This is a genomic window from Bacillus sp. TE9106W (assembly GCF_054062215.1).
The window spans coordinates 57672-112450 of sequence record NZ_JBSSFA010000016.1 but is presented as its reverse complement, the minus strand read 5'-3'; the positions used below and the strand labels follow the sequence as shown (position 1 = coordinate 112450).

59 protein-coding genes, 11 tRNA genes, 1 pseudogene and 1 riboswitch (1 of these 72 only partly in view) are annotated in these 54779 nt (G+C 35.6%); of the genes and pseudogenes, 18 read left to right on the top strand and 53 right to left on the bottom strand.

The window, feature by feature from the left end; genetic code table 11:
- Window positions 1-114: 114 nt before the first annotated feature.
- The 12 genes from ACVWY7_RS23265 to ACVWY7_RS23210 form a co-directional block, all read right to left on the bottom strand.
- Window positions 115-185, bottom strand: a tRNA-Gly gene (locus ACVWY7_RS23265).
- A gap of 1 nt (window position 186) precedes the next feature.
- Window positions 187-263 (bottom strand) — tRNA-Pro (locus tag ACVWY7_RS23260).
- Window positions 264-267: 4 nt separating this feature from the next.
- Window positions 268-344, bottom strand: a tRNA-Arg gene (locus ACVWY7_RS23255).
- Window positions 345-441: 97 nt separating this feature from the next.
- Window positions 442-524, bottom strand: a tRNA-Leu gene (locus ACVWY7_RS23250).
- Between the two features lie 16 nt (window positions 525-540).
- Window positions 541-613: transfer RNA gene (locus ACVWY7_RS23245), tRNA-Lys, on the bottom strand.
- A gap of 5 nt (window positions 614-618) precedes the next feature.
- Window positions 619-693 (bottom strand) — tRNA-Gln (locus tag ACVWY7_RS23240).
- An 87-nt stretch (window positions 694-780) separates the two neighbouring features.
- Window positions 781-856, bottom strand: a tRNA-Asp gene (locus ACVWY7_RS23235).
- A gap of 46 nt (window positions 857-902) precedes the next feature.
- Window positions 903-978 (bottom strand) — tRNA-Val (locus tag ACVWY7_RS23230).
- Between the two features lie 4 nt (window positions 979-982).
- A tRNA-Glu gene (locus ACVWY7_RS23225) sits at window positions 983-1057 on the bottom strand.
- Window positions 1058-1065: 8 nt separating this feature from the next.
- Window positions 1066-1156: transfer RNA gene (locus tag ACVWY7_RS23220), tRNA-Ser, on the bottom strand.
- 3 nt (window positions 1157-1159) lie between these two features.
- A tRNA-Asn gene (locus ACVWY7_RS23215) sits at window positions 1160-1234 on the bottom strand.
- A gap of 114 nt (window positions 1235-1348) precedes the next feature.
- Window positions 1349-1807 (bottom strand): SprT family protein, encoded by a 459-nt coding sequence (locus ACVWY7_RS23210; RefSeq protein WP_000344258.1) that lies wholly within the window; start codon window positions 1805-1807, stop codon window positions 1349-1351.
- Window positions 1808-2002: 195 nt separating this feature from the next.
- Between ACVWY7_RS23210 and cmpA the strand changes: the two genes are divergently transcribed.
- Entirely contained in the window at window positions 2003-2119 is a 117-nt protein-coding gene (gene cmpA, locus ACVWY7_RS23205) for a cortex morphogenetic protein CmpA (RefSeq protein ID WP_001143642.1), read from the top strand.
- A 57-nt stretch (window positions 2120-2176) separates the two neighbouring features.
- Here the strand turns inward: cmpA and ACVWY7_RS23200 are convergent, their stop codons facing one another.
- The 6 genes from ACVWY7_RS23200 to acpS form a co-directional block, all read right to left on the bottom strand.
- The gene (locus tag ACVWY7_RS23200; RefSeq protein ID WP_000425548.1) at window positions 2177-4345 is read right to left on the bottom strand and encodes a Tex family protein; all 2169 of its coding nucleotides are present in this window, start codon (window positions 4343-4345) and stop codon (window positions 2177-2179) included.
- A 67-nt stretch (window positions 4346-4412) separates the two neighbouring features.
- Window positions 4413-4763 (bottom strand): type II toxin-antitoxin system endoribonuclease NdoA, encoded by a 351-nt coding sequence (gene ndoA / locus ACVWY7_RS23195; protein WP_000635963.1) that lies wholly within the window; start codon window positions 4761-4763, stop codon window positions 4413-4415.
- Window positions 4764-4767: 4 nt separating this feature from the next.
- Window positions 4768-5055, bottom strand: coding sequence for an antitoxin EndoAI (locus tag ACVWY7_RS23190; protein ID WP_000004570.1), 288 nt, complete (start codon window positions 5053-5055; stop codon window positions 4768-4770).
- Between the two features lie 309 nt (window positions 5056-5364).
- Window positions 5365-6534, bottom strand: a complete 1170-nt coding sequence (gene alr, locus ACVWY7_RS23185; RefSeq protein ID WP_000390603.1) for an alanine racemase — start codon at window positions 6532-6534, stop codon at window positions 5365-5367.
- A gap of 119 nt (window positions 6535-6653) precedes the next feature.
- On the bottom strand, window positions 6654-7604 hold the full coding sequence (locus tag ACVWY7_RS23180; protein WP_025388382.1) for a LolA family protein: 951 nt from the start codon (window positions 7602-7604) through the stop codon (window positions 6654-6656).
- Between the two features lie 156 nt (window positions 7605-7760).
- Window positions 7761-8120, bottom strand: a complete 360-nt coding sequence (gene acpS / locus ACVWY7_RS23175; RefSeq protein ID WP_000635040.1) for a holo-ACP synthase — start codon at window positions 8118-8120, stop codon at window positions 7761-7763.
- 92 nt (window positions 8121-8212) lie between these two features.
- Between acpS and ACVWY7_RS23170 the strand changes: the two genes are divergently transcribed.
- Window positions 8213-8785, top strand: coding sequence for a rhomboid family intramembrane serine protease (locus ACVWY7_RS23170; protein WP_000906926.1), 573 nt, complete (start codon window positions 8213-8215; stop codon window positions 8783-8785).
- Here ACVWY7_RS23170 and uvsE read toward each other — a convergent pair.
- The 13 genes from uvsE to ACVWY7_RS23105 form a co-directional block, all read right to left on the bottom strand.
- Entirely contained in the window at window positions 8778-9740 is a 963-nt protein-coding gene (gene uvsE, locus ACVWY7_RS23165; RefSeq protein WP_000961155.1) for a UV DNA damage repair endonuclease UvsE, read from the bottom strand. The genes ACVWY7_RS23170 and uvsE overlap by 8 nt on opposite strands.
- A gap of 96 nt (window positions 9741-9836) precedes the next feature.
- Window positions 9837-11423: a DEAD/DEAH box helicase gene (locus ACVWY7_RS23160; protein ID WP_000206587.1), complete on the bottom strand. Its 1587-nt coding sequence runs from the start codon at window positions 11421-11423 to the stop codon at window positions 9837-9839.
- A 305-nt stretch (window positions 11424-11728) separates the two neighbouring features.
- Complete coding sequence (gene murF / locus ACVWY7_RS23155; protein ID WP_000610677.1) at window positions 11729-13105, bottom strand: UDP-N-acetylmuramoyl-tripeptide--D-alanyl-D-alanine ligase; 1377 nt, start codon at window positions 13103-13105, stop codon at window positions 11729-11731.
- Window positions 13106-13165: 60 nt separating this feature from the next.
- A complete protein-coding gene (locus tag ACVWY7_RS23150; protein WP_000161413.1) occupies window positions 13166-14251 on the bottom strand; it encodes a D-alanine--D-alanine ligase in 1086 nt (361 codons plus the stop codon).
- Window positions 14252-14633: 382 nt separating this feature from the next.
- Window positions 14634-15905, bottom strand: a complete 1272-nt coding sequence (locus ACVWY7_RS23145; RefSeq protein ID WP_000799745.1) for an MDR family MFS transporter — start codon at window positions 15903-15905, stop codon at window positions 14634-14636.
- A 233-nt stretch (window positions 15906-16138) separates the two neighbouring features.
- Window positions 16139-17311: a homogentisate 1,2-dioxygenase gene (locus ACVWY7_RS23140; RefSeq protein ID WP_000499919.1), complete on the bottom strand. Its 1173-nt coding sequence runs from the start codon at window positions 17309-17311 to the stop codon at window positions 16139-16141.
- The gene (locus tag ACVWY7_RS23135) at window positions 17277-18233 is read right to left on the bottom strand and encodes a fumarylacetoacetate hydrolase family protein (RefSeq protein ID WP_000674023.1); all 957 of its coding nucleotides are present in this window, start codon (window positions 18231-18233) and stop codon (window positions 17277-17279) included. Before ACVWY7_RS23135 ends, ACVWY7_RS23140 begins: the two co-directional genes overlap by 35 nt.
- 66 nt (window positions 18234-18299) lie before the next feature.
- Window positions 18300-19418 carry a 4-hydroxyphenylpyruvate dioxygenase gene (gene hppD, locus ACVWY7_RS23130; RefSeq protein WP_000810913.1) on the bottom strand — a complete coding sequence of 373 codons (1119 nt, stop codon included), beginning with the start codon at window positions 19416-19418 and terminating at the stop codon, window positions 18300-18302.
- 311 nt (window positions 19419-19729) lie between these two features.
- Window positions 19730-19849, bottom strand: coding sequence for a DUF3948 family protein (locus tag ACVWY7_RS23125; protein WP_001984893.1), 120 nt, complete (start codon window positions 19847-19849; stop codon window positions 19730-19732).
- A 33-nt stretch (window positions 19850-19882) separates the two neighbouring features.
- Complete coding sequence (locus tag ACVWY7_RS23120) at window positions 19883-19999, bottom strand: DUF3948 family protein (protein WP_001984868.1); 117 nt, start codon at window positions 19997-19999, stop codon at window positions 19883-19885.
- Window positions 20000-20034: 35 nt separating this feature from the next.
- Window positions 20035-20142 carry a DUF3948 family protein gene (locus ACVWY7_RS23115; protein ID WP_000664237.1) on the bottom strand — a complete coding sequence of 36 codons (108 nt, stop codon included), beginning with the start codon at window positions 20140-20142 and terminating at the stop codon, window positions 20035-20037.
- A gap of 40 nt (window positions 20143-20182) precedes the next feature.
- Window positions 20183-20290: a DUF3948 family protein gene (locus ACVWY7_RS23110; RefSeq protein WP_000664237.1), complete on the bottom strand. Its 108-nt coding sequence runs from the start codon at window positions 20288-20290 to the stop codon at window positions 20183-20185.
- A gap of 40 nt (window positions 20291-20330) precedes the next feature.
- A complete protein-coding gene (locus tag ACVWY7_RS23105) occupies window positions 20331-20438 on the bottom strand; it encodes a DUF3948 family protein (protein WP_000664237.1) in 108 nt (35 codons plus the stop codon).
- Window positions 20439-20886: 448 nt separating this feature from the next.
- Here ACVWY7_RS23105 and ACVWY7_RS23100 point away from each other — a divergent pair, with 448 nt between their 5' ends.
- The gene (locus ACVWY7_RS23100; protein WP_000766412.1) at window positions 20887-21759 is read left to right on the top strand and encodes a Cof-type HAD-IIB family hydrolase; all 873 of its coding nucleotides are present in this window, start codon (window positions 20887-20889) and stop codon (window positions 21757-21759) included.
- 39 nt (window positions 21760-21798) lie between these two features.
- Here ACVWY7_RS23100 and ACVWY7_RS23095 read toward each other — a convergent pair whose 3' ends face one another.
- From ACVWY7_RS23095 to ACVWY7_RS23070, 6 genes are all read right to left on the bottom strand, one after another.
- Window positions 21799-22764 carry an ABC transporter ATP-binding protein gene (locus ACVWY7_RS23095; protein WP_073526454.1) on the bottom strand — a complete coding sequence of 322 codons (966 nt, stop codon included), beginning with the start codon at window positions 22762-22764 and terminating at the stop codon, window positions 21799-21801.
- Window positions 22761-23741, bottom strand: coding sequence for an ABC transporter ATP-binding protein (locus ACVWY7_RS23090; protein WP_073526456.1), 981 nt, complete (start codon window positions 23739-23741; stop codon window positions 22761-22763). The genes ACVWY7_RS23095 and ACVWY7_RS23090 overlap by 4 nt, the downstream gene beginning before the upstream one ends.
- 10 nt (window positions 23742-23751) lie before the next feature.
- Window positions 23752-24675 carry an oligopeptide ABC transporter permease gene (opp4C, locus tag ACVWY7_RS23085; RefSeq protein WP_000447987.1) on the bottom strand — a complete coding sequence of 308 codons (924 nt, stop codon included), beginning with the start codon at window positions 24673-24675 and terminating at the stop codon, window positions 23752-23754.
- Between the two features lie 13 nt (window positions 24676-24688).
- Window positions 24689-25645, bottom strand: a complete 957-nt coding sequence (locus ACVWY7_RS23080; protein ID WP_000860736.1) for an ABC transporter permease — start codon at window positions 25643-25645, stop codon at window positions 24689-24691.
- Between the two features lie 103 nt (window positions 25646-25748).
- Window positions 25749-27476, bottom strand: coding sequence for an ABC transporter substrate-binding protein (locus ACVWY7_RS23075; RefSeq protein WP_073526469.1), 1728 nt, complete (start codon window positions 27474-27476; stop codon window positions 25749-25751).
- A 232-nt stretch (window positions 27477-27708) separates the two neighbouring features.
- Window positions 27709-27834 (bottom strand): peptide ABC transporter substrate-binding protein, encoded by a 126-nt coding sequence (locus ACVWY7_RS23070; protein WP_073526471.1) that lies wholly within the window; start codon window positions 27832-27834, stop codon window positions 27709-27711.
- Window positions 27835-27934: 100 nt separating this feature from the next.
- Between ACVWY7_RS23070 and ACVWY7_RS23065 the strand changes: the two genes are divergently transcribed.
- A complete protein-coding gene (locus ACVWY7_RS23065; RefSeq protein ID WP_073526473.1) occupies window positions 27935-28132 on the top strand; it encodes a hypothetical protein in 198 nt (65 codons plus the stop codon).
- Between the two features lie 241 nt (window positions 28133-28373).
- Here ACVWY7_RS23065 and abc-f read toward each other — a convergent pair whose 3' ends face one another.
- Entirely contained in the window at window positions 28374-30254 is a 1881-nt protein-coding gene (gene abc-f / locus ACVWY7_RS23060; protein WP_456523993.1) for a ribosomal protection-like ABC-F family protein, read from the bottom strand.
- A gap of 124 nt (window positions 30255-30378) precedes the next feature.
- Window positions 30379-30513 (bottom strand): RAxF-45 family protein, encoded by a 135-nt coding sequence (locus ACVWY7_RS23055; protein ID WP_033681904.1) that lies wholly within the window; start codon window positions 30511-30513, stop codon window positions 30379-30381.
- A 426-nt stretch (window positions 30514-30939) separates the two neighbouring features.
- Here ACVWY7_RS23055 and ACVWY7_RS23050 point away from each other — a divergent pair, with 426 nt between their 5' ends.
- Window positions 30940-31062, top strand: coding sequence for a hypothetical protein (locus ACVWY7_RS23050; RefSeq protein WP_000709145.1), 123 nt, complete (start codon window positions 30940-30942; stop codon window positions 31060-31062).
- 134 nt (window positions 31063-31196) lie between these two features.
- Window positions 31197-31985 carry a DUF4931 domain-containing protein gene (locus ACVWY7_RS23045; RefSeq protein WP_073526479.1) on the top strand — a complete coding sequence of 263 codons (789 nt, stop codon included), beginning with the start codon at window positions 31197-31199 and terminating at the stop codon, window positions 31983-31985.
- Window positions 31986-31995: 10 nt separating this feature from the next.
- Here the strand turns inward: ACVWY7_RS23045 and ACVWY7_RS23040 are convergent, their stop codons facing one another.
- The gene (locus ACVWY7_RS23040) at window positions 31996-32529 is read right to left on the bottom strand and encodes a transglycosylase SLT domain-containing protein (protein ID WP_000713259.1); all 534 of its coding nucleotides are present in this window, start codon (window positions 32527-32529) and stop codon (window positions 31996-31998) included.
- A gap of 250 nt (window positions 32530-32779) precedes the next feature.
- On the opposite strand from ACVWY7_RS23040, the gene ACVWY7_RS23035 reads away from it, so the two are divergent.
- On the top strand, window positions 32780-34429 hold the full coding sequence (locus tag ACVWY7_RS23035; RefSeq protein WP_073526489.1) for a DUF2334 domain-containing protein: 1650 nt from the start codon (window positions 32780-32782) through the stop codon (window positions 34427-34429).
- A 140-nt stretch (window positions 34430-34569) separates the two neighbouring features.
- On the opposite strand, the gene ACVWY7_RS23030 is transcribed toward ACVWY7_RS23035, so the two are convergent.
- The 5 genes from ACVWY7_RS23030 to ACVWY7_RS23010 form a co-directional block, all read right to left on the bottom strand.
- Complete coding sequence (locus tag ACVWY7_RS23030; protein ID WP_073526490.1) at window positions 34570-35334, bottom strand: TatD family hydrolase; 765 nt, start codon at window positions 35332-35334, stop codon at window positions 34570-34572.
- Window positions 35335-36076: 742 nt separating this feature from the next.
- The gene (locus ACVWY7_RS23025; protein WP_000728434.1) at window positions 36077-36433 is read right to left on the bottom strand and encodes a YxeA family protein; all 357 of its coding nucleotides are present in this window, start codon (window positions 36431-36433) and stop codon (window positions 36077-36079) included.
- Between the two features lie 137 nt (window positions 36434-36570).
- Window positions 36571-37407, bottom strand: coding sequence for a YitT family protein (locus tag ACVWY7_RS23020; protein WP_000248042.1), 837 nt, complete (start codon window positions 37405-37407; stop codon window positions 36571-36573).
- 118 nt (window positions 37408-37525) lie between these two features.
- Window positions 37526-37855 carry a PH domain-containing protein gene (locus ACVWY7_RS23015; RefSeq protein ID WP_456523992.1) on the bottom strand — a complete coding sequence of 110 codons (330 nt, stop codon included), beginning with the start codon at window positions 37853-37855 and terminating at the stop codon, window positions 37526-37528.
- 148 nt (window positions 37856-38003) lie between these two features.
- Window positions 38004-38981, bottom strand: coding sequence for a LacI family DNA-binding transcriptional regulator (locus ACVWY7_RS23010; protein WP_001273913.1), 978 nt, complete (start codon window positions 38979-38981; stop codon window positions 38004-38006).
- A gap of 305 nt (window positions 38982-39286) precedes the next feature.
- Here ACVWY7_RS23010 and ACVWY7_RS23005 point away from each other — a divergent pair, with 305 nt between their 5' ends.
- Window positions 39287-39382 (top strand): DUF3948 family protein, encoded by a 96-nt coding sequence (locus tag ACVWY7_RS23005; RefSeq protein ID WP_001060001.1) that lies wholly within the window; start codon window positions 39287-39289, stop codon window positions 39380-39382.
- 73 nt (window positions 39383-39455) lie between these two features.
- Here the strand turns inward: ACVWY7_RS23005 and ACVWY7_RS23000 are convergent, their stop codons facing one another.
- Window positions 39456-40061 carry a lysophospholipid acyltransferase family protein gene (locus tag ACVWY7_RS23000; protein ID WP_000277772.1) on the bottom strand — a complete coding sequence of 202 codons (606 nt, stop codon included), beginning with the start codon at window positions 40059-40061 and terminating at the stop codon, window positions 39456-39458.
- A 211-nt stretch (window positions 40062-40272) separates the two neighbouring features.
- Here ACVWY7_RS23000 and ACVWY7_RS22995 point away from each other — a divergent pair, with 211 nt between their 5' ends.
- Window positions 40273-40368: a DUF3948 family protein gene (locus ACVWY7_RS22995; RefSeq protein WP_001179705.1), complete on the top strand. Its 96-nt coding sequence runs from the start codon at window positions 40273-40275 to the stop codon at window positions 40366-40368.
- A gap of 60 nt (window positions 40369-40428) precedes the next feature.
- On the opposite strand, the gene ACVWY7_RS22990 is transcribed toward ACVWY7_RS22995, so the two are convergent.
- Together ACVWY7_RS22990 and ACVWY7_RS22985 are read right to left on the bottom strand one after the other, a co-directional pair.
- Complete coding sequence (locus ACVWY7_RS22990; RefSeq protein WP_000894066.1) at window positions 40429-40569, bottom strand: YrzO family protein; 141 nt, start codon at window positions 40567-40569, stop codon at window positions 40429-40431.
- A 21-nt stretch (window positions 40570-40590) separates the two neighbouring features.
- Complete coding sequence (locus ACVWY7_RS22985; protein ID WP_033682590.1) at window positions 40591-41559, bottom strand: DMT family transporter; 969 nt, start codon at window positions 41557-41559, stop codon at window positions 40591-40593.
- Window positions 41560-41686: 127 nt separating this feature from the next.
- On the opposite strand from ACVWY7_RS22985, the gene ACVWY7_RS22980 reads away from it, so the two are divergent.
- Both ACVWY7_RS22980 and ACVWY7_RS22975 read left to right on the top strand, forming a co-directional pair.
- On the top strand, window positions 41687-42553 hold the full coding sequence (locus ACVWY7_RS22980) for a LysR family transcriptional regulator (RefSeq protein WP_000423052.1): 867 nt from the start codon (window positions 41687-41689) through the stop codon (window positions 42551-42553).
- Window positions 42554-42808: 255 nt separating this feature from the next.
- Complete coding sequence (locus tag ACVWY7_RS22975) at window positions 42809-42910, top strand: DUF3948 family protein (RefSeq protein ID WP_001060018.1); 102 nt, start codon at window positions 42809-42811, stop codon at window positions 42908-42910.
- Between the two features lie 217 nt (window positions 42911-43127).
- Here ACVWY7_RS22975 and ACVWY7_RS22970 read toward each other — a convergent pair whose 3' ends face one another.
- Entirely contained in the window at window positions 43128-44075 is a 948-nt protein-coding gene (locus ACVWY7_RS22970) for a substrate-binding domain-containing protein (protein ID WP_000712215.1), read from the bottom strand.
- Between the two features lie 133 nt (window positions 44076-44208).
- On the opposite strand from ACVWY7_RS22970, the gene modA reads away from it, so the two are divergent.
- The 3 genes from modA to ACVWY7_RS22955 all read left to right on the top strand — a co-directional run bounded on the left by modA (window position 44209) and on the right by ACVWY7_RS22955 (window position 46849).
- The gene (gene modA, locus ACVWY7_RS22965) at window positions 44209-45015 is read left to right on the top strand and encodes a molybdate ABC transporter substrate-binding protein (protein ID WP_001032250.1); all 807 of its coding nucleotides are present in this window, start codon (window positions 44209-44211) and stop codon (window positions 45013-45015) included.
- A 5-nt stretch (window positions 45016-45020) separates the two neighbouring features.
- On the top strand, window positions 45021-45695 hold the full coding sequence (modB, locus tag ACVWY7_RS22960) for a molybdate ABC transporter permease subunit (RefSeq protein ID WP_000006842.1): 675 nt from the start codon (window positions 45021-45023) through the stop codon (window positions 45693-45695).
- Between the two features lie 302 nt (window positions 45696-45997).
- Window positions 45998-46849 (top strand): GRP family sugar transporter, encoded by an 852-nt coding sequence (locus tag ACVWY7_RS22955; protein ID WP_000353544.1) that lies wholly within the window; start codon window positions 45998-46000, stop codon window positions 46847-46849.
- 67 nt (window positions 46850-46916) lie between these two features.
- On the opposite strand, the gene pnuC is transcribed toward ACVWY7_RS22955, so the two are convergent.
- Entirely contained in the window at window positions 46917-47567 is a 651-nt protein-coding gene (gene pnuC, locus ACVWY7_RS22950) for a nicotinamide riboside transporter PnuC (protein WP_000621359.1), read from the bottom strand.
- Window positions 47568-47754: 187 nt separating this feature from the next.
- Between pnuC and proC the strand changes: the two genes are divergently transcribed.
- The 4 genes from proC (at window position 47755) to ACVWY7_RS22930 (ending at window position 53454) form a co-directional block, all read left to right on the top strand.
- Window positions 47755-48558 carry a pyrroline-5-carboxylate reductase gene (proC, locus tag ACVWY7_RS22945; RefSeq protein WP_000956235.1) on the top strand — a complete coding sequence of 268 codons (804 nt, stop codon included), beginning with the start codon at window positions 47755-47757 and terminating at the stop codon, window positions 48556-48558.
- Between the two features lies 1 nt (window position 48559).
- On the top strand, window positions 48560-49393 hold the full coding sequence (locus ACVWY7_RS22940; RefSeq protein WP_000060182.1) for an aldo/keto reductase: 834 nt from the start codon (window positions 48560-48562) through the stop codon (window positions 49391-49393).
- 153 nt (window positions 49394-49546) lie between these two features.
- Window positions 49547-49653, top strand: a riboswitch (SAM riboswitch).
- Window positions 49654-49785: 132 nt separating this feature from the next.
- On the top strand, window positions 49786-51426 hold the full coding sequence (locus tag ACVWY7_RS22935) for a peptide ABC transporter substrate-binding protein (protein WP_000726494.1): 1641 nt from the start codon (window positions 49786-49788) through the stop codon (window positions 51424-51426).
- 387 nt (window positions 51427-51813) lie between these two features.
- Window positions 51814-53454: a peptide ABC transporter substrate-binding protein gene (locus tag ACVWY7_RS22930; RefSeq protein WP_000731069.1), complete on the top strand. Its 1641-nt coding sequence runs from the start codon at window positions 51814-51816 to the stop codon at window positions 53452-53454.
- 44 nt (window positions 53455-53498) lie between these two features.
- On the opposite strand, the gene ACVWY7_RS22925 is transcribed toward ACVWY7_RS22930, so the two are convergent.
- From ACVWY7_RS22925 to ACVWY7_RS22915, 3 genes and pseudogenes are all read right to left on the bottom strand, one after another.
- Entirely contained in the window at window positions 53499-53846 is a 348-nt protein-coding gene (locus tag ACVWY7_RS22925) for an ABC-2 transporter permease (RefSeq protein WP_000156949.1), read from the bottom strand.
- Complete coding sequence (locus ACVWY7_RS22920) at window positions 53843-54034, bottom strand: lipoprotein (protein ID WP_000922543.1); 192 nt, start codon at window positions 54032-54034, stop codon at window positions 53843-53845. The genes ACVWY7_RS22925 and ACVWY7_RS22920 overlap by 4 nt, the downstream gene beginning before the upstream one ends.
- Window positions 54035-54052: 18 nt before the next feature.
- Window positions 54053-54779 (bottom strand): annotated as a pseudogene (locus ACVWY7_RS22915) (helix-turn-helix transcriptional regulator) (it continues 173 nt past the right edge of the window).

Sequence of the window (54779 nt, the reverse complement as noted above, 5' to 3'; positions counted from 1 at the left end):
CAGCGTTCATCCTGAGCCAGGATCAAACTCTCCAATAAAGTTAGTTTGTCTAGCATCTAAAATAAAAATTGACGTTTCACGTTGTTTGTTTCGTTCAGTTTTCAAAGAACTAAAAGCGGGTGAAGAGAATCGAACTCTCGACCAGAGCTTGGAAGGCTCTTGTTTTACCACTAAACTACACCCGCGTGGTCGGGAAGACAGGATTTGAACCTGCGACCCCCTGGTCCCAAACCAGGTGCTCTACCAAGCTGAGCCACTTCCCGTAATTGGCGCGCCCGAGAGGAGTCGAACCCCTAACCTCTTGATCCGTAGTCAAACGCTCTATCCAATTGAGCTACGGGCGCTTATTCATGATGTTTTTTCGTCGTTGTATTTTGGCGACTCAATTATCTTATCATACTACATTTTCAAATGCAAGTACTTTTTTAAAAGATTTTTTGATGCGGCCGAGAGGACTTGAACCTCCACGGGGTTCCCCCCACTAGGCCCTCAACCTAGCGCGTCTGCCGTTCCGCCACGACCGCGCGGAAAAAACAAAAGTGAGCCATGAAGGACTCGAACCTTCGACCCTCTGATTAAAAGTCAGATGCTCTACCAACTGAGCTAATGGCTCGTAAATGGCTGGGCTAGCTGGATTCGAACCAGCGCATGACGGAGTCAAAGTCCGTTGCCTTACCGCTTGGCTATAGCCCATCGAAATACTTATCTTCTTTTCAAAGACAAATGTTATTGTACCATAATGACCAATAAAAAACAACTGCCAATTAGCAGAAGTTAAAATGGCGGTCCCGACCGGGGTCGAACCGGCGATCTCCTGCGTGACAGGCAGGCATGTTAACCACTACACCACGGGACCATTTAATCTTTACATTAATATCATTTTACTTTTCATTATAATATTATGGTGGAGGATGACGGGATCGAACCGCCGACCCCCTGCTTGTAAGGCAGGTGCTCTCCCAGCTGAGCTAATCCTCCGAAGTGGTGACCCGTACGGGATTCGAACCCGTGTTACCGCCGTGAAAGGGCGGTGTCTTAACCACTTGACCAACGGGCCAATATGAATGGCAGAGAAGAAGGGATTCGAACCCTCGCACCGCGTTCGCGATCTACTCCCTTAGCAGGGGAGCCCCTTGAGCCACTTGGGTACTTCTCTGTATGGCTCCGCAGGTAGGACTCGAACCTACGACCGATCGGTTAACAGCCGATAGCTCTACCACTGAGCTACTGCGGAATAATAAAGACAATTTGTATCTTATAAAAATTCTCATCGTAAGTCAAGAGGTTTTTTCACAACATCTTGTACAAACGTGACATGTTTATAATATACTGGATTGCGTTTTCACTGTCAAGATGTTTTCTTTATCAGATTTAGTTTACCTTTACACCTTCCGCAGACATATCTTTTCGTATTAATTTGACGTCTTCTTACATATTGAAGCAAACACTCCATACATTCATACACATAAACCCTTTTTTCTTTCTCTGCATTCACCATACGTTTACAAAAGCGTGGTGCATCAACTGCCTTTAATAGTTCTCGAAAATCCTTATCCCGATGCTTATACCCTCGTCCTGTAATATGTAAGTGATAATGACAAAGTTCATGTTTAACAATTCCAACTAATTCTTCTTTCCCATACATTTCGTAATATCGATAATTCAGTTCAATATTGTGTGTATTCAATAGATAACGCCCACCAGTTGTGCGCAATCTACTATTAAACATCGCCTTATGTAAAAATGGCATTCCGAAATATTGTAGCGATACTTCTTCCACTAGCCACTGTATTTCTTGCTCATCCATTTTCATTCCTCCTAAACAAAAAAATATTTTTACACTTTTCTCCTCTCTTATACATATATTAAATAGTACATATACCCATCCTCATTCAAGAAGCGTGGTTTCTAAAAACATAGCAAAAATAGAAATCCACTCACCAACCTCTCATCAATAGTACCTTACATTTATGAGAGTAGGATTAAACAAGGAGGGATTCCTATGCCTACATGGCTCAAAAAACAAATGCAACGCGCATATTTTGAAAAAAACCGGTATCAAATTAAATTATTAAATGAATGCTGGTTTTATTATAGCAAAATACATCAAAGTTCCTAATCCATTACACGTTTTGACCTATAAAAAAAGAGCAGTTTCATCTGCTCTCTTCTCTTACTATTCAATTGGCAACATAGATAATGCAACACGACCTTTTTTCGTATCAATATCATCTACCCATACTTTGACGATTTGTCCAACAGATACAACATCTAACGGATGCTTCACATATTGTTTGCTTAGTTTAGAAATATGTACTAACCCATCTTGTTTCACACCTACATCAACAAAGGCACCAAAATCAACAACGTTACGTACTGTTCCTTCCAGTTCCATACCACGTTTTAAATCTTCTAATTTCAAAATCCCTTTTTTCAGAAGCGGTTTAGGCAACTCATCCCTCATGTCTCGCTCTGGACTAATGAGTGCATCTATAATATCGACTAATGTTGGCTCTCCAATTCCCGTTTCTTCCGACAACTTAGAAATCTCCACTTCTTCTAAACTCTTTTGTAATTGTGGTTGCCCTACGTCATCTTTTGATAAACCTAGACTCTTTAATAACAATTCAACATTTTTATATTGTTCTGGGTGAATACCTGTACGGTCTAACGGATTTGCCCCTTCTAATATACGTAAGAAACCTATACATTGTTCATATGTCTTCGCACCTAGACGTGGTATTTTCTTTAAGTCTGTTCGTTTTGTAAATTTCCCTTCTTCTTCACGCTTTGCTACAATATTTTTCGCAACAGTTTTTGATAAGCCTGAAACATATTGCAACAACGCAACTGAAGCTGTATTTACATTCACACCGACTTGGTTAACTGCTGTCTCTACTACAAACGTTAATGATTCATTTAATCTTTTTTGAGATACATCATGTTGATATTGTCCAACCCCAACTGATTTAGGATCAATCTTTACAAGTTCAGCAAGCGGATCTTGCAGACGTCTACCGATAGAAACCGCACTTCTTTCTTCAACCTGTAAATCCGGGAATTCCTCACGGGCTAAATCAGAAGCTGAATACACACTCGCACCAGCTTCGTTCACAATAATATAGAAGACTTCTCGTTTCACATTTTGTAATACATCAACTATAAATTCTTCCGATTCTCTAGAAGCTGTACCATTCCCAATCGCAATCATTTCAACTTGGTATTCATCTATAATAGAAAGAACTTTCGCTTTGGCATCTTCATATTTACGCACTGGTGGATGCGGATAAATAACATCAATATATAAAACTTTCCCCGTATCGTCTACAATAGCTAATTTACACCCCGTTCTATATGCAGGGTCTACAGCTAACACAACCTTTCCTTTCATCGGAGGTTGTAATAACAAATTACGTAAGTTCTCAGAGAAAATATGTATCGCTTGTTCCTCAGCTGTTTCTGTTAATTCTTTTCGAATCTCTCTTTCAATAGAGGATTGAATTAATCGTTTATAACCATCCTCAATTGCTAACTTTACATACTGTGCACTTTTTGAATCGTTATCGCGAATTACCTTCTTATATAAGAAAGTTACTATCTCATCTACTGGTGGAACAACAGAAACTCTCAATATATCTTCTTTCTCACCGCGATTCATCGCTAACACACGATGCGGTACTACTTTCTGCAACGGTTCTTCATAATCGTAATACATTTCATATATATTCTTTTCATCTTTCTCTTCATCTTTTACAACCGAAGACATAACACCTTTTCTAAAAGTAACATTTCGAATCCAACTACGATATGCCGCTTCATCTGAAACGATTTCTGCAATGATGTCTTGAGCACCTTGTAATGCTTCTTCTGCAGATTGCACTTCTTTCTCGGCATTTATAAACTCCATTGCCTTCTGATTCGGATCTTCTTTCGTATATAACAATAACCATTCAGCCAATGGCTCTAACCCTTTTTCTTTTGCAATCGTTGCTTTCGTTCTTCTCTTTTCTTTATATGGACGATATAAATCTTCTACTTCTTGCAACTTTGTAGCTTTCAAAATTTGCTGACGTAATTCTCCTGTCAGTTTCCCCTTCTCATCAATAAGACGAAGAACCTCTTCTTTCCTATCTTCAAGTTGCATTATATATTGCCATCTCTCTAAAATTGTACGAATTTGCACTTCATCTAAAGAGCCTGTCCATTCCTTTCGGTAACGAGCAATAAATGGAACTGTGTTACCTTCTTCTGTTAATTGAATAACATGACGAACTTGCTTTTCGGTAAAGCCTAATTCCTTCACTAACATTTTCATTAACGCTTGTCGATTACCTAACATTTCCATATACAACCGTAACCTCCTCTATAATAAAAAAAGTTGCCCTTCAAAGAGAGCAACTTAAACTGCCGATTTAAAAATCTATTAGTCCTAAACTAATTTGTAGCGCTTCATCTACACGAATCATCATCACTTCATCTAAGTGAGTGATTTTGTCCGTTAAGCGCTGCTTATCGATTGTTCGAATCTGCTCAAGTAAAATAACAGAATCTCTCTCAAAACCGTACTTTTTCGCATCAATTTCCACATGAGTGGGTAATTTCGCTTTTTGAATCTGTGCAGTAATAGCCGCTACAATCACCGTTGGACTAAAACGATTTCCGATGTCATTTTGAATGACAAGAACCGGACGAACGCCTCCTTGCTCAGAACCAACAACTGGGGAAAGGTCTGCAAAATACACGTCGCCGCGTTTTACAATCAAAATATTACCCCCCGCTAACTAAGCGTTCTACTGTATGAGCTGCTTCATACTCTGCTAAGAAAGCTTCAGATGCAATACCAAGATTAATTTTTCCCATTTCAATGTACCCACGTCGCATTGATTCATGTTGGTAGCGTTTCTTCGTCTTATGTTGACGCAATAACAGTTGTGTTGCCTGGCAAATTAGTTCATGGCGATTCTTATTCTCTTGTTTTCCAATTCCGTCCAATTCCGTTACCATTTGCTTTGGCAACCGAACCACGATTTCAGTAGTTACACTTGATTCGGACACAAAAATACACCTCCACCGTCAACTACACACCCAAATATATATATGACACCTATTGTAATAATACCATTGTATGGAGCCTGTTGCAAAGACTTCCTTATTCCTTGCTTATGTTTTCCAATTCACAAACAAAACATTCATATTCTTTTATTTTTATCTCATTACAAGCAAGAAACATGAAAGTTCCTCCGCAAAATTCACGTTATATTATGTTAAAAGTAACTATAAGTAAAAAGCTTCTCGTCAAAAACGAACTTATTCTTAACCAATGAACAGTTCTCTCACATGACAAGAAGCAAATCATACTACCTTCTATATATCGTTCAAATAATTAATTACTTCCACAACTTTTCCATTCCGTATAAATATTCTCGGCACACGAAAACTGATCGTCGTAATAATTTCATAATTAATAGTCCCTGAATATTCCGCAACCTCTGTAGCGCTAATATATTCATCTCCTTGCCTTCCAATGAGTGTAACTTTCGTACCAAGAGGCACTTCACAAGGAAGGTGAATCATGAATTGATCCATCGTTACTCGCCCTACAATCGGTACCCTTTTACCATTTACAAGCACTTCAAATCCTTGTAATCTTCTAAGCCAGCCATCTGCATAACCAATTGCAACGGTCGCAATCCATTCTTTAGTTTTCGTTCGATAAGTGACGTTATAACTAATTCCATCCCCTTTAATCACCTGTTTAATATGAGCAACTTTCGTATGCAATGATAGCGCTGGTTCTAATTTAAACGGTAAAAAAGGGCGTATTTCTACAGATGGAGATAACCCATACATCGCAATGCCAATTCGTACTGCATTAAATGTAATCCCTTGAAAACGTAGCGTTGCAGCACTATTAGCTGTATGAACAAACTTAGGATCCACTCCGAATTCTTTCAACCAACTTAACTGCTCCAAAAATGTGTTATATTGCTTATCAAAGTAAGAAGTCTCCACCTCATCTGCTGTTGCAAAATGCGTATAAACTCCTTCCAATTCTAAGAATGGTGCACCTTCTAAGCTTTTTAAAAATCCTTTTAATTCTTTACGTTCACGTATTCCAATTCTCCCCATACCACTATCGAAATTAATATGGTATTTCATCGTAGACGAACCATCCCAAAGTTTGATTGCTTCATCTACCCATTCCTTTTGAAAAACAGTTAATGCTACATCATTTTCAGCAGCTACATTTATATCACGAGGAGGAGAAGGACCTAACACCAAAATTGGCGCAGTAATACCAGCTCTTCGAAGCACTAAAGCTTCATCTAAGAACGCAACTGCTAACCTTGTCGCCCCCGCTTCTAATGCTGTTTTAGCCACCGGTACATAATCGTGCCCATATGCATTCCCTTTAACAACGGCAAAAATTTCTACATCACTCGGGATAAATTCTTTAATATGTGTAACGTTGTTATAAATGGCATCTAAATCCACTTCCACCCAAGTGTCACGGTAAAATGGTGCTTCTTCCATAAATACACTTCCTTATACACGATATGCGAAGCTTATTCTTTTATATGCTTCTTTTATGAAATCCAACCCTTCAAACTAAGAAAAGACGTGGTGCACATATATCACCACGTCTAAGAAGTTTACTTCACTTGCTTCTCTGTAACTGAACGAGCAACCATTAATAGCTCCTTCGGCTCTAAACCTTTAGACACGAGCATATATTCTACTCCGTTATGCGACCACGTTAAAGAGTCTTTCGTCAATGCTCCAATTGTAAAGCCAAGATCAACCAATTCTCCGCTCACACTTATTGCTGACGAAGCCTCTGCAACTTTTGCCTTTTCTTGTATTAAAGTAAAGGATTTCTTACTTCCAGTGTATGTGAGTATTGCACGCTTGCCACTGTCTGTCTTCAACTCTTTTTCATCTTTCAAAGTCATACCTTGTGGCGTATCACGTGGATATAAAATAGCAAACGGTTTGTCTTCTTTCGCTGTTGTTTGAACATCTACTTGCGCTCTAGACATATTTTGTTTCGTATCAAATGCACCTTTATCAAATTTCGCGTCGAATTTCACTTTAGAGAAATCTACTTTCACAAGAACATTTTGATCATTATCCATTAACTTCACCGAAACTGGCGTTAAATCACTTTTCTTCAACGTAATCTCTTGTCTCGGCAACATGTTTTGATGCTGATAGTTTGTTTTTGTTTTAAAAATATAATGCTTATCTGTTTTTTCAAAAGTAAGGTTTTTCTTATCCTGTAAAATATCTCTCACAAGAGATTCGTATAAATAAGCCTGGCTACTATTTTGCGGCCAATCACTTTGGAAACGAAAACTCTTATTAAGAGCTGGCGTTAATACAAATACTCCTTCTTCATTTCTTAAAATAATTTGACTTTGATCTTTTTTCGCATTCTGCAAATTCACACGATAAAACGAAGGTTCCTTATGCCATATTTCTACCTTATACTCCTGAGGCTCATTCCCTGTTTTAATAGATAATTTCGCTTCAGCTTGATAGCTTTTCAACCCTTTTACTTTCGCCTCTAAATCTCTCACAACATCATCTTGTTTCTTTTCCATACAACCGGCCAACACAAAAACGGTTAATAAACCGACAAGAACTAAAAACAGACGCCTTTTCATCACTTCAGCCCCTTTGCCCCTATAAATGAATGGAAGATGTACCTTCCTTATCGCTACCACAAATATATGAGACAAAGATATAAAATATGCAGACTAGCTTGACGAGCTTTCTAAAACAACTTGAGCAACAGCAAATTCCTTACTATGACTAATCGATAAATGAACAATATGTTCTGTACTCGTAATAAGAATCGGCTTCCCTCTATCATCATTTCTTACTTCAATATCTAAAAAACTCACTTCTTTCCCAATACCAGTTCCTACCGCTTTTGAATACGCCTCTTTCGCTGCAAATCTTCCAGCTACAAACTCTGTAAGGCGGCTTCCCTTCAGTCCCTTAGCAACATTACGTTCATTTTCAGTTAAAATACGTTCCATAAATTTAAGCTTTCCATCTAGCATTTTTTCAATTCGATTCAATTCAATAATATCGATTCCAATCCCTACAATCATTTCAAAATCCCCTTCTTCTATTTAGCTTTCTTTTTTCATATTGTAAGAATAACAGAGAATCTTTCTGATGCAAAAGGAGTGATACTCATAACATGCTCATACCATCCGCCCGCATTTCCTTACAACCAATCGTCATCTCTTTACTTCTCATACAATTCATTATGATTATGTTAGGCGATTTTTTCCTCTTTCCTATGGCAGCTTATCATGAATATATCGCTAATGGAGAATGGTGGCGTCTCATAACTTCCCTGTTCGTACATGTAGACTTACAACATTTTCTTTCTAATAGTATTTGTTTATTCGTCCTTGGCTCTTCTATTGAAAAACAACTAGGCCGCTTTTCTTTCATCATTATTTTTTTCCTTTCTGGCATTCTCGGAAATATTTTCTCTTATCTTATTATGCCCCATGAATATATTCATGCCGGGGCATCTGGTGGTATTTTCGGATTGCTAGGTGCACAGTTATTTCTATTGTATAGCCGATATCGTTCTTCCAATCCAAAAGACATTGCTATTTTTTCAATCATGATATGTATATTACTACTATTCACTTTCTTCAATCCCTCTGCCAACCCTATCAGCCATTTAACAGGATTGATCATTGGTGGTATTTGCACCCCTTTATTAATAAAAAAACTCGATGGTGCAGAGCTCATTTAATATAAAAGCTCGCACCATCGATAATTTCCACATCTGTTTGTTCACTTAAATCCCTCATAAGTTGAAATAAAGACTCATCCTTCATCTTCGCTTCAATCATACAATCAATTTGCGGAACACTTCCCTTTATCTTTTTTAAAAAAGATAAAAAAGTATCTACATCAATAAAGTCCGCATGTGCTCTCGGGTCTTTTCCCTCTCTAGGACTAGAAATGTGCATTTTCACTGGTAACAAAGACGATTCCCACGTATGTACAACACGCGCCCAATCTTCATGCCAATCTTCTCGATCATGATTCATCATATGGTGATGTAAATCAAATACAACGGGAATGTCCAGTTTTTCTCCTAAATATAATGTGTCCTCGAGCGTAAAAGTTGTATCATCATTTTCTAACATAATCATTTCCTGAATACCTCTTGGGACATTAGACCAATTCTCTATAAAACGCTCTAATGCAAGCTCTTTATCTTTATATCCGCCCCCAACATGCATTACACATCGTTGCTTATGTTCAATCCCCATACCTTTTAATAATTTTCTATGCATCTGTAACGTCTTTACAGATTGTTTAAAAATATTCTCCTCAGGTGAATTGAGTACAACAAAATGATCTGGATGAAAATCAATACGCATATTCATTCGAATAGCGTAATCACCTAGCACTTTTAAATTTTCTTTTAAAGGGCGAATATAATTCCACTCTAACAACTCCTCATGATTCGCTAAAGGAATCAACTTAGAACTAAGTCGAAAAAAGGATATATCATGGCCTTTATTATGTTTTAATAACCGTAAGCAATTTTCCAAATTCGAATTAGCAATTCTTTCAAGTTTACGAATTGCCGCTTCCCGATCATCTATTTTTTGAAACTGCGCGTACGTCATCGTTTGAGATGGAGATGCATTTTTCAAATGTACACTCATCGCGACATAGCCAAGCCTTACAAGCATGTGGCACCTCATTTCTACACAAGTTATTATGTAGTATGTACAATTACAGAAATAAAAAAAGAGAATGCCGGCAAAGGGCATTCTCTTTTTTTATTATTAAGCTTGTGGCTTACGGCTATGATGTTTTCTTTCGCCGCGTCCGTTTGAAGATCCTGGGCGTCCTTGACCTTCGCCACGACGACCACGGTTACCATCACGGCTACCTTCACGATTGCGATCACGGTTACCGTCACGATTACGACCATCACGATTGCGGTCACGGTTACGACCATCGCCACCGCGTCCATCACGACTACGATTACGATTACCATCACGGTATCCGCCTCCGTTACCGCCGCGTTTTTTAGAACCGCCACCTCTTGAAACAACTGGTGGTTCTGATGTTAAAGCGATTGGAGTTGTATCTGGCTCTTTTGTCATCATTTTTAAAGCAGCAGCTACTACTGTTACAGAGTCGTTCTCTTCTAACATTTCTTCTGCAATACGCTTGTAGTATGCTAAGTTTTCATTTTCAATTGTGCTTTGAAGCTTTTCAGCGATTAAACGTTGTTGACCTTCTAGTGCCTCGTCAAGTGTCGGTGCATCCATGCGGTCCATTTTACGTTTTGTTGTACGCTCGATATTTTTTAATTGTCCAGATTCACGTGGTGTTACAAATAGCATTGCAATACCTTTTTTACCTGCACGACCAGTACGGCCAATACGGTGAACATATGATTCTGGATCTTGTGGAATATCGAAGTTATATACGTGTGTTACGCCTGAAATATCAAGACCACGTGCAGCAACGTCTGTTGCAACAAGAACTTCAATAGAACCTTCTTTGAATTTACGTAATACAGACATACGTTTCGCCTGAGTTAAATCACCATGGATACCTTCTGCAGCATAACCACGTAAGTTTAATGCCTCTGATAATTCATCAACACGACGCTTTGTACGACCGAACACAATCGCAAGCTCTGGAGATTGAATATCTAGTAAGCGTGTTAACACGTCAAACTTTTTCTTTTCTTGCACTTCTAAATAGAACTGCTGAATGTTTGGCATTGTTACTTCTTTTGCTTTTACTTTAATGTGTTGAGGCTCAGTCATGAAACGCTCAGCAATACGACGAATTGGGTCCGGCATTGTCGCTGAGAATAGTAATGTTTGATGTGTTTCTGGCACATCTGTTAAAATTGCTTCAATATCTTCAATGAAGCCCATGTTTAACATTTCATCCGCTTCGTCAAGAACAACTGTCTCTACGTTTTGTAAGCGAAGTGTTTTACGGTTAATATGATCTAAAATACGACCCGGCGTACCAACAATAATGTGTGGGTGTTTTTTTAGAGCACGAATTTGGCGGTTAATATCTTGACCACCGTAAATTGGTAAGATACGAACACGTTTATGTTTACCAATTTTGTATAGCTCTTCTCCAACTTGAATTGCTAATTCACGCGTTGGCGCGATAACAATACCTTGAACCGATTCTTTATGTGTATCCACTTTATCTAATAGTGGTAATCCGAATGCTGCTGTTTTCCCTGTACCTGTTTGCGCTTGCCCAATAATATCCTTACCTTGCAATGCATGTGGAATTGTTTCAGCTTGAATTGGCGTAGCCTCTTCAAAGCCCATACTTTCAACAGATTGCAGTAAAGAATCACTTAATCCTAATTCTCGAAATGTTGTCAATGTTACTTCTCCTTTTCTATCCTATACTTATCATTTAAAAAAAGGCGTTTTCCGAATTTGCGGAAAAGCCCTTTTCCTGAATGCTCACGTATATAAACGGGCGTATATTCTTCACGAAAATACTTCTAAACGTTATTACACTTTATCAATTATAAGTTTTGTATGTGCAAAAAGCAAACCCAACTGTTACCTTATTTTCATATTAAGAGTTTTTTTCTTCACTTTTATTTTTTTATATTTACTGTAAGCGCTTATTATAAGTTTCTTCTATTTTCGTAGCTATCATCCCTATTTATATACACCAATTATTTCAACATCGTAATTACTTCTTCCAATTTCATACCGCGAGATGCTTTTACTAATACAACATCTTTTGTATCGACTACTGCTTGCAACTCTTTTACTAACTCTTCTTTATTATCATAAGCCTTTACACGTTCGTTAGGGAAATTAATTTTCGCTCCCTCAGCAATTTGAGCCCCTAATTTACCATATGTGAACACATAGGAGATTTTTGCTGGATCAATTAATTTACCTACTTCATAATGAAACTGCACTTCTTGATCTCCAAGCTCTAACATATCACCGAGAACAACAATTTTTTTAGAGAATCCATCTAAACCATTCATTAGGTGGAATGCCGCTTCCATAGCTGTTGGACTTGCATTATAGGCATCATTGATAATTGTTAATCCACTGTCTGTTTTTACAATTTCCATACGCATGCCCGTCATTTGAAGTGTTACTAAACCTTCTTTCATCTCTTCCCACGTTACACCAAAGTATTTCGCAATTGCCATAGAAGCAAGCGTATTATACACATTGTGTTTCCCTAATACGGGTAGATAGAATGAAATATTTTCTTCTCTATTCATTTTAAAATGCGTCCCAGTTGCTTGTAACGTTACAGTCGTTGGATAATAATCATTTGCTCTAGCATCACCAAACGTAACTGTTTCAGCTATTAAATTCATTTCAGGGACACGATTCGTTAATAATGGCTCGTCTCCGTTATATACGAACACTCCACCTTCTTGTAATCCTGTCACAATTTCTAATTTCGCTTCGGCAATTGCCTCACGAGAGCCTAAGTCCATTAAATGTGCTTCACCAATGTTCGTAATGATAGCTGCATTTGGACGAGCTAACTTAGATAAGAATTCAATTTCTCCGCGGCTTGACATTCCCATTTCTAATACAGCTACTTCTGTATTTTCTTCTAAGTTTAAAATAGTAAGGGGTAGCCCGATATGATTATTGAAGTTTCCTTCTGTTTTTTGAACTTTGAATTTAGTTGCAAGAAGACTTGTTACAATATCTTTTGTAGATGTTTTACCGTTACTACCTGTCACACCAATCACTTTAACATCCAATTGATCGCGATAGTTTTTCGCTAACATTTGTAATGCTGATAGCGTGTCTTCTACAAAAATAACCGGAAGATTCTCAGGTGGATTTGCTACATCTTTCACCCATAATGTCGCCACAGCTCCATTTTCAACAGCTTTATCTACAAAAGCATGTCCATCGAAACGTTCACCTTGAATCGGAACATATAGGTTTCCTTTTTCGATTTTTCTCGTATCAATAGACACCCCTTGTATAGTAATTCCCTCATACTGCTCTGCTAATCCCGTACCATTTATCATTTGTTCTACTTGTTTTAACGTTCGATTTATCATGAAAACACTCCTTACATAGAGGAAGCACTATTCCTGCGAATAGTGCCTCCTCCTTTTTTGTTAGATTGTATATTTAATTTTTTGTTTTTCTTCGTGACGCTCCATTGCTAAACGAATTAGCTCTTCAATTAATTCCGGATACGGTAATCCAGTATGTTGCCACAGTAGAGGGAACATACTAAACGGCGTAAATCCTGGCATCGTATTCACTTCGTTAATATATACTTCTCCATCTTTCGTTAAGAAGAAATCAGCTCGCGTTAAGCCAGCACCATCTAACGATTGGAAGGCAACAATCGCATCTCGCTTAATAACATTAGACTCTTCTTCTGTCATTTCAGCTGGGATAATTAATGCTGTATCACCATCGATGTATTTCGACTTATAATCATAGAAGTCTTTTTTCGGTACGATTTCACCTACAACTGAACATTTCGGTTCATCATTACCTAGTACACCAACTTCTACTTCACGTCCAATGATATTCTCTTCTACAATAATTTTACGGTCAAATTGGAATGCCTCTTCAAATGCATTCTCAAGCTCTTCACGATTTTTACACTTATTAATCCCAACACTTGAACCAAGGTTTGCTGGTTTTACGAAGCAAGGGTATCCTAATACTTCTTCTACTTTTTCATATGCTGTTTCACGATCTTTTTCCCATCCGCTACGAATGAATGAAGCATATTTCGCTTGTTTTAATCCAGCTTCTGCGAAAATGTTTTTCATAACAACTTTATCCATACCAGCAGCAGATGCTAGAACACCATTTCCTACATAAGGAATGTTCATTAATTCTAATAAACCTTGAACCGTTCCATCTTCACCATTTGGTCCATGTAGTAATGGGAAAATAACGTCGATAGCATTTTCCTCAGCATTTGCAGATGGAATGATTTCTGTGCTTAAAGATAACGGAGAAATCGCATTTTCTGCACCGCTCATTTTTAGAACTTCAACATTTGCTACTTCACCTTCAATACGTTCACCGCGTATCCATTGACCTTGTTCTGTAATATAAATTGGATGAATCTCGAATTTATCTTGATTTAATGCTTTAATAGCAGCAAGAGCCGTTTGTAACGAAACTTGATGCTCAGCTGATTTTCCACCATATAATAAACCTAATTTAATTTTTGTCACTGAAATCACCCTAACCAATTGTTTTCATTTTTCTATTTTAGCACTTTTTATAAAAATAGGTAGTTCCTATTTGAAATAAAATGTAACTTCCACAAATAATTAAATGACACCACTTATTGGTTCTCTATACTTTTTCCACTTAACTTTCTTCATAAATATATAAAGTGAAACTTTAATCAGTGGGGGGCTTCATCCCCTACTGATTATTAGTTGAACCAATCGGACTTTTATGGGCAGTTGATCCCCCACCTAAATTCCTTGCTTTCGCTGAATTTTGAGGTGGGGGTCTTACTGCCCATTAAAGTGGGATAAAATTGCAATCCAATGTAGTTATGTACCTAAAATATGTAGAAATCCCCTTTTTGTGTATGTCATCTAATCATTAAGAAGATTGTTTGGTTAGAGTGCCTTTTTGCCTTTGTTCAACGAGACGATCTAAAGAAATATATACAATACCTGCAACTAAACATCCTACAGCTAAAATTGTAAATAGAAAGTGGCCAAGTAATCGATCTAATAAAAAACCCCCAAGAAGTGGACCAAATGCATTTCCTGTAATCCACTGCAAACTTGCAGCCCCCATATAAGTCCCTCTCAAATGCTCAGGGGCCAAATTCGCTACAAACGTCATCTGTACAGGCGACATAATCATCTCACCTAACGTATATATGGCATAAACGAACATTAATGTAATTAAAATAACGGTAGCATTTGTATCTAATCCTCCAAACCACTTCGGTAACCAGCCTATGAAAAATAACCCAATCCCGAACAAACATGCACCATATAACATCGTCTTTCCGACAGGTTTATCTGTGGCCCATTTTGAAATTTGAAATTGGAACAACACAACTAATAGTCCGTTTAACGCCATTAAATATGGGTATGGATTGTTAGTTCCAAAAATATCTTTCATTTCATTATCAAAATGCAATGGCAACATGCCTTCTGTTTGAGAAAATCCCATCGAAATAATAATACCTGCTAATAAATAAATCATCAGTGCCTTATCTCGCAATACAATTTTCCACACCACTCCTGATTCCTTTTCGTTATCCTCTTCCTTATTCGCACTCTTTGGCATTGTCTCTTGAATGAGAACGAATACAAGTAATGCATAAAATAACATCGTAGACGAGGCAATAATAAACACGAGATTCTTCGACAACATAACTACTGAAGCCCCCATTATCGGGCCAATTGCAGCACCTATATTATGCCCCATCCGCAACAAACCATATGCTTCTGTTCTTTTTTCTGGCGCCGTTACATCCGCAACCATCGCTGATGCAGCTGGATGAAATAAAGAATTACTTAACCCTAAAAAAACCGATAAAATTGCATAGGGAATAAATCCTTCTATAAATAAAAAACCGAGCATTAATAATGCATTACTCGTCATCGAAAATATCATAATCGGCTTTCGTCCATATATATCAGCAATTCTGCCACCTATAATGGATCCAAAGCTCGCAGCAATTGGAGAAAGCGCCATAATAACTCCAACCTGTAATAATGAATCCACCTTATCTTTTAAATATAACGCAAAGAAAGGCATCAACATCATCATCGCAATTCCATTTAACGTCTCACCAATAAATCGAATCCATACGTTACGGTCCATCTCCCTTAATTCACGCCACGTATTCTTCATAAATTCCCCCCTTAGTTCCCCAACAATTATATTATATATAGAATCAGAAAAATACAAATTTTCAAACTAAAAATTACCACATTAATCTTTGTCGAAATAAGTAGAAATTCTTATGAATACGCATTATCTTGATCATCCTTTCTATATATCTTTCTATAACTTTTTTTGGTATTATTATACATGTCGATTCCATAAAAGAGGCATGCTCCGTTATTGAGCATGCCTCTTTTTATTTATTTCACAGTATATGATCCCTCTTCAATCCAGCTATACATATATTTTTCATCTTCTGTTTCATGTGCTTGTTTTACAATACGAAGCGGACGGAATGTATCTATCATAACAGCTAATTCAAGCGTTTCTTTTTTCCCTATACTCGCCTCTGTTTTCCCAGGATGTGGACCGTGAGGAATGCCGCTCGGATGAAGTGTAATAGACCCTTCCTCCACACCTTTTCGGCTCATAAAGTTACCTTCTACATAGTACAGTACTTCATCGCTATTCACGTTACTATGATAATACGGTGCCGGAATAGATTCTGGATGATAGTCATATAAACGTGGTACGAAAGAACAAATAACGAAATTGTGACCCTCGAACGTTTGATGCACTGGGGGTGGCTGATGAATACGACCTGTGATTGGCTCAAAGTCCTCAACATTAAAGACCCACGGATATAAATAACCATCCCAACCAACAACATCTAACGGATGGTGCCCTAAAACATGTTTATGCATATAGCCTCGCGACTTTGTCATTACGACAAACTCACCTTTTTCATCATACGTCTCTAATTTTTCAGGGCCACGAATATCTCTCTCACAAAACGGGCTATGCTCTAACAATTGTCCATATTCATTACGATAGCGACGCGGTGTTGTAATTTGACTATTTGCCTCTACAACAAGAAACTTAGTCTCTCCTTCATCTGGAATAACACGATAAATCGTTCCAATTGGGATTGTTACATAATCACCTTTTCGATAGTGAATCGTTCCGAACATTGTTTCAATTTTTCCTGTTCCGTAATGGACAAACAACATTTCATCGCCATCACCATTACGGTAGAAATAATCCATTTTTTCTGTCGGAGTCACTACTCCGATTAATAAATCTTCATTTCCAAGTATAAAGTTTCTTCCACTTACTGCATCACCACTTTTTTTATTTTCTTTCGTGCGAAAGTGACGATGAGAAAGAGCAACATCTTCTTCATACTGCAACTGACAAGAATGTGATAATGCCGCATGCCCTACTTCCGTTGGCATATAATGATGATACAAAATAGATTGCGTACCAGAAAAACCTTTTGTTCCCATTACCTGTTCACGATAAAGCGATCCATCTTTTTTACGGAATTGTACATGTCGTTTATGAGGTAGCTCCCCCATGTGACGATAAAACATGCTCATCACCTGCTTCCTTTTCTTTTTTGACCGTATTACGTAATGTACCTAAACCAGTAATCGTAAGCTCTACCACATCACCATCTTGCAGCCACTCTTCTGTACCCAGTTCTAAAATACAACCTGTTCCTACTGTCCCAGAACCAATCACATCACCTGGGTATAACGTAACATCTTCCGAAGCACGTTCAATCATTTCAGCAAATGTATAGTAAATATCTTGGAAGTTCCCTTTTGATAATAGCTTTCCATTCACATGAGCAGTCATCTCTAACTCATAACGGTCACCGTTGCGGTAAACATCTAATTCCTCTTTCGTAACAAGGTGCGCTCCTAATGAAGTTGCAAAATCTTTTCCTTTCGCTGGACCAAGTCCTACCTTCATTTCTGTTGCTTGTAAGTCCCTTGCACTCCAATCATTCATAATACAATAACCAAAAATGTATTCCTCTGCTTGCTCACGAGAAATATTTCTTCCTTCTTTCCCGATTACGCAAGCAATCTCTAACTCATAATCAAGTTTTTCAGATTTTTTCGGACCAATTACAACATCATTCGGACCAATTACAGCACGATGGTTCGTAAAATAAAAAACCGGGATATCATACCATTCTGGTACAACATCTAGCCCTCTTCGGCCACGTGCCGTTTTTACATGCTGCTCAAACGCGTAAAAATCCCGAATACTACTCGGATTAGGAATCGCTGCTGCTAATTGCACTTCCTCTAAAGAATATATGCCCTTTTCCGGGTTCTTAATATTACGCAATACTTCTACATACTCATCCGCTTTCTCTAAAAAGGCGAACATAGAAGAAGGTAATTTCCCATCACTAGCAAGATTCATATCGATTACTTTGTCACCTTCAAGCCATCCAGCTCGCATTTCTTTTGAAGGAAGACGAAATGTAACAAATTTCATCATGATTCCTCCTTATGAAAATGAAATTTCCACCAGCAAAAGAATGATTGCTGGTGGATATAAATTTTATAAATTCCCGCGACGCTCTTGTTCTCTTTCAATTGATTCGAATAACGCTTTAAAGTTTCCTTCTCCAAATCCACGAGAACCTTTACGCTGAATGATTTCAATAAATAAAGTTGGACGATCTACAATTGGTTTCGTAAAGATTTGTAGTAAGTATCCTTCATCATCGCGATCTACTAAAATCTTTAATTCTTTCAACTTATCAATTTCCTCATCAATTTTTCCAACTCGTGCAGTTAACTCATCATAATAAGTATCTGGTGTATCTAAAAACTCCACACCATTTGCACGTAGCGCTTCTACTGTTTTAACAATGTCATTCGTTAATAAAGCAAGATGCTGTACACCTGCTCCATTATAGAACTCTAGATATTCTTGAATTTGTGATTTTCTCTTTCCATCTGCTGGCTCGTTAATAGGGAACTTAATACGACTTCCATTTGTCATAACCTTCGACATTAATGCTGAATACTCTGTACTAATATCATCATCATCAAAATGGATCATTTGTTTAAAGCCCATAACGTTCTCGTAATAACTAACCCACTCTTCCATCTTTTCAACATTACCAACTACATGGTCTACAGCAATTAAACCTGACTCTTCAAATGGAATATCAAACTCAGCCTTTTGGAATCCTGGCATAAATGTCCCTTTATAATTTTTACGCTCTACAAGCGTATGAATTGTATCACCATACGTACCAATAACTGCTTTTTTCAATGTACCGTTCTCATCTGTTAACTCTACAGGCGGAGCAATTGCGACGGCACCACGTTTCACTGCTTCTGAGTATGCTTTATCAACATCGTCAACAAGTAATGCCACATCTTTTACGCCATCACCATGAGTCTTTACAAACTCTGCAATACGATTGTCACTACTTAAAGCCCCAGACACAACGAAACGCATATTTTTTTGCACAAGAACATAAGATACTTTTTCACGATTACCAGTTTCTAATCCAGAGTAAGCCACAATTTTGAATCCGAATGCTCTCGCAAGATAATAACTTGATTGCTTTGCATTTCCTACGTAAAATTCCAAATGATCTACATCACGTACTGGAAAAAAGTCCTCCATTTGTGCAGCTAGTGTATCCATAGATTTTTGTTTCATAAAATCCTCATCCCCCTGTAAATAGATTAAATGGTCCATACTTAAAACCAACCGAAAACGCTTCCAACATCAATTAATAGAAATTAGTTAGCAAGCTAACAAATTCTGACCTTTAAAATTTTCTATCTTTTCTGTCAAATTCCTCTTTTTTTCTTACATATAAAATTCGACTTTTTTCTCTTTAAAATATAGAGGGGGCTATTAATACTTGAAGGGATATATAGAAGAAAAATAAAAAAGACCCCAACATATTAATTACTTACTAATATGCTAGAGTCTTTATTTTTTTTGAATAATTGTATTTATATGTCTCATACTAATACTTTTGCAAGGAATAGAATAAATGATGTTAATACTACCGCTCCACCTAATGATCCTAATAAATCTGTTTTTGTTACTTGTAACACTTGTTCACTGTTCATATTCCTCATTCTCCTTTCGTTTTATAAGATTTAAAACTTCTATTACACTAATACACTTGATAAAAATACGATTAACGCTGTTAATACTACTGCTCCACTTGCCGATCCTACGAAGTCACCTTTTGTTACTTGTAATACTTGCTCTTTCATATTTTTCATTCTCCCTTCATTTGTTTTTTGTTACAAAACTTCTATTATACTAATACGCTTGATAGGAATACGATTAACGCTGTTAATACTACTGCTCCACTTGCTGATCCTACGAAGTCACCTTTTGTTACTTGTAATACTTGCTCTTTCATTTTGCATTCTCCTCTCTTTTTCTTTTTTACAAAACTTCTATTATACTAATACGCTTGATAGGAATACGATTAATGCTGTTAATACTACTGCTCCACTTGCTGATCCTACGAAGTCACCTTTTGTTACTTGTAATACTTGCTCTTTCATTTTGCATTCTCCTCTCTTTTTCTTTTTTACAAAACTTCTATTATACTAATACGCTTGATAGGAATACGATTAATGCTGTTAATACTACTGCTCCACTTGCTGATCCTACGAAGTCACCTTTTGTTACTTGTAATACTTGCTCTTTCATTTTGCATTCTCCTTTTTAATAAGTTATCTATATGTAATTTCTAAGAAATGTTTATTTCATAGTTTTTATGTTAACGTTACATTAAATTTGATAACGTAACGTTTGTAACATTAATGTAACATAACTATTGTTACCTTGCAATATAATTACGTAAATTTTATTACACTTTTTTTACGTTTTTTTATAAATACCTTCAAAAACCTTGATTTAATGCATTTTCTACTAAATCCACGTTTGTAACATTCATGTAATATTACAGTCATATAACGAAACATCCCCATACCTCCCTCTACTTTTGTTACAAAGTAAGATAAACCTTTCATTAATAAAGTAGAATCTATCAAATTCTTACTGATAGTTCATGAGAGATAAAATACAATCTTTCCAAGATAAGTTTATATGTTTCCTCTATATAACTATGTATAATAAGAACAAAGAGGTGGTCATTTTGAAATTAATCGCATTAGATATGGATGGTACACTACTATCATCTAATCTTGAAATCTCCAAAGAGAACTTACAAGCTATCCAAACTGCAAAAGAGGCTGGTCATATTGTCATGATTTGTTCTGGCCGTGCAAAAGAGGATGCTTTGAAATTATTGGAAGAGTATAAACTATCTCTTCCAGTTGGAGCGAGCAATGGGGCAATTGTTTATGTGGATGGAAAAGTAATTAACTCGCGTTGTTTACAAAACGATAAAGTATACAAGCTTGCAAAATTACTAGAATCTGAGGGTTTTCCTTATAAACTATATACGAATAAAGGAGTTTATTCTCCGTATACATGGCAAGATCAAGTCATGCAAGCGTTCGAAGAAAACAAGCATGCACTAGATGTTACACTTGAGGAACTTGAAAGAATTACAGAAAAACAAAAGAAGTCAAACTTAATTACTGATTTCCAAAAGATTGAAGATGTTGTAAATAATCCAGAATTAGAAATATCTAAATTCTTTATTTTGACATTTAACGCAGGGCATCGCGCACAGCTATTAAGTATGTTACAAGAAGATACTGATATTATGGTTACAGCATCTGCTCCTACTAATTTAGAAATTATGGACAAGAATGGACATAAAGGAAATGGACTGAAACAAATGGCAGCCCATTTTAATATACCAATTGAAGATACAGTTGCTATCGGTGACAATTTTAACGATGTACCCATGTTAGAAGCAGCTGGTTTATCAGTTGCAATGGGAAACGCTGAAGAAGATGTAAAAAAACTATGTGATGTTGTAACATTAACAAACAATGAACATGGTGTTGCTCATGCAATCGAGCGATTTGTATTGAAACAAACTTCATCTAGTAAATAAAAAAAGGACTCTTTCAATTTCTGAAAGGGTCCTTCTCTTTTATACATGATGACAAGCAACAAAATGCTCTGCACCAACATTACGGAATTCTGGTACTGTTTTTTTACAAACATCTGTTGCGAATGGGCAACGTGTATGAAAACGACAGCCCGAAGGTGGATTTGCTGGACTTGGAATATCCCCTTCTAGTATAATTCGCTCTCGCTTCACTGTCGGATCTGGTATTGGAACAGCTGATAACAATGCTTTCGTATAAGGATGTAGCGGATTGGTAAATAACTCATCACGCGGCGCTGTTTCCACAATCGTACCTAAATACATAATTCCAATCTTCGTACATAAATGCTCTACTACGCTTAAATCATGCGAAATGAACAAATAAGATAGTCCCTTTTTCTCCTGTAGCTCACTAAATAAATTAATGATCTGTGCTTGAATAGATACATCTAATGCTGCCACAGGTTCGTCAGCTACAATAAATTCTGGATTTAATACCATAGCTCTTGCGATAACGATACGTTGACGTTGTCCACCCGAAAATTCATGAGGGTACCGATCAATATGATATGGGGCTAAGCCACATAACTCTAATACTTCTGTCACTTTTTCACGAACATTTTCTTTCTTCGCTATTCCGTGAGCTAACATCGGTTCACCAAGCGCTTCCCCAATTCTCATTCTTGGATTTAATGAGCTAAATGGATCTTGAAACACAAGCTGCATATTAGGACGATGTTTTCTTAATTCTTCCTTAGATAAAGAGTGAACATCTTGCCCTTTAAACTTCACTTTACCCTCCGTTTTTTGGACGAGACGTAAAATTGTTTTTCCTATCGTCGTTTTTCCGCTTCCTGATTCACCAACGAGACCGAATACTTCGCCTTTCTTAATAGTAAAACTTACTCCATCAACTGCTTTTACATGTCCAACCGTTCTACTAAATATGCCGCCTTTAATCGGAAAATATGTTTTTAAGTTTTTTACTTCTAATAATGGTTCACTCATTGTTCCGCACGCTCCTCATATAACCAGCAAGCTACTTTATGATTCTCATCATGTACATTCAAATTTGGTGCTTCTTCTTTACATATTTCCATACAATGCTCACAACGACCGCTAAAGTAGCAAAACTCATCCAAACCAACTAAATTAGGAACTTGCCCTGGAATAGAATATAGTTTATCTATTCGTTTTCCCATCACTGGTTTTGATTTCAACAATCCTTTCGTATATGGGTGTTTCGGATTTTGAAATATCTCTAGTACCGGTGCTTCTTCAATAACTTTCCCGCCATACATAACGACAACGTAATCAGCCATTTCTGCTACAACGCCTAAATCATGTGTAATTAATAAAATGGATGTTTTAAATTCCTTTTTTATTTGCCTTAATAAATCTAATATTTGAGCTTGAATCGTAACATCAAGAGCCGTTGTCGGTTCATCAGCAATTAATAACTTAGGATTACAACTAAGTGCAACAGCAATCATAATACGTTGTAACATACCACCGCTCAGTTCGTGTGGATAAGAATGGACGATTTCATCCGCGCGGGCTATACCGACTTTACGAATTAACTCAATTGCCTTCTTATATGCTTCATTTTTACTAAGTAATTCATGTTCCCTTAACGTCTCTACAATTTGTTCCCCTACAGTAAAGACTGGATTTAGTGATGTCATCGGTTCTTGGAAAATCATCGCAATATCATTCCCTCGTAAACTACGAAGTTCTTTCTCTTTCATTCCTAAAAGACTTTTTCCTCCATATAAAATGTCTCCACCTACTACACTGCCTGATTCAGCAATAAGTCCCATAATAGATAAAGCCGTTACACTTTTCCCGCAACCCGATTCACCTACAACACAAACCGTTTCACCTTCTCGAACAGCAAAACTAACATGATTTACAGCTTTTACTGTTCCTTCTTCTGTCTGAAAGTGTGTTTGTAAATCTTTCAGCTCTACTACCACTTTACTCATATTCCCTCACCTACCGTCTCATCTTTGGATCTAACGCATCACGAAGTGCATCACCAAGTAAATTAATGGATACAACTGTTATAAAGATTGCAAAACCAGGCGGAATCCATAACCATGGGCGCTTTTGGAAATCAAGTAATGAGTTCGCTGCACTAATCATATTCCCCCATGATGGTGTAGGTGGGACAACGCCGAGACCTAAGTAGCTTAGTGCGGACTCTCCTAAAATAGAACCTGCAACGCCTAATGTGGATACAACAATTAATATTGGTAAAACATTAGGAATTAAGTGATATATAATTTTTCGGTAATCTTTTATCCCTAACACATCAGCAGCTTGCATAAACGCTTGCTCTCTAAGTGATAAAATTTGACCTCTTACAAGACGCGCAAGCCCCGGCCAACCTACTAAACTTAAAATAATCATAATGACATATAGACGATAATCAGATGGTACTTTCCACTCTGATAAAATCGCTCCCATTATAATAAGTAACGGTAATCCTGGCATCGACATTAAAATATCGGCAAGACGCATAATAATATTATCAACGATGCCGCGATAAAATCCTGCAATAGCCCCTAATACAGCTCCTAATATCACTGATAAAACCATAGAAGCTAGGCCAATCGTTAATGAGATTCGTCCTGCTTGCATAAGCCTCGTTAAAATATCTCTTCCCAACTGATCTGTACCGAGCCAATGCGAAAAACTAGGTGGTTTATTAATTAATGTAACTTGTATTTTTCCTGATGCATATGGCGAGAAAAATGGTCCTATAAAACAAAATAAAAACATAAAAATTAATGCATACAATCCTACTAGTGCCATCTTATTTTTCTTTATCTTTTTAAGAGCTTGTCGCCACGGTGATGATTCATTTTTTCTTCTCTTTTTCTCCTTTTTTTCTGTAATCACTGTAATAGTTTCCATCCCATTCCCCTCCTTACTTCAACCGAATACGTGGATCAACAACTGCATATACAATGTCTGCAAAAAAGTTTGAAACAATTGTTAAACAAGAAAGAAACATCGTAAATGCCATTAATACTGTATAATCACGAAAATTAAGTGCCTCTAACTGAATGTTACCGATACCTGGCCAATTAAAAATTTGTTCAATAATAATTGCTCCTGAAAATAAACCTGGTAATTCAAATGCCAATAAAGTAATCGCCGGTAAAATAGCATTTTTTAATGCATGTTTATAAATAACAGTCTTCTCTTTTAAACCTTTTGCTCGTGCCGTCCGTATGTAATCTTGTCTTACAACCTCTAACATACTCGTTCTAAAGTAGCGCGTTAATGAACCCACACCAAGAAGGGTCAAAATAAATACTGGTAAGACCATATGCTTTGCTACCTCTATTACATAAGCAAACCCTTTTGAATTACTACCAACATCAATCATTCCACCGATCGGCAATAACTTAAGGTCAACTGCAAACACCTTAATTAGAAATAGACCAATAAAGAATGAAGGGAATGACATTGCTGCAAAGACACCAATCGTTACAAGTTTATCGAATAAAGAATGTTGCTTCGTCGCCGATAATACGCCGATAATAAGTGCAATTAACCAAATAAAAAATAATGCAATAATCGCTACACTAAACGAGTTCCAAATAAACTTATTTAATAGTGATGTTACAGGTTCTTGATATTGCAGCGAAAAGCCAAAGTCTCCTTGCAATGCATTACCTAACCAATGAAAATAGCGCTCGACAATTGGTTTGTTCAATCCATACAATTCCCTAAGCTCAGCTGCTCTTTCCGGTGTAATCTTTGGATTTGAATCAATATAATCACCCGGAAGAAGTGCGAACAGGAAGAAGATAATAATTGATGTTCCAAACAGTGTAGGAATCATTTGTAGCAACCTACGAACAATATATGTTTTCACCCTTTTTCTCTCCAATCTAATGCTTAAAATAGAAGAACATTTTTTCAAATCGGCACATTTCTAACCGAATGAAAAAATGTCTTCTACTTATACATTCTTCTCGTTATTTTTCAAATGATAATACTGGTAAATTTGCACTAATACTATTGTATTTTTCAGGATCAATTCCTTTTATATTCCCGTTATAACCAGTAATTGTTCTACGATAATTTAATAGAATTACTGGCGGATCATCACTTAACTCTTTATAAAGTTCTTTATAGATTGGTTTACGTTTTTCAATATCTACCGTTTCAATACCTTTTTGAATTAACTCATCTACTTTTGAATTTTTATAACCAAGACTCTTCTCATTGGCACTAGATAAATATTCACCAGCTGTTTCACTCGGGTCACTTGTAATTGGTGTCGAAACAGAAGCCAAATCATAATCACCTTTGTTAACTTTTGAAAGCATTGTATTAAAGTCCATGAATTCAGGGTTAAATTCTACACCTATCTCTTTATAATTCTCTTTCGCAATTGGAATTAATAAGTCACTATCTTTAGCCGAACTTGGACCGAAATAAGAAAGTTTTAATTTTTGACCATCTTTTTCCCGGATTCCATCCGATCCAACTTTCCACCCTGCTTCATCTAGTAACTTTTTCGCTTTTTCTTTGTCATACTCATATTTATTAACGCCTTCTTCTGTGTAAGCCCAAGAAGTCGGATGAATTGGTACATTCGCTACCGTACCGTATCCTTTGTATGCTGTATCAACATATTTTTTACGATCTAATCCGTAGATAAGTGCTTGGCGAACCTTTTTATCCTTTAAGTACGGCTTATTATGATTCATATAAACATAACTAAATGACGGTGCTGTTTCGATTTGGATATTTGCGAATTCTAAAGCCTTAGCCTGTTCAAGAACTTCGTCACCAGTACCTAAGCCAGTGTGGTCAACCTCACCTGTTTGGAATAACTGAAGCTTCGTATCGCCAGAAGTAATTTTATAAATGAAGTTTTGAATTTTTGGTTTACCCGCATAGTAATTTTCATTTGCTACAAAACGAACTTCTTGACCTGGAATATACTTTTCAAATTTATATGGACCCGCAGCTAGTGGTTTGCCATATAAATCTTTTAAGTAATCTAAACTTGTATTTTGTTTGTAATCTTTTCCGTAATAAGCTTTTGATAGTACTGTGCTACCAAAAACAAATATAGCTTGTGAATTAACCTTTTCAGTCGTAATTTTTATTGTTTGTGGATCGACAACTTGAATACCTTCAATTGAAGTTGCTTTTCCTTCTTTATATTCTTTACCACCTTTAACTGCATATTGAGAGATGTCCACTTCGCCTTCATATGCCTTATCATGTAAAAGTGTCAATGTGAACGCTACATCATCCGCTGTTAATGGCGAGCCATCGCTAAATTTCAAATCTTTACGTAAATGGAATGTATATGTTAATTGATCAGAAGAAACGTCCCACTTCTCAGCTAATTCTGGAATTGGTTTCCCCTGTTTATCGGTTGATATAAGAGATGCAAAAATAACTGAAGTTACGTTTCCATCCCAACCATTTTGTTGGAAATATGGTAAAAATACGCCGCCTGGTTTGTTAATCCCAACTACTAACGTATCTTTTCTATTCTTCGCTTTATCTGGCACTTTCGTTTTATCTGTCGCAGCGATCTTTTCAATTTTTATATTTTTTAAATCTTGTTGTTTAACCGGTTCTGTAGAAGCCGTATCTTCCTGTTCCCCACAAGCAGATAACACAAGCGAACTACTCAGTAATACCGAAAATACACCAGCCCATTTTTTTGTCTTTTTTTTCATTGTCCCCACCCTAACTTTTTAATAGTTATACCCTGTGAACTTATTACCTTATGTATGCCTCCCACAGCATGTTTATAGCCAATCGGAAAAGTCGGTTTTAATCGTAAAAAAATAGATGTTTTTGAGGGGTAACAATCCTATTCCGACCTTTCCGGTAGACTTTATGGTTATTAGCTTATATCGTAGGTTATATTTTGTCAATTCTTTCTAAATAAAAATTTTGAGAATTTTTTCAAAGTTTTTGTTCTATCTTTAATTTAGGTAAACTTAACAAGATACCGTTATAGTTATCTTCTTGTAATCCTTGAATGCGCGCATGATGTGCAGACACAACCTTACTATTAAACATGTCAATCATTCTCTTTTAATTCGTATAAAAAAACTTAAAAATTCACTTCTATTCGTTCAATATGAAACATAGAATACTAATAACCAATTACCAAAAAGGGGGCGAAAACATGGACAACCTATTCCAATACGTCCTGCACTATGTATTATTAACAATTATGATAGTCGGGGCGCTATTACTATTCCCATTCTTCCCAAAGTTCGTCCTCTTTTTAACTTTTTTTATTATGCTCGGGGTCGCTATTATCATTTCAACAAGGGAAGATACCACACAAAAAGAAAACAGAGTTCAGCGTGTAAAGCTGTAACTCTGTTTTTTTGTTTTCAATCATGCGTTGCCGTTACACATACTTATGTCTCGGGAAATAATTAATCGTCTAAAAAGCTCCTAATACCATCTATGTTTCACAATTTATGCAAGTTACGAAACAAAGATTTATCAAATTTACTGTTTCACGTGAAACACAACTTTATTTATCTCTTAAAGCAAAATAGCAGTATAAAAAAGCGAATCCTTCAGTAAAACTGAAAGAATTCGCTTTTCATTTTTCACTCCACAATATTCTCTAACTCATTATATAACTCCGCTCGTAACAACTCTTTCTTCGTTTTTTCTTCATACAATTGTTCAAGCATTTCAATATCAACTACATGTTCCATCTTACACTCAAGCGTATATATATCTTCTTCTACATGCATTAACTCGGTTTCAATCTCCTCAATATTCCTAGCTTCTTTCTTTTTTACAGGGGCTGTTTCAATACTTTTTCTTCCTTGGCGTTGCTGCTTTATTACTTGCGTCCCCAGCTTTTCCTCCCACTTTTGACGCGCCCATGCATAGTTCCCTGCAAACTCAAATAATTTACGCTCATCAATCCAATACGTCTTTTCAAATAACTTATTTAAAAAATAACGATCATGTGAAACAGCTAAAATCGTCCCATTATATTGTTCAAGAGCTTCCTCTAAAACTTCCCTTGATTCAATGTCGAGATGGTTTGTCGGCTCATCTAAAATTAAAAAATTGATATCTTGATACATAAGTTGCGCAAGTCTTAACCTCATTTTTTCTCCACCACTCAGTTGCGTTACTTTCTTAAACACCGCTGGACCATAAAATAAAAACTTAGCTAATATATGTCTCGCTTTTCCCTCTGTTACAGCTATATATTCTCTAAAAGCCTCTAATACATTACTCTTCCTATTCCCGTACGCATGCTGTGATAAATAACCGATTTTCACACTACTACCAATTCGAATTTCTCCCGCGTCTGGTTCTATTTCTTCTAATAATAATTTTAGTAGCGTTGTCTTTCCTGTACCATTACGACCAACGATGGCCGCGCGCTCTTGAAAACGAACATGTAAATTCACTTCGTTAAATAAGGGGTGGTCAGCAAACCCTTTACTCACTTCTTTCATTACAACAACATCTTTCCCACTTCTCTCTTGCCCTTCAAACTGAAGTCCCATTTGTTTTCGCTCTAAAATAGGTTTCTTTAGTTTTTCCATACGTTCGAGTGCACGTTCCATACTTCTCGCTCTCTTATGCAATCCTTCATTCGGAGGATTCGCCTGATTTGCCCATTCACGTAGTCGCTTAATTGCTTCTTTCATTTTCTTTATTTTCTTTTGCTGTTCTTGATAAGCCTGAAACTCCTGAAGCAACCTTTCTTCCTTCTCTTCAACAAACCGAGAATAGTTTGTATGATACACGTGAATCTCTCCATCTTCTAAATCAAAAATCTTCGTTACAACCTCATCAAGGAAATAGCGGTCATGTGAAATAACCATAACCGTTCCGTTATATTCTTTTAAAAATTGCTCTAACCATTCTACGGCAAATAAATCTAAATGATTGGTTGGTTCATCTAATAAAAGTAAATCTGGTTTCTGCAATAGCATGTATGCAAGACTTACCTTTGTTTGTTCCCCACCACTTAGCTCTAAAAATGACCGAGGGAATAGTTCTATCACCTGTAGACCATTTGCTACCTTCATAATATTCGCTTCGATTTCATAACCACCAAGGAACGCAAACTTTTCTTGGATTACTCCGTATCTCTCCATTAATTTTTGTAAAACAGAAGATTCCTGTTCTTCCGCCATATGTTTTTCTAAAGTACGTATTTCTCTTTCTAATTCTTTTTCTATTTTAAAAGCGGAACTCAATACTTCATATACAGTCATACTCTCATCAAATTTCGGAATTTGTGCCACATGACCAATACGTGTACCTTTCTTCATATGAATGGCCCCTGCATCCAAACTTTCCATTCCAGTTAGAAGCTGAAAGATTGTTGTCTTCCCGCTACCGTTACGACCAACTAACCCAACACGTTCACCACTCTTTATTTCAAGCGATATATTTTCAAATATGATATTTCCACCAAAAGATTTCGTTACATTATTTACACTACAAATTGTCATTTTCCGTACTCCTTTCAATATAAAAAACCATGGGAAAGAAACATTCCCCATGGTTTTCGGCATAGAAAAAGGAAGCTAAATAGCTCCCTTTTCACACGTTTATTAAAAATGGGTGAAGAGATTTCTATCGTTCAATAGCTACTATGCAATTGTTAAAAAAGGACAGACGTATCCCGTTAACAACTACATCATGAAAAATCGCACGACAAAAATAGATAAAATCTAAAAATTTGGTACGTGCAGCTAAAGAACGTTTCATCTCATTCACCTCTTTCGTACGGAATTTAATACTTACTTCTTTATTATACTTTCCCATTTCATGTTTGAATAGTCATTTTTCTGAAAATAATGAAGATAGACTAAACATTTCAATAAGTGACATCAAATCTTACAAAACTGTTATGTTCACGTAATGGAAAGCGATAGTACGAAAAGATGCCTCCCTATACAATAAAGATGTAAACAAGAGAGACAACAAAAGGAGGAAACAATCATGATGAAAGAAATCGTAAAAGCAATCTTTGAGGTATTAGTGAACGGACAAGCAGTTGTAAAAGAACTAAATGAACTATAAAAAGGGGTGAAAGAATATGATGAACATGGTGAAAATGATTTTACACGCTCTAGTTGATGCAAAAGCAGTTAGCCAAGAATTAAACCAACAATAAAAAAGGGGTAAACGAATATGAAGAAAGCCATTATTGTCATCGCAAGTACAGCAATTGCCTTATACACAATAAAGAATAGAAAAAAGAAGCATAATAAAAACGATTTATATTATCCATACACATTATTAAAGAAAAAATAAAAGACAAGGTACCCTGTTGTAATGAGGATATCTTGTCTTTTATTTTTCCTATTCCCTTTAAAGGATTTTCTTCTCCTTTTCCCGAATGTATTAAGCGGGATTTTTACACATATTTTAAAGGGGCATACATACAAATGGATACACAACAACTATACTTTTTAAACGATATTGGCAAACAAAAGCCAGAAAGCATTCGGAATAGAAGCGCTGCCTGTCCTTTTTGTGACAGAGAAAATTTAACGGATATTTTAGCAACTGAAGGCTCAATTATTTGGCTAAAAAACAAATTTCCTACATTAAAAGATACATTTCAAACAGTGCTAATCGAAACAGATAATTGTGAGGACCATATTGCGACATATACAGAAGAACATATGAGATCGCTAATCCGTTTCTCCATTAAACATTGGTTAGACTTACAGAAGAATGAAGAATTCAAATCTGTGATTTTATACAAAAATCATGGTTCCTTCTCAGGTGGAAGTTTGCATCATGCACACATGCAGATTATTGGAATGAAATATGTAAACTACCTCGATAACGTAGAACAGGACAACTTCCAAGGAGTCATTGTACAAAAAAACGCACGCATTGAACTCAATATTTCAGATCGCCCTATTATCGGTTTTACTGAATTTAATATCATCATTGAAGATGTTGAATTCATCGATGAACTGGCAAATTATATTCAGCAAACTGTACGTTACATACTGACAGATTTTCATAAAGGATGTAGTAGTTATAACTTATTTTTCTATCACGTAAGCGGAAAGATCATTTGTAAAGTTGTTCCTAGGTTTGTCGTTTCACCGTTATATGTAGGATATAAAATACCGCAAGTTTCCACAAAACTAGAAGACGTAAAAATACAGCTAGCGGAGTATTTCACAAAACGACATGATGATCCACAAAAAATAGAGTAGGTATCAAAACCTACTCTTTAATTACACCTTTATTTCGATAGTACACATCTTCTAATCCGATGTTATACTTCATATTATTATCCGTCCACTCTGGCCCTAAATTCCCTGGCCATCCAGATGTATTTGCTATATATTTTAGTAATGCAAAATCCGTCAAACCTTTTTGCACCCCGCGCTTATATCCTTTCATTAAATGCGGCATTGCAATTTGCGCATTTGTACGTGGATCTTTTAGCTCATCATCTGTTAAATGATCCGGCGCAAGTCCACCACCGCGATGCAATTGAAACAATCCGAATGAAGTTCCGTTATCTCCAACACTTCTTGGATTTAACCGGCTTTCATGTTCGGCAATTGTAAGAGGTATCCATTCTGGAAGATTGACTTTCTTTGCTTCCTCTATAATAATTTGTTTCATCTGTTTTGCTTCTTCTGAGTCAACATAGCTTGTCTCATTTACTAATTTGCCCATTCCTTCAGACTTTCCTTGGAAATATAAGTACACCCCAAGAACAACTAAAAATCCTACAAAGAATTTCTTCACTACCTCTACCTCTTTCTCCGCTGAAATTTGTCCCCTTTCAGCCTTCTTCCCTTACAATTACCCACACTCTATCATTCTCTTACCCTTTTATCATAGCAAATAACTATACATATTATCATCATGCTTTAGACCGATTTTGTGAAAAAACAGCTGGTAAATACGTGCAAAAATGTAACTTTCATAGACTGAAACGCATTTTTTGTATATAATTGTAAACTGAATTCTAAATATAAACTAGGAGAATAATAATATGAAAAAATGGTTGCTACTCTTATTTAGTTTACTACTATTAATTCCTGTCCCTATTTCCGCACAAAAAAACGAAAATCCAAAAGTCCTTATTTTATACAGTTCGAGCGATGATCAAATTACAAGTGATACCCAAATACTTAATACACAAGTAGGACATTTTACTAATAACATAACAATAAAAAGTATAAAACAGTTAGCTGAAATAACTGATAAATCTTCATATACACATGTTATTTACATAGGTGAAAAACAAGAAGAACTTCCCACTGAAACAAAAGAATTTCTAGAAAATTTCTCAGGACCACTACTCGTTTTAGGTCAAAATATAGAACAATTATCCAAACGTTTTTCATTTATCACACTTAAAAATGAAGATATAAACTCTGATACAATTGAATATCCAACACGTAAACTAAAGAATACATTAGAGGACGAACGATCCATTAAAAACCTTGATACAAATGGAACAATTCTTGCCAATGCTTTAAAAGGAAATACTACTTATCCATTAATTGTACAACAAAATAATTCTTATTATGTTGCAACTTCTAACCTCTTTGATTGGATATCTTATTATATTGGCGAAAGCCTATTTTCTTACTTTGAACAAAAGCCAACGAAAAATAAAGTGGAAGCTTATTTACGTCTTGAAGACGTTCATCCAGCCGCAGATATAAATCAATTAAAAGAAATTGCTGAATTATTAAAAGAGAAAAAGATGCCATACATGATCACTGTTATTCCTGTATATACGGATCCAGAAACAGGTAAAACACTACATTTAAAAGATAAACCCGAACTAGTCGATCTTTTACGCTCTATGCAAGATGATGGTGCAGCAATTATTATGCATGGTTATACTCACCAATTTTATGATAGTGAAACTGGTGAGGGTTTTGAATTTTGGGACGTAAAAACAGACCAACCAATTCGTCAACCGAAGCATGAAAAACCAAAAACAAAAGATGATTTCCCTAATATAGAGGCATATAATACATACGTAAAAAAAGGGGAAAAATTTGAAGAAAAATATACGACTGATCATATTGAAAAAGGCATTCAAGAACTTGTAGATGCCAAACTATATCCTGTCGCATTCGAAGCACCTCATTACACGATGTCTCAAAAAGGATATGAAATATTATCAAGGTACTTTTCAACTTATGTGGGACAACTACAGTTAAGTGATACAACTTGGAAATCCATGCACTCTCCGGCATACAGAAGTACACCATCATTTTTACATGGCATGAAATTAATGCCTGAAACAGTTGGATTTATCGAAGAAGATAAACCACACGCTATTGCTAAAATGAAAGCAAATGCTGTATCTGTTGCCAAATTATCCGATGGAGTTATTGGTGCATTCTATCATCCTTACTTAGGTGTAAAACCATTAAAAGAAGTACTAAAGGATCTAGAAAGTATTCCAAATATAGAATGGATTGATTTACAAAAGGAAACAAATGAAGTGAAAATGAAAGATATTCATATCACTACTAATAAAGACGGTATTCACGTTGAAAAACCAACAAGCGCAAGTGACGTAATGGATTATATAAAACAATATGGATTCTTCCTTATACTCGGTTTCCTCGTTATTGTCTTTCTCTTATTATTAAGACGTGCAAAAAAATTAGAATCCTAATACAAAACCACCAAGCAAAATGCTTGGTGGTTTTTTTAACTTAAACCAAAACGTGGCATATTATTAATAACCCATTGATTATGTTCATAAATAAATTCAACTTCTATTTCTCTATAATAAGAAGGGCTAAAATAACACTTCTATCCTTTCAAATAAAATTGAATCGTATTTTCATATATCGTTTCTGCAACCTTATCAACAGCTACGTTTTTTATAACACTAATTTCCTTTAATACCTCTTGAATCATTCTCGGATGTGTCATAACACCCTCTTGAAATTCCCACGGTCCATCTGTTTCTACCATTATATATTCAAGAGGATAATACGAAACAATTTTTCTAATCTTCTCCTTATGCAAAACATCCGGTGTAATAGAAATATAATAACCGTTCCTCATCATCCGTTCCATTGTTGTTTCACTTCCTTTAAACCAATGAAAGTGTGCACGCGAAACTTTATATTCTTCAAGTAAATCACATACAATGTCAGCATCTTCATACACTGCGTGTAATACAATTGGTAAATCATATTTACTAGCTAGTTCAACAAACCGTTGTAGCACTGATATATACGAAGTGATAGCAATATGCTCATCTTCTTTTCTTAAGTAATACGGTAATCCTACTTCACCAATCGCTACTATATCCTCTACATGATCCTCAATTAATTTATAAATTTTCTCACATTCTTCTTTATGAATCGGTTGCTCCGGATGAAAACCTACTGCTGGATGTACAAAGGAATATCGTTTTGCTAAAGATAAGATTTCTTTACTTGATTGATAATTCATAGATACCGCAATAAGCCCCTGTATCTCTTTACTATTTTCCACATCTTTCAGTAATCTACTTTTCTCTTCATCCTTATATTGGTCGACATGTATATGACTATCAATCCATTTCATCTTTATTCCCCCATAAAAAAACAAGAAAGGATCTCCCTTCTTGTTTTGTCATCTATATTATTTAACAATTAAGTTTGTTATGATATCAAATAATCCAATACATACTACGGCAACAGTAAAGTAGCTACAGAAATCTTTAATTGGAAACTTCACTACTTCTTCTTTACGCATCCCATTCTTCTCCCTTCTTACTATATCCCTAATTATTTTTATCTATTTGTACTTATTATGCAAAAAATATGACAAATTTACTATCGAATTAACTTACGTAAACCTTACAATGTTGTAAGGTTTATAAAAAGAGCCCCATCATACAGATGAGGGCTATTAAAAAGTAGTTGGTTTTTCATTCTTCATTCATATTACAAACAGAAAGTAATACAGTGAGACTTTCTAATTACACTATATGAAATTCACTATCTTTTAACCATCGAATTACATTACAGAAGACTTACATGTTTGTAAGCTATGTGTAATGTAATTCGATAGTTTCCCTCACCTACATCTCGTAAAATAAAGTTAGCAAGTAAGCCAAATAAGAAGAACATTCACATAACCAAATTACATTGCTAGTAGCTACTCTTCTTATATCTCTCACTCATGCTACTACAATGTACCCCCTTCCCCTTTATATAATAAAAAAAGCCTTAGTCCCTATGGACTAAGGCTTTTTTACGACCCTTAAAAATACCCCTACCTAGTATTTTCATTTTCGACAAAAAATAGGTAGGGGTATATTTCACTATCTCATCGATAAAAGTTTACTCTTCGCATTAATAGGAATATTTACAGCTTCAATTTCTTCAATCGACTCGCCGTAGCGTCCCTTCGCGTACACCTTTAACATTTCATCTCTCTTTAACATATGCTTAACAGTCTTCTTTATTTTTTGTTCTTTCCCACGTTCATCAAACGCAATAAATTCATATTCATACCACTCATCACCAACATGCTGACCAATTGTATTCACAACCGTATAGTATTCTTTCGTCTTATAAAACGGATTATATTTATCGATAACTGGGCCAAGTTTTGTAGGCAGTAACATTACTACTATCACTAGCATTGCTATTATAGTAGTGATCATTTTTTTCTTCATAATAAACATTCCTCCTCTGCAGGATATATATACATCCATTTTAAAAAGAAGGAATAAAATCTACTATTGAATCTCATTACATTACACTTACATTTTTGTAAGAATAAAAAAGGTGAACGAATTTATTCGTTCACCTTTTAGCTCGCTTTAAAGCCACCGCCAAGTACATCACGTACATCGTGGATAACGACGAAAGCATCTTCATCTACTCGGCTAATAACTTGCTTTAACTTAACAAGCTCTTGTTTATTAATAACAACATATAAAACTTCTTTATTTTTACCAGTATATCCGCCGCGTCCTTCTAATACAGTAACACCGCGTGTCATGTTTTTCGTAATAGCTTCACGTATTAAGTCTGGTTGATTTGAAATAATTGTAACAGCCGTTTTTGTATCCATTCCTTCTACAATGAAATCAATCACCTTCGCTCCGATGAATACTGCAACAAGTGTGTACATCGCTTTTTCTTGCCCTATTATAAATACAGAACCAGCAATTACAACGATATCAATAATAAGTACGCCTTTACCAACGCTCCAACCTAAATATTGATTTGCTAACTGTGCTAAAATTGCCGATCCCCCTGATGTACCTCCGGCTTTGAACATACAACCTAATCCGATCCCTACAAACAAACCTGCAAATAAAGCTGCTAATAGCGTATCACTATTTACATGATACTCAATATGCTCTGTAACATATAAAAACAAGGATGTTTCTACAATCCCTAAAATTGTATAAACCATCGTTTTTTTATCAAAAAACTTATAACCAATAGCTAGTAAAATTGCATTTATAGCAAAGTTCACAATCCCCGGCGACCAATCAAATAAATAGTACGTAACAACCGTTAAACCAATAATTCCACCTTCCGATAAACGGTTTGGAATTGCAAAGTAATTAATACCAATTGCGAATAATAATGAACCAATTGTAATTAGTGTTATTTCCTTTATACGTTGATTAACCATAGTTCATACCCTCCCCCCATTTGACATTGTATCACTATCTCCTAGAGGTTTAGAAGTTGTTTTTATTCCGCATTTTACCTCTTAAAAATCAAGATATTATGTTTAAACAAAGGGGTGATTAATTATTCATATTTGTTCTCACTGTACGTACAAATCGCTCCACATTCCCTCTCTGAATACACTTAGCTCTAACCGTTTCATGATTACAAGTAAGTTCAAAATACGGGCAGAAATCTATGCTATCTATATGCAAATATGAGTACTCTTTAAATGTTGAAGGATAGTAAGGAAATTTCCCGTAAAACAGGAGACGTCTAGTAGTGGCAACAAAAATCCCATGTTGATAACATAACGTGAAATTATCCTTCTCAAAGATCCCTATCACAAAGGCTACAATATTTTCGTCATTCTCTAAATACTTTTTCATACTTAATAAAAGTTCATTCATGCATGTCCCTCCAAATACTATTCTCGAAAAGAACCCATGGATTGTTACAAACCGGTTTAAGTCCTTTATAAAGTATGAAACGCGTTTCCTGTCAAAGATATTTCAAAAAAATAATCCGTTATGTACTTATACACATAACGGATTACAATTACACTGTAGATCGCTCCACAAGTTCATATGGAATTTCCACCTTTTCTTGTTTAGAGCTCTTGTCACTTATATGCCGGTAAAACATTTCAAAAGCTGTTTTCCCTATCTCCTTCAAATTTTGATCAATGGTTGTAAGTTGCAACACTTGCGAAATAGGTTGGTTATCTAAACCAATAATCGCTAAGTCCTTAGGAACTTGAATACCCAATTTCCCAACTTCCGTCATAACCCCAATCGCAACTTCATCTCCTGCTACTATTAACGCTTCAGGGAGATTCTGCATACCTTTTAACTTATGAGCGACTCTCACACCATCTTCTAATGTAAAACATTCTGTGAAAATCCATTCTTCATTCACTTCTTCATCTATAGATTGCAATTGCTGTTTATATACATCAAAACGCTTTTGACTACTCGGTCCTAGCTTTCTTCCCGTACAATAACCAATTTTTTTATAACCTTTTTCAATCAGGTGATTCATTCCTAGCTGGAAAGCTGCCGAATGATTTGTATATACACTTGAGATGTTTGAAATATCATTATCTTCACAAGCAATGATTGTGCCGTAAGAAGCATACGGTTCTATCATTTCCCAATCATTTGCACGTGAACAAATAATAAGACCATCCAATTGTTTCGTTTTTAACATATGTAAACTTTTCATTTCTTCTTTTTTATTATAATTCGTTTGGCAAAGTAGCACCCTGTAGTTATGAGTTAAAGCTCCCTCCATCATTCCCCCTACCATTGCATCGAAGCTCGGGTGATTAATGTAAGGGAGAATTACACCAACAATATTCGTCTTTCCTTTTGATAAATGAACAGCATTTGCGTTTTGTGAGTAATTCAACTTCTCAACTATCTCTATAACCGCTTTCCTTTTTTCTTCACTTACATACGGATGATCATTCAACACTCTCGAAACAGTCGTAACTGAAACTCCCGCCATCTTTGCAATATCTTTAATATTAGCCATACACTCACCTCTACTTTTAAATTAATAAATTCCATGAACATATGTCAAACCTTCTCATCATTACACCTTCATTCGTTTTTCTTACAAAAGTGTAATTTTCCTGTAAGCTAATTCGATAGTTACTCTCCACTATTTTTCATACAATTAAGTCAGAAACAAGGCAACAATTATTCGAAAAGGAGCGGATTTATATGATGGACCAAATGAAATCAAACAATTTTTTAAATACAATGGGCATGATATTTTCCACTCTTATCGATGCAAAAGCTGTTGCTTCTACATTAAACAAGTAAGGAGAATATGCGATGAATAACATTACTTTTAACAAATTAGATTTTTTAGGACTAGCTAGTGGCTCGATTCTTCTTACTGCTTTTATTTACGCCACTACGCTTGTATAACTTTTGTGTCCCCTTTCCCCTTTATTATAAATAGTAATAGAAAAGACGACCGTCTATGCCCGGTCGTCTTTTCTTATTTTTGATTTGATTGTAAAGCTTCCTTAAGCTCCTCAAACTTCTCATTTAATTGATCTGTCATCATTTTCATAGCTGTTTTTCGATCTATTTGTTCTTCAGCATCAATTTGAATTGGGTCTCCAAAAATTAATTGTGCTCTTTTTCCTTTTATTAATTCTTTTACACTTGAGGGACCAATATAAGCTGCCGGTATTAATGGAACGTTAGAACGCATCGCAATTGTCACAGCACCAGCTTTTAACGAAACGTCTTCTGTCGATCTCGTTCCACTCGGGAAAATCCCTACCACTTTTCCTTCTTTTAATAAGCGTGATGGAATTTTAAGTGTACTCGGTCCTGGATTTGCACGATCTACAGGGAATGCATTTACATTTTTAAAGAACCAATTTTTGAATTTCCCTTCAAATAATTCTTTTTTGGCCATGTAATGAATTTCCGTCGGGTACATCCCTGTAGCTAACATTAATACATCCATAAAACTTGTATGTGTACACGCAACAACATATGGGCCACCTTCTGGTAACTTTTCTCTTCCTTGCACTTCTACTTTCCCAGCTGTTTTAAATATATATTTCAACAAAAATGTAATTGGTTTATACATTTGTTTCGTTCCTTTCTGAACATCCGAAGTATAATCATATTCTTATAATAATTATAACACTAAGTTTTAGGAGTTGGTAATAAATTTAAGTATTAATTGTTACATTTCAATTCTTACAAAAGTGTAATTTTTTTGTAAGCTAATTCGATAGTTACTTCTTACAATATTTCATACAATTAAGTCAGAAAGAAACAAGTAAGGAGAATTCATTATGCAAAACATCACTTTTAACAAATTAGATCTTTTAGGATTAGCTAGCGGCTCCCTTCTTCTTACTGCTTTGATTTACGCTGCTACGCTTGTATAACTTTGTGTCCCCTTTCCCCTTTATATAGAAAAAGACGACCGTCTATGCCCGGTCGTCTTTTTAAATGTTTCTTTCTTTTAACTCTTTTAAAAGCTCTATCATTTCAGCTTGTTGTTTTATCTTCTTACGACCATTTCGATTAATTGCTGCAAGCTCACAAGCAACTCCGACGGCAAAGAAAAACAATAAACTTTCTAACATGTAAAATCCTCCAATTGCCTATTAAACAGCTTGACGTAATTGCTCTTCTTCTAAAATTCTCTTGTTGATATTTTCTTCTTTCCTCTGACAAACATTATTACGAATAAGTGCTGCAATAACAAGTAAAGTCCCTACAATATCAAACATTGTTATTTGATATCCTTGCATCATCATAATAACTAAGGTTGTAATTGGTACAAAATTAATAAATAAAATCCCATTAATGGACGATAAAATTTTCACACCATAGTTCCAAGCTAGTAACGCTACTATTCCTGGTAATGTCATCATAAATAATAAATCGTATTTCACAATAGAAATCGTTCCCATACTCGGAACTGAAACATATCCAAACGCCGTTATAATTATCGTTATAATTCCTGTAACAGTCGTACCGAACACACACGTCAACGTAGAATAACGTAATGTTGACCAATCGCTACACGTTTGACCACCCATCGTATAAATAACCCAGCCCACAACCCCAACAAATATACATGCTAGCGAAAACATGTTATCTTTCAATGTTAAAAAGAAACTCATATCACCTTTTGTAATAACAAATACAGCCCCTATAAAAGCGATAATCATGCTTGTTATCATATACTTTTTCGGTTTTACATGCTTATATCCCCATAGGATACAAATAGAAATCATCGGCATAAGTGCTTCCATAATGGAGGCTACCATCACACCTGATTTTCCCATTAACATTTGACCTAAAAATATAAGTACATTATATACAGTAAACGCCATCGTTCCGAAAAAGACGAGTAACTTTCCTCTTCCTTCTAAACGAAATGCCTGTTTCCCTTCTTTCATTAATAACAATATAATCAGCATTATCGTCACCGCTCCATAGCGAATAAGCGAAAAATAAAACGGATCTATGTATTCTAACGCATGATCAGCAACTGGAAACATCGCTCCCCATGACATACTTGCAATCAAACATGCTAAAGCTCCTATTATCATTTGACCTCTTCTCACCACAATCCCCCGCTTCTTTCTATTTGCACAAAGAGAATTGTAAAAGAAAAAATATATCACGTAAAATGATTCAAAATGATGTTAACTATCATTTATAATGATACTTAACATCAAGGAGGACAGTATTATGGAATTAAGAGACTTACAAATCTTCCAGAGCGTTGCCGACCAAGGTAGTGTAAGTAGCGCAGCAAAGGAATTAAATTACGTACAATCAAATGTAACTGCACGTATTAAACAACTAGAAAACGAGCTAAAAACACCGCTCTTTTATCGTCATAAGCGGGGCATGACTTTAACAGCTGAAGGAAGAAAAATGCTCGTTTATGTTAATAAAATTTTGCAAGATGTTGACGAGCTAAAACAAGTATTTTTAGATAGCGAAACACCCTCTGGCATATTAAAAATCGGTACTGTCGAAACAGTAAGTACATTACCTACCATTTTATCTTCTTACTATAAAAGCTATCCGAACGTCGCTTTGTCATTACAAGCAGGTTTAACAGAAGAATTAATTAGAGAAGTACTCGATCATCAATTAGATGGCGCTTTTATATCAGGACCAATAAAACATCCACTTATTGAACAATACGATGTTAGTACAGAAAAATTAATGCTTGTAACACAAAATAAAGCTTTTCATATAGAAGAATTTACAACAACGCCTCTACTCGTTTTTAATCAAGGATGTGGATACCGTTCCAAACTAGAACGATGGCTGAAAGATGAAGGTTTGCTACCAAAAAGAATTATGGAATTTAATATATTAGAGACCATATTAAACAGTGTCGCACTTGGCCTTGGAATTACGCTCGTGCCACAGTCTGCTGTCCATCATCTTTCTAAAGCAGGTAAAGTGCATTGCCATGCAATCCCTGAAAAATACGGTAGTATTTCAACGGTTTTCATACGCCGCAAAGATAGCTATATGACGAATTCAATGCGTAGCTTTTTAAAAACAATCGAAGAGCACCACCACATTAATATGCTTTAAAAGACATTCTTACACGAATGTCTTTTTTTCTTACAAAAGTGTAAGTCTTTCGTAAGCTAATTCGATAGTTGCCGGCGATCATATTTCCTATAATGAAGACATAAAGCAGGGCAACAACAATTCGAAAAGGAGCGGATACGCATGATGAACAAAATGAAATCAAACAAATTTTTAAATACAATAGGCATGGTGCTATCCGCACTTGTCGATGCAAAAGCTGTTGCAACTACATTAAACAAATAAGGAGAGGTTATAATGAACAACATTACATTTAACAAATCAGACTTTATCGGACTTGCAAGTGGAGCTACTCTTCTTACAGCTTTCATTTACACACTTGCTCAAGGTCTTGTTTAATACTTTGTTTCCCCAAACCCCTTTATATATAGAAAAAGCTGCTTGTCTTATAGACAAGCAGCTTTTTAGTTTGTCCCGCTTTAATGGGCAGTAAGACCCCCCACCTCAAAATTCAGCGAAAGCAAAGAAGTTAGGTGGGGGTCGGGCTGCCCATAAAAGTCCGATTGGTGAGGGCTGATAATCAGTGGGGGATGAAGACCCCCCACTGATTAAAGTTTCACTTTATTTCATATATAATTTGACCTGTTTTCGTCATATCGTATCCACCGATCGCTTTTAGTTCATTATGAAATTCTTCCGATTGCAGAATGTCTTTTACAACTTCGATCAACTCTTCATTTTCTTTATTCTTCAAAATCACTAAATCATACTGCTCTTTCATGATTGGAATAAAGTCTACATTTACAATTTGCGAAAACTTTTCTGATCCTACTCCCACATCAGCTTTCCCATTCGCGACTTGCGTAGCAACACCAAGATGATTCGATTCTTCCCATTCATATCCACTAATATGTTCCTTATTTAACTTTTGAATGCGCAATTGTTCATCAACTAACACCCTAATACCAGAACCTTTTTCTCGATTTACAAATCGTATAGATGATTGAGATAAATCAGCCCATGTTTTTATATTTTTTGGATTTCCCTTTTGCACATAAAACCCAACGTTCCTCGATAGCAAATTAATCATAGTACATGGTTGTCCAACTAAAATACGTTTTACGTAAGGAACATTATATGTACCCGTTTCGCCATCAAACAAATGCAAACTAACGATACTTCCTTCTCCTTGATACATTTTTACTAAACTCGTTAAACTACCTTGATATGCCCGTAATATATTTGAACTTGGTAGACGATTTTCTATACGCTTCGCCAACATATCTAACGTTAGTTCTTGTCCGCTAATAATACATGTATTCGAGATACTATTACTGTCATTCTTTACAGGAGTAACTTGTACCTTACCTGTTTTCATTTGCTTAATATATTGTTCTAAATCTGCTGCATCAATGCGCATCTGTCTACCAACTCTATAAGAAGGAAGTTCTCCTTTTTTAATCAAGTCGTATACAGTTAGTTTTGATACTTTTAATCGCTTTGCTACTTCTTCCGTTGTGTAGGAATGATGATCCATAGACGATTCCTCACTTTCTTTCTTCATTGTAACAAAGAAAAGAATATTTCTCCTATATTTTAAAAACAACTACATCGTTCAAATTATATTCAATTATAACTAGTTATATTTAGTTATAATTAGTTATAATTAATTATGTAAAAACGAAAGGGGATTTTTTATGAATAAGTTTACATTACGATCCATCGGGGCACTTATCCTTTCTTTTCTTCTTATATTTAGTGTTGCATGTACAAGCGGAGATAAGAAAGAGAAATCAACTGCTACAGAAGGAAAAACAGTTGAACTTACTATATCAGCAGCTGCAAGCTTACAAGATGCGCTAAAAGAAATTGAAACAAAATATAAAGAAAAAGAACCTAATATTAAACTTTCTTTTAACTTCGGCGCTTCTGGTGCACTTCAACAACAAATCGAACAAGGTGCACCTGCTGATTTATTCTTCTCAGCAGCCGAAGATAAATTCCAAACTCTTGTTAAAAAAGGATTCATTAATGAAAAGGAAGGGAAAAATCTTCTTGGAAATGAGCTCGTTCTAGTCGTCCCAAAAGGTAGTTCTCTTACAAAAATTCAAGATTTAAAAGATGAAAAAATAAAAAAAATCGCACTTGGTACACCTGAATCTGTACCTGCGGGAAAATACGCAAAAGCTTCTCTCACACATGAAAATCTTTGGAATGACGTTCAAAATAAAGTCATATTTACAAAAGATGTGCGCCAAGTGTTAACATATGTAGAAACAGGTAATGTTGATGCTGGTATTGTATACAAAACAGATGCTCTTATTTCAGATAAAGTAAAAATCGGCGAAACAGCAGCAACTACTTCTCATGAGCCAATCCACTATCCTTTAGGCGTTATAAAAGAATCGAAGCATAAGAAAGAGGCGACTTCATTTTATGAGTATTTGCAGTCAAAAGATGCACAATCTATCTTTAAGAAATATGGATTTACAGTCCTACCATAATTACCATGAGCTTTGATATTATTTTGTCACCAATCTTTCTATCTTTACGAGTAGCTGCATGTGCCACCATTATTGTTACAATTTTAGGGACGATTATCGGCCGAGCGTTAGCACGCTCCTCATGGAGATATAAAGTGATATTAGAAACGATTTTCTTATTACCAATGGTACTTCCGCCAACTGTAATCGGCTTTTTTCTCATTATCATTTTTGGAAATAACAGTCCCATTGGAATGTGGATAGAATCAATATTTCAGCAGTCTATTATGTTCACATCTACTGCTGCTATCATTGCTTCTACAGTTGTTGCATTTCCGCTTATGTACCAATCAGCAAAAACAGGATTTTCTATCGCGAATGTACAAATTGAAGAAAGCGCTCGTGACCTTGGTGCAAGTGAATATCAAGTTTTTCTACACGTCACACTTCCGCTTGCATTTCCTGCTTTACTAAGTGGAATGATTTTGAGCTTTGTTCGTGCACTCGGTGAGTTTGGTGCTACACTCATGTTTGCTGGGAACATTCCTGGTAAAACACAGACTATCCCAACTGCTATTTACATGGCGATTGATGCAAGTAATATGCAACTCGCCTGGACACTTGTAGTTATCACTATTAGTATGTCACTCCTATTTTTGCTATGTATTCAGCTTATTAATAAAAGAATTACTAACTCTTAAGGCAGCTTTTTTTGAAGCTGCTTTTTTTATTTCTTAGGAAATAAAAATATACCGTTGGGAAATAACTGAATTTTACCTTTTATTTAAATATACATTCTATTTGAATTTACTTTCTAAAATAGGCAATTTCCTGTTATTATATGGAGGTGTTTCAAAAATTGAAGAAATGAAAACGCATTTATATCGTGAATTCTTCATTCTGTTTTAGCGATCGGTAATCTTCTACTCTATTAGTGGGGCATTACCGATCGTTAGAACGATATGTAATTATATTGGTATAGCAAACCGAAGGGAGTCTTGTAATGGACATTTTATTAGCGCTTCTTCCTGCAATTGCATGGGGAAACATCTTATTAGTAAGCGTAAAAATGGGCGGTGGTGCATATAGCCAAACGGTAGGTATGACAATCGGTGCTCTATTCTTCGCAACAATTATGTATGTATTTACTCAACCAGCTTTAACAATGACAATCTTGATTGTTGGTTTTATTTCAGGTTTATTCTGGGCTTTAGGACAAGTAAACCAATTAAAAACAGTTGAAAAGTTAGGTGTTTCTACTACTGTAACGATTTCTACTGGTATGCAACTTGTTGCAACTTCTATCTTTGGAGTTATCGCTTTCCGTGAGTGGACTACTACAACAACGATCATTCTGGGAACGATTGCAATCCTATTAATCGTAGTTGGTGTTGTATTCACATCATTAGATGATAAAGAAAATGCTCAGCCACCAGGACAATTGAAAAAAGGACTTCTTACTTTAATTGTTTCTACTTTCGGCTACCTTGTATATGTAATTATTATTCGTTGGTATAATATCGATGGTTGGTCTGCTATTTTACCACAAGCAGTTGGTATGTTTGTTGGTGCGGTTGTACTGACATCTAAACATAAACCATTTAACAAATATGCAATCCGTAACGCTTTATCTGGTTTACTATGGGGAACTGGAAACTTATTCTTACTTCTTTCATTACCACGTGTCGGAGTAGCAACAAGCTTCCCATTATCTCAAACTGGAATCGTTATCTCAACATTTGGTGCGATTGTCTTCTTAGGCGAAAAGAAAACGAAACGTCAATTGATCTTTATTGCACTAGGTAGTGTTTTAATTATCGGCGGCGCTGTATTACTTGGTATGACAAAAGCATAAACTTATAATCTATTAGTAAACCCCTGAGGCACATATGCTTCAGGGGTTTTTTAATTCTAATTATTTTCTAGATATAATTATTTGTATGTTTTTGTCCCTTATAATTATTCTTCCACTCTAGCAAACCCGCTACACATATAAAGAGATTAATAACAGCTAATATTAGCATAATGTATAACCCAGTGGAAATATAAATTGAAATACTAACTACATTATATAAAATCCATAAATGCCAGTTTTCTAAGATTTTTCGACTTAACATAAATTGAGCTACTAATCCTAGTACAGCATTTAAAGCGTCTAAATATGGACTTGTTGATTCTAAGTAATGGACTTGATAATACCCCCAATCAATCCATGCAACTAAAATAAAGATTATATAAAAAATCCAACCTTTCAAATCTAAACGAACTGTTGCTTTTACCTCTTCCTCCCCACTACGTGCAATCCAATGATACCAACCATATACATTAAATATAAATTGAAAGGCTGCCAATACTGCCATTGCATATAAACCTTGTGTAATAAAAATATATAGAAATACCGCAACGGTAATCATACCGAATAAAAAATTGGATACTTTTTCTCTTGCTAATAGCCAAACATTAATAATTCCCATGACCGATGCAAAGATTTCAATATAGCTCGATTGAATATACAATCCAACCAATACACAAATAATACTAGTAATGAGTAAAAAGAGCGGACTTCTAATCATAATCATCTCTCCCCAGATGTGTAATAAATTCCCTATCACCAGTATAAGGAATCACTCTCCCTTTCACCATTAATTTCCTACTTTTCATTATCTACTCCATCTACAATAAGCCTTTTCTTTTTACAAAATTCTCTTAAAAATGGTATCGTTTTTTATAACATATCTCCACTAGAAAGGAATAGAGGATATGCTAACTAAACATCGAATTCTATTTATTGGTGCTGGTCGTATGGCAGAAGCTATATTTTCCGGATTACTTAAAACAAGCAAAGAATACATCGAAGAGATTATCATTTCTAACCGAAGTAACATAGAAAAGCTAGATCAATTACGAGCGCGATATAATGTGTCTACTACAACAGATTGGAAGCAACATGTTACATCTGTTGATACGATTGTTTTAGCAATGCCGCCTTCTGCACATGAAGAATTATTAGCAGAGTTATCTCCGTTACTATCGAATCAACTTGTCGTAACGGTAGCTGCCGGCATCGGCCCATCTTATTTAGAAGAAAGACTTCCCGAGGGAACGCCTGTTGCTTGGATTATGCCAAATACAGCTGCTGAAATTGGAAAGTCTATCTCCTTATACACGATGGGACAATTCGTAAACGAGACTGATCAAGAAACCCTGCAATTGCTTTTAGGGGGCATTGGTACTTCGCAACTTTGTACCGAGGAAGAAGTTCATCAACTTACTGCAGTTACTGGAAGTGCACCAGCCTTCCTTTATTACTTTGCTGAAAGTTTAATTGAAGCAACAAAAAGTTATGGAGTCGATGAAGCAACCGCCAAACACCTTGTCATTCAAATGATTTCTGGCTCTGCTTCTATGCTTGAACAAACACAAGATCCAGCTAACCTCCGTGAACAAGTAACAACGCCAGGTGGTTCCACAGCTGAAGGTCTCAAAGCTTTATATGAATATAATTTTTCAGAGGCAATTCAAAAAGCAGTAGAAGCAACAAACAAAAAATCTAGGGGGAAATAATATGAGTTTAACAAGTTTAAAAGACTATACAACATTACATAATGGTGTAAAAATGCCTTGGTTCGGTTTAGGTGTTTTTAAAGTAGAAGATGGTTCACAAGTAATTGATTCTGTAAAAGCAGCAATTAAAAATGGCTACCGCAGTATCGATACTGCAGCAATCTATCAAAACGAAGAAGGCGTTGGACAAGCGATCCGTGAATCAGGTGTTTCACGTGAAGAATTATTTATCACATCAAAAGTATGGAATAGCGATCAAGGATATGAAACAACACTTCAAGCATTTGAAACTACATTAGAAAAATTAGGTCTAGAATATTTAGATTTATATTTAGTACATTGGCCTGTAAAAGGGAAATATACTGAATCATGGAAAGCGTTAGAAAAGCTTTATAAAGATGGCCGTGTTCGTGCTATCGGTGTGAGCAATTTCCACATTCACCACTTACAAGACGTATTTGAAATTGCTGAAATTAAACCAATGGTCAACCAAGTGGAATACCACCCACGTTTAGCACAAGAAGAGTTACACGCTTTCTGTAAAGAACATAACATCCAGCTTGAAGCTTGGTCACCATTAATGCAAGGACAACTACTGGATAACCCAACATTACAAGACATTGCGAAAAAATATAATAAATCAACTGCGCAAATTATTTTACGCTGGGATTTACAAAACGAAGTTGTAACAATTCCTAAATCAATTAAAGAACATCGCATTATTGAAAATGCAAACATCTTCGACTTTGAATTAAGTGCTGATGATATGAAAGCAATTCAAGCTTTAAATGAAGATCGCCGCGTTGGTCCAGATCCAGATAACTTTAATTTCTAAGCGAAAAACCACTGTAAATAATGCAGTGGTTTTCCTTAATTAAAAACTGAAAATTTAAACTATATTCAATTTAATTGACAGTTCATTTTGCAAGGTGTAAGATTTTGAATTATCAAAGAAACACAAAAATTAATAAAGTTTATTCGTTTACTCATTGTATCAAGAGAGGTGGAGGGACTGGCCCTTTGAAACCTCGGCAGCAGGTTCATTTTTGAATACTGTGCCACTTCCTGCAAGCTTTATAGCTTGAAAGATAGAATGAGGGACTTCGTTTATATACGGGTGCATAACTTGTACGTAAAAATCCCTCTTTCTCAATACGAAAAGAGGGATTTTTTATTTTTCATTTCCCTCATCATCATCCAAACTTAATTATTTAGGAGGAAAATCAAATGAAAAAGAAGTTTGTACCCGGTATTGCATCAGTTGTAGGAGTAAGTATTTTATTAACTGGTTGCGGTAGTTATAAAAACGAAGCAAGCGGAGCAAATGCAAAAGACGAGGTACCTAGTAAACAGGTTTTAAACTTATCTTCACCTACTGAAATACGAACAATGGATACAGCTCGTGCTACAGATACTGATTCTGGTCAAGTAATGAGAAACGTATTTGAAGGGTTGTATAATCTTGGTGAAGGTAATAAACCTATTCCTGGTGTTGCAAAATCTCATGAAGTAAGTGGTGATAAAACGAAATACACATTCCACCTGCGAGATTCAAAATGGTCAAACGGTACTTCTGTTACAGCGAAAGATTTTGTCTTCGCTTGGCAAAGAGCTGTCGATCCAGCAACAGCCTCTGAATATGCATTTCTATTCTTTGATATTAAAAACGCAACAAAAATTAACAACAAAGAACTTCCAGCCGACCAACTTGGTGTAAAAGCAGTTGATGACCATACGTTTGAGGTAGAATTAGAGCGTCCTGTTCCGTATTTTATTAGCTTAACAGCGTTCCCAACATTTCTACCAATTAACGAGGAATTCTTTAAAGCACAAGGTGATAAGTACGCTTTAGAAGATAATACAATCTTGTACAATGGAGCTTTTACACTAAGCGATTGGAAGCATGAACAAAGCTTTAAATTCAAGAAAAACCCTACCTATTGGGATAAAGATACTGTCAAACTAGAAGAAATCAATTTTAACGTTGTAAAAGAAAAATCAACAGAAGTAAACTTATTCGAATCAAAACAATTAGACCGTATAAAATTAACATCTGATTTCGTTGATAAATATAAAAAGGATGCAAACTTTAAAGAACGCCCGAACGTAGGCGTACAATTTTTACGTATGAATCAACAAAACAAAGTACTGCAAAACGTTTCTGCACGCCAAGCAATCGATCAAACAATTGATCGAAAATCCCTTGTAAATACGTTATTAAATGATGGCTCTACACCAACCTTTGGTCTCGTTCCAAAAAACTTTGCAAAAGGGCCTGATGGAAAGGACTTCCGTACTATAAACGGAGATTTAACCAAAGTTGATACAAAATCTGCACAAGAGTTATGGAAAAAGGCAAAACAAGAGCTTGGTTCTGAAAAGATTACATTAGAATTATTAACAAGTGATGCTGACCTTGATAAGAAAACGGGTGAGTTCTTAAAAGGACAACTAGAAAAGAATTTAGATGGGTTAACAGTAAATGTGAAACCACAACCACGTAAACAACAAGTTTCACTTTTATTAAAAGGTGACTATGAAATCGGTATTGATGGCTGGAGCCCTGACTTTGCTGATCCAATTACATTCCTTGAATTGTTTACAACGAATAATCCATACAACTTAGATCATTACTCTAATAAGGAGTTCGATGAAACAATTGAAAAGGTTAAAACGACTTTAGCTGGTGATGAAAAAGCTCGATGGGAAACATTACTAGCATCCGAGAAAATATTATTTAAAGACTCTGTTATCGCTCCTCTTTACCAGAAAGGCGAATCTTATTTAGAACGTTCTTATGTGAAAGGAATTGTGCAAGTAGACTTTGCAGGTCAATTAAACTTCAAATGGGCACAAATTGAAAAATAAAAGACAACCTGAATTGAAGTTTTTCTATCTACACCAATTGTTTTATTGAAAAAATTTATTAAAAGCGGGTTTCTCAATAAGAGAAAATCCGCTTTTTTAATATATTATTTTAAAAAATTAATGCTTCACTTTTTATTATTGACATATAGTTCTTTCCAGTGTTAATATTCTAAATAATCAAAGAAACAAAATATTTCACCATCAGAATATAACGTCTACTACGTTGAAACATATAACGATAGATTATAGTTCAACATGTATATACATATAGAACACCTGATCACCTACATGTACACATTTATAATAGGTTTTCTCTTCTTCTATAAATACACTTTAAGACATGGACATTATGACGTTACGAACAACACATTTAGGGAGGAACGAACAATGAAGAAAAAAGTTGTACCTGTTGTTGCATCTGTTTTAGGGGCAAGTCTATTACTAACTGCTTGCGGGGGAAATAAAGATAATGCAAGCGGAGCGAAAGCAAATGATAAAGCACCTGATAAACAGGCAATTAACTTATCATTTGCTTCAGAAATTCCAACGATGGATGTTGCAAAAGCAACGGATGGGGAATCCATGAACGTAATGCGCAATGTTTTTGAAGGGTTATATGCAATGGGAGAAGATAATAAACCGATTCCTGGTGTTGCTGACTCAGTTGACGTTAGTCCTGATAAAACAAAATATACATTCCACCTGCGTGATTCAAAATGGTCAAACGGTACTCCTGTTACAGCAAAGGATTTCGTCTTCGCTTGGCAACGTGCCGTAAACCCTGATACAGCAGCTGAATATGCATTCTTATTCTTCGATATAAAGAATGCGAAACAAATAAACCAAAAACAATTACCGGTTGATCAATTAGGTATTAAAGCTGTTGATGATAAAACGTTAGAAGTACAACTAGATCGTCCTGTTCCCTACTTCTTAAACTTAACGACATTCTCAACATTTTTGCCCATTAATGAAGAGTACTTAAAGTCTCAAGGCGATAAATACGGTTTAGAAACAAATCATTTAATTTACAACGGTGCTTTCACATTAGATAACTGGAAACATGAACAAAGCTTCCAATTAAAGAAAAACCCTAACTACTGGGATGCTAAAACGGTCAAATTAGAAGAAATCAACTTCAATGTCGTTAAAGATAAGTCTACAGAAGTGAACTTATATGATTCAGGACAAATTGATCGCGTTGCTTTAACTGCGGAGTTTGTTGATAAATATAAAGGCGATCCAAACTTCAAAGAACGCGCTGAAGTTGGCATTCAATTTTTACGACTCAATCAAAAAAATGAAACATTAAAAAATCAACATGCGCGCCTTGCTATTAACGGCGCAATGAATAAAAAAGCTTATGTAGAAACAATTTTAAATAACGGCGCTGTTCCAGCTGAAGGAATGGTTCCTGCGAAATTTGCAAAAAGTCCTGATGGCAACGACTTCCGTAAAGAAAATGGAAATCTAGTCAAGGATGATGTGAAAACAGCGAAAGAAAACTGGAAAAAAGCGAAGCAAGAACTTGGTACTGACAAAGTAACAATTGAACTCTTAACAAGTGATAATGCTTTAGCTAAAAAAACTGGTGAATATTTAAAAGGTGAACTAGAAAAGAACTTAGATGGATTAACAGTGAATTTAAAACCACAACCACGTAAACAACAGTTAAAACTACTATTAAGTGGTGACTACGAAATCGGTATTGATGGCTGGGGCCCAGACTTCGCTGATCCAATTACATTCTTAGATTTATTTACAACAGATAGTGCTTACAACTTCGATAAATACTCTAACAAAGAGTACGATGAGCTAATTCATAAAGTAAAAACAGATTTAGCTGGTGATGAAAAGGCACGGTTTGAAGCAATGAAGCAAGCTGAAAAAATTCTATTACAAGACGGTGCTGTCGCTCCTTTATACCAACAAGGTCGTTCTTACTTACAACGCTCTTTCATTAAAGGACTTGTAACAACTGACTTCGGTGGTGAGTTTAACTACAAGTGGACAGAAGTTGCAAAATAATACGTGCTAATAAAAAGGTATCCCACCGAGGATACCTTTTTATTTTATGCTTCTTTAACTACAGAGCTTCTCCCCTTTACTATTCCTTTTATAGCTAAAGTCATCACTGCTACTGATTGTGTAACTAATACAATAACTAATAATGAAATAATATTTCTCTCTAAACTAACTCCTCCAAATATTATTGTATAATAGCCATTTGCTGCATATGTTGCGGGAAATAACTCGCCAATTGTTTGATATGTTTTAGAAAGCATCTCATGTGGTACGATTACACCCGAACTTACAAGTTGTAGTGATAGCGAGATAATATTAAAAATCATACCTGCGTTTCCAAACACAGTTAGAAACATTTGTGTTAATGAAAGAAATACAAAGAAAACTATTGTCAATAATCCTCTTCCCCTTCTTTTTGCATTGAACTAAAACTCATCATAAATATAAACAAAAACATCAAATATGTTTTCCATGTCAAAGAAGGTGTATGCCCTGACCAAATATAGCTAACTAAATAGTTAATTCCCATAATGCAAGACGATATTACTAAACTAATACTTATTAGTTTTACATATTTGAGCATATCTTTTCTCCTTGTTTTTTATTTTTCTACTTCTTCAAATTGTAGATTCACCGGTTCTTCTAAAAGTGTTTCATAAAAGTTCTCTGCCAAATCTGTTGTAGGAATTTTTTCATCTACTTCATCAAATCGAATACTATCTAGCCACACACAACCTTCTCCTGATAATAAAACACCAAATGCAATACCAAGCGCTCCTTCTTTTATATCTAATACAACCGAGTACGATTGCCAATTATTCGTATGTTTAATGGGACGATTTTGCATATTATCCATAGCAAGCGGTTCTGTCTCTTTTCCGTCTACTCGCATCCACAATCCTGCCCAATCTCTTACATTTTCACTCTTAACAAATGCTGTAAAACGTAGTCTCTTCCCTACATATTTATCCGCTCGGAACATTTGCATTAATGTTGAAAATCCTCCGTGCGTAACATTCTCTTTTGCTTTTATGTATGCAGATACTTTCCCTTGATGGACAACTTCATAATCTAAACCCATCTCATATTCAGCAGGATGACTTCCACTTAAGATCCATCCTTTCGGTATACCTTTTTGCATTGAAACACCCTCTCTTTCTATATAAAATGACTGGAAGTACTTTCGATATTTCTTTGGTGGCAATTGAAGCATTCTTTTAAAAGCTCTCGTAAACGCCTCTTGTGAGGAAAAACCATATTACATCGCAATATCAATAACAGCTCTCTCGGTCGACACTAAAACCTGCGCAGCATGAGTTAACCTTCTC

Bases quoted from the DNA above. Each gene is read 5' to 3' on its own strand.
- ACVWY7_RS23090 (WP_073526456.1), bottom strand. From the start codon at position 23,741: ATGAGTAAAGTGGTAGTAGAGCTGAAAGATTTACAAACACACTTTCAG.
- ACVWY7_RS22940 (WP_000060182.1), top strand. From the start codon at position 48,560: ATGAGTTTAACAAGTTTAAAAGACTATACAACATTACATAATGGTGTA.
- cmpA (WP_001143642.1), top strand. From the start codon at position 2,003: ATGCCTACATGGCTCAAAAAACAAATGCAACGCGCATATTTTGAAAAA.
- ACVWY7_RS23030 (WP_073526490.1), bottom strand. From the start codon at position 35,334: ATGAAATGGATTGATAGTCATATACATGTCGACCAATATAAGGATGAA.
- ACVWY7_RS23140 (WP_000499919.1), bottom strand. From the start codon at position 17,311: ATGTTTTATCGTCACATGGGGGAGCTACCTCATAAACGACATGTACAA.
- ACVWY7_RS23055 (WP_033681904.1), bottom strand. From the start codon at position 30,513: ATGAAACGTTCTTTAGCTGCACGTACCAAATTTTTAGATTTTATCTAT.
- ACVWY7_RS23210 (WP_000344258.1), bottom strand. From the start codon at position 1,807: ATGGATGAGCAAGAAATACAGTGGCTAGTGGAAGAAGTATCGCTACAA.
- ACVWY7_RS22990 (WP_000894066.1), bottom strand. From the start codon at position 40,569: ATGTTAGAAAGTTTATTGTTTTTCTTTGCCGTCGGAGTTGCTTGTGAG.
- opp4C (WP_000447987.1), bottom strand. From the start codon at position 24,675: ATGGAAACTATTACAGTGATTACAGAAAAAAAGGAGAAAAAGAGAAGA.
- pnuC (WP_000621359.1), bottom strand. From the start codon at position 47,567: ATGATTAGAAGTCCGCTCTTTTTACTCATTACTAGTATTATTTGTGTA.
- ACVWY7_RS23120 (WP_001984868.1), bottom strand. From the start codon at position 19,999: ATGAAAAATATGAAAGAGCAAGTATTACAAGTAACAAAAGGTGACTTC.
- ACVWY7_RS23015 (WP_456523992.1), bottom strand. From the start codon at position 37,855: ATGAATGAACTTTTATTAAGTATGAAAAAGTATTTAGAGAATGACGAA.
- ACVWY7_RS23110 (WP_000664237.1), bottom strand. From the start codon at position 20,290: ATGAAAGAGCAAGTATTACAAGTAACAAAAGGTGACTTCGTAGGATCA.
- proC (WP_000956235.1), top strand. From the start codon at position 47,755: ATGCTAACTAAACATCGAATTCTATTTATTGGTGCTGGTCGTATGGCA.
- ACVWY7_RS23045 (WP_073526479.1), top strand. From the start codon at position 31,197: ATGGATACACAACAACTATACTTTTTAAACGATATTGGCAAACAAAAG.
- ACVWY7_RS22995 (WP_001179705.1), top strand. From the start codon at position 40,273: ATGCAAAACATCACTTTTAACAAATTAGATCTTTTAGGATTAGCTAGC.
- hppD (WP_000810913.1), bottom strand. From the start codon at position 19,418: ATGAAACAAAAATCTATGGATACACTAGCTGCACAAATGGAGGACTTT.
- ACVWY7_RS23200 (WP_000425548.1), bottom strand. From the start codon at position 4,345: ATGGAAATGTTAGGTAATCGACAAGCGTTAATGAAAATGTTAGTGAAG.
- modB (WP_000006842.1), top strand. From the start codon at position 45,021: ATGAGCTTTGATATTATTTTGTCACCAATCTTTCTATCTTTACGAGTA.
- ACVWY7_RS22975 (WP_001060018.1), top strand. From the start codon at position 42,809: ATGAACAACATTACATTTAACAAATCAGACTTTATCGGACTTGCAAGT.
- uvsE (WP_000961155.1), bottom strand. From the start codon at position 9,740: ATGCTTGTAAGGCTTGGCTATGTCGCGATGAGTGTACATTTGAAAAAT.
- ACVWY7_RS23115 (WP_000664237.1), bottom strand. From the start codon at position 20,142: ATGAAAGAGCAAGTATTACAAGTAACAAAAGGTGACTTCGTAGGATCA.
- ACVWY7_RS22980 (WP_000423052.1), top strand. From the start codon at position 41,687: ATGGAATTAAGAGACTTACAAATCTTCCAGAGCGTTGCCGACCAAGGT.
- ACVWY7_RS23010 (WP_001273913.1), bottom strand. From the start codon at position 38,981: ATGGCTAATATTAAAGATATTGCAAAGATGGCGGGAGTTTCAGTTACG.
- ACVWY7_RS22920 (WP_000922543.1), bottom strand. From the start codon at position 54,034: ATGCTCAAATATGTAAAACTAATAAGTATTAGTTTAGTAATATCGTCT.
- ACVWY7_RS22955 (WP_000353544.1), top strand. From the start codon at position 45,998: ATGGACATTTTATTAGCGCTTCTTCCTGCAATTGCATGGGGAAACATC.
- ACVWY7_RS23125 (WP_001984893.1), bottom strand. From the start codon at position 19,849: ATGAGGAATATGAACAGTGAACAAGTGTTACAAGTAACAAAAACAGAT.
- ACVWY7_RS23170 (WP_000906926.1), top strand. From the start codon at position 8,213: ATGCTCATACCATCCGCCCGCATTTCCTTACAACCAATCGTCATCTCT.
- ACVWY7_RS23035 (WP_073526489.1), top strand. From the start codon at position 32,780: ATGAAAAAATGGTTGCTACTCTTATTTAGTTTACTACTATTAATTCCT.
- ACVWY7_RS23020 (WP_000248042.1), bottom strand. From the start codon at position 37,407: ATGGTTAATCAACGTATAAAGGAAATAACACTAATTACAATTGGTTCA.
- alr (WP_000390603.1), bottom strand. From the start codon at position 6,534: ATGGAAGAAGCACCATTTTACCGTGACACTTGGGTGGAAGTGGATTTA.
- ACVWY7_RS23005 (WP_001060001.1), top strand. From the start codon at position 39,287: ATGAATAACATTACTTTTAACAAATTAGATTTTTTAGGACTAGCTAGT.
- ACVWY7_RS23070 (WP_073526471.1), bottom strand. From the start codon at position 27,834: ATGATTGACATGTTTAATAGTAAGGTTGTGTCTGCACATCATGCGCGC.
- ACVWY7_RS22935 (WP_000726494.1), top strand. From the start codon at position 49,786: ATGAAAAAGAAGTTTGTACCCGGTATTGCATCAGTTGTAGGAGTAAGT.
- murF (WP_000610677.1), bottom strand. From the start codon at position 13,105: ATGATAAATCGAACGTTAAAACAAGTAGAACAAATGATAAATGGTACG.
- ACVWY7_RS23050 (WP_000709145.1), top strand. From the start codon at position 30,940: ATGAAGAAAGCCATTATTGTCATCGCAAGTACAGCAATTGCCTTATAC.
- ACVWY7_RS23095 (WP_073526454.1), bottom strand. From the start codon at position 22,764: ATGAGTGAACCATTATTAGAAGTAAAAAACTTAAAAACATATTTTCCG.
- ACVWY7_RS23075 (WP_073526469.1), bottom strand. From the start codon at position 27,476: ATGAAAAAAAAGACAAAAAAATGGGCTGGTGTATTTTCGGTATTACTG.
- modA (WP_001032250.1), top strand. From the start codon at position 44,209: ATGAATAAGTTTACATTACGATCCATCGGGGCACTTATCCTTTCTTTT.
- ACVWY7_RS23105 (WP_000664237.1), bottom strand. From the start codon at position 20,438: ATGAAAGAGCAAGTATTACAAGTAACAAAAGGTGACTTCGTAGGATCA.
- ACVWY7_RS23135 (WP_000674023.1), bottom strand. From the start codon at position 18,233: ATGAAATTTGTTACATTTCGTCTTCCTTCAAAAGAAATGCGAGCTGGA.
- ACVWY7_RS22930 (WP_000731069.1), top strand. From the start codon at position 51,814: ATGAAGAAAAAAGTTGTACCTGTTGTTGCATCTGTTTTAGGGGCAAGT.
- ACVWY7_RS23065 (WP_073526473.1), top strand. From the start codon at position 27,935: ATGGACAACCTATTCCAATACGTCCTGCACTATGTATTATTAACAATT.
- acpS (WP_000635040.1), bottom strand. From the start codon at position 8,120: ATGATTGTAGGGATTGGAATCGATATTATTGAATTGAATCGAATTGAA.
- ACVWY7_RS23145 (WP_000799745.1), bottom strand. From the start codon at position 15,905: ATGAAGAATACGTGGCGTGAATTAAGGGAGATGGACCGTAACGTATGG.
- abc-f (WP_456523993.1), bottom strand. From the start codon at position 30,254: ATGACAATTTGTAGTGTAAATAATGTAACGAAATCTTTTGGTGGAAAT.
- ACVWY7_RS23180 (WP_025388382.1), bottom strand. From the start codon at position 7,604: ATGGAAAAGAAACAAGATGATGTTGTGAGAGATTTAGAGGCGAAAGTA.
- ACVWY7_RS23025 (WP_000728434.1), bottom strand. From the start codon at position 36,433: ATGAAGAAAAAAATGATCACTACTATAATAGCAATGCTAGTGATAGTA.
- ACVWY7_RS23000 (WP_000277772.1), bottom strand. From the start codon at position 40,061: ATGTATAAACCAATTACATTTTTGTTGAAATATATATTTAAAACAGCT.
- ACVWY7_RS22970 (WP_000712215.1), bottom strand. From the start codon at position 44,075: ATGAAGAAAGAAAGTGAGGAATCGTCTATGGATCATCATTCCTACACA.